Source organism: Frateuria sp. (genome assembly GCF_035943815.1).
Taxonomy (GTDB): domain Bacteria; phylum Pseudomonadota; class Gammaproteobacteria; order Xanthomonadales; family Rhodanobacteraceae; genus Frateuria_A.
Map to the genome: position 1 here is coordinate 340,646 of NZ_DASZBU010000005.1, position 42,917 is coordinate 383,562.

At 68.9% G+C, this 42,917-nt stretch carries 40 protein-coding genes and 1 pseudogene (1 of these 41 cut by a window edge); 28 read left to right on the top strand and 13 right to left on the bottom strand.

What is annotated here, in order from left to right:
- The 6 genes from VGU65_RS03180 to VGU65_RS03205 form a co-directional block, all read left to right on the top strand.
- Window positions 1-2,108: the 3' portion of a RelA/SpoT family protein gene (locus VGU65_RS03180; RefSeq protein ID WP_327472796.1), read on the top strand. Its footprint begins 52 nt before the window's first position; 2,108 of the gene's 2,160 nt are visible here — the last part of the coding sequence; the start codon falls outside the window, past its left edge; its stop codon occupies window positions 2,106-2,108.
- A gap of 153 nt (window positions 2,109-2,261) precedes the next feature.
- Window positions 2,262-2,645 (top strand): RidA family protein, encoded by a 384-nt coding sequence (locus VGU65_RS03185; RefSeq protein ID WP_327472798.1) that lies wholly within the window; start codon window positions 2,262-2,264, stop codon window positions 2,643-2,645.
- 102 nt (window positions 2,646-2,747) lie between these two features.
- The gene (gene recG / locus VGU65_RS03190; RefSeq protein ID WP_327472800.1) at window positions 2,748-4,865 is read left to right on the top strand and encodes an ATP-dependent DNA helicase RecG; all 2,118 of its coding nucleotides are present in this window, start codon (window positions 2,748-2,750) and stop codon (window positions 4,863-4,865) included.
- 90 nt (window positions 4,866-4,955) lie between these two features.
- A complete protein-coding gene (locus VGU65_RS03195; RefSeq protein WP_327472802.1) occupies window positions 4,956-5,888 on the top strand; it encodes a nucleoside hydrolase in 933 nt (310 codons plus the stop codon).
- A 142-nt stretch (window positions 5,889-6,030) separates the two neighbouring features.
- Entirely contained in the window at window positions 6,031-6,276 is a 246-nt protein-coding gene (locus VGU65_RS03200) for a type B 50S ribosomal protein L31 (RefSeq protein ID WP_327472803.1), read from the top strand.
- Window positions 6,277-6,525: 249 nt separating this feature from the next.
- The gene (locus VGU65_RS03205; protein WP_327472805.1) at window positions 6,526-7,821 is read left to right on the top strand and encodes a citrate synthase; all 1,296 of its coding nucleotides are present in this window, start codon (window positions 6,526-6,528) and stop codon (window positions 7,819-7,821) included.
- A gap of 72 nt (window positions 7,822-7,893) precedes the next feature.
- Here the strand turns inward: VGU65_RS03205 and VGU65_RS03210 are convergent, their stop codons facing one another.
- Window positions 7,894-8,571: a hypothetical protein gene (locus VGU65_RS03210; protein ID WP_327472807.1), complete on the bottom strand. Its 678-nt coding sequence runs from the start codon at window positions 8,569-8,571 to the stop codon at window positions 7,894-7,896.
- A 65-nt stretch (window positions 8,572-8,636) separates the two neighbouring features.
- The gene (locus VGU65_RS03215; protein ID WP_327472809.1) at window positions 8,637-11,168 is read right to left on the bottom strand and encodes a penicillin-binding protein 1A; all 2,532 of its coding nucleotides are present in this window, start codon (window positions 11,166-11,168) and stop codon (window positions 8,637-8,639) included.
- 250 nt (window positions 11,169-11,418) lie between these two features.
- On the opposite strand from VGU65_RS03215, the gene pilM reads away from it, so the two are divergent.
- The 11 genes from pilM to VGU65_RS03270 all read left to right on the top strand — a co-directional run bounded on the left by pilM (window position 11,419) and on the right by VGU65_RS03270 (window position 23,746).
- Window positions 11,419-12,477 carry a pilus assembly protein PilM gene (gene pilM / locus VGU65_RS03220; RefSeq protein WP_327472811.1) on the top strand — a complete coding sequence of 353 codons (1,059 nt, stop codon included), beginning with the start codon at window positions 11,419-11,421 and terminating at the stop codon, window positions 12,475-12,477.
- Complete coding sequence (locus tag VGU65_RS03225) at window positions 12,477-13,127, top strand: PilN domain-containing protein (RefSeq protein WP_327472813.1); 651 nt, start codon at window positions 12,477-12,479, stop codon at window positions 13,125-13,127. Before pilM ends, VGU65_RS03225 begins: the two co-directional genes overlap by 1 nt.
- Entirely contained in the window at window positions 13,124-13,786 is a 663-nt protein-coding gene (gene pilO / locus VGU65_RS03230) for a type IV pilus inner membrane component PilO (RefSeq protein ID WP_327472815.1), read from the top strand. The genes VGU65_RS03225 and pilO overlap by 4 nt, the downstream gene beginning before the upstream one ends.
- The gene (locus tag VGU65_RS03235) at window positions 13,783-14,325 is read left to right on the top strand and encodes a pilus assembly protein PilP (RefSeq protein ID WP_327472817.1); all 543 of its coding nucleotides are present in this window, start codon (window positions 13,783-13,785) and stop codon (window positions 14,323-14,325) included. The genes pilO and VGU65_RS03235 overlap by 4 nt, the downstream gene beginning before the upstream one ends.
- A gap of 53 nt (window positions 14,326-14,378) precedes the next feature.
- A complete protein-coding gene (locus VGU65_RS03240) occupies window positions 14,379-16,616 on the top strand; it encodes a type IV pilus secretin PilQ (RefSeq protein ID WP_327472819.1) in 2,238 nt (745 codons plus the stop codon).
- A gap of 170 nt (window positions 16,617-16,786) precedes the next feature.
- A complete protein-coding gene (locus VGU65_RS03245) occupies window positions 16,787-17,782 on the top strand; it encodes an AAA family ATPase (protein WP_327472821.1) in 996 nt (331 codons plus the stop codon).
- Window positions 17,782-18,702: a DUF58 domain-containing protein gene (locus tag VGU65_RS03250; RefSeq protein ID WP_327472823.1), complete on the top strand. Its 921-nt coding sequence runs from the start codon at window positions 17,782-17,784 to the stop codon at window positions 18,700-18,702. The genes VGU65_RS03245 and VGU65_RS03250 overlap by 1 nt, the downstream gene beginning before the upstream one ends.
- Complete coding sequence (locus VGU65_RS03255; protein WP_327472824.1) at window positions 18,699-19,184, top strand: DUF4381 family protein; 486 nt, start codon at window positions 18,699-18,701, stop codon at window positions 19,182-19,184. Before VGU65_RS03250 ends, VGU65_RS03255 begins: the two co-directional genes overlap by 4 nt.
- 1 nt (window position 19,185) lies before the next feature.
- Complete coding sequence (locus VGU65_RS03260) at window positions 19,186-20,175, top strand: VWA domain-containing protein (RefSeq protein ID WP_414655787.1); 990 nt, start codon at window positions 19,186-19,188, stop codon at window positions 20,173-20,175.
- On the top strand, window positions 20,172-22,073 hold the full coding sequence (locus VGU65_RS03265; protein ID WP_327472828.1) for a VWA domain-containing protein: 1,902 nt from the start codon (window positions 20,172-20,174) through the stop codon (window positions 22,071-22,073). The genes VGU65_RS03260 and VGU65_RS03265 overlap by 4 nt, the downstream gene beginning before the upstream one ends.
- Window positions 22,070-23,746 carry a BatD family protein gene (locus VGU65_RS03270; RefSeq protein WP_327472830.1) on the top strand — a complete coding sequence of 559 codons (1,677 nt, stop codon included), beginning with the start codon at window positions 22,070-22,072 and terminating at the stop codon, window positions 23,744-23,746. Before VGU65_RS03265 ends, VGU65_RS03270 begins: the two co-directional genes overlap by 4 nt.
- Here VGU65_RS03270 and VGU65_RS03275 read toward each other — a convergent pair.
- Window positions 23,733-24,257 (bottom strand): O-acetyl-ADP-ribose deacetylase, encoded by a 525-nt coding sequence (locus tag VGU65_RS03275; protein ID WP_327472832.1) that lies wholly within the window; start codon window positions 24,255-24,257, stop codon window positions 23,733-23,735. The genes VGU65_RS03270 and VGU65_RS03275 overlap by 14 nt on opposite strands.
- A gap of 58 nt (window positions 24,258-24,315) precedes the next feature.
- On the opposite strand from VGU65_RS03275, the gene VGU65_RS03280 reads away from it, so the two are divergent.
- Together VGU65_RS03280 and VGU65_RS03285 are read left to right on the top strand one after the other, a co-directional pair.
- The gene (locus tag VGU65_RS03280) at window positions 24,316-24,771 is read left to right on the top strand and encodes a MarR family winged helix-turn-helix transcriptional regulator (RefSeq protein WP_327472833.1); all 456 of its coding nucleotides are present in this window, start codon (window positions 24,316-24,318) and stop codon (window positions 24,769-24,771) included.
- A 306-nt stretch (window positions 24,772-25,077) separates the two neighbouring features.
- On the top strand, window positions 25,078-25,467 hold the full coding sequence (locus VGU65_RS03285) for a hypothetical protein (protein ID WP_327472834.1): 390 nt from the start codon (window positions 25,078-25,080) through the stop codon (window positions 25,465-25,467).
- A 44-nt stretch (window positions 25,468-25,511) separates the two neighbouring features.
- On the opposite strand, the gene VGU65_RS03290 is transcribed toward VGU65_RS03285, so the two are convergent.
- The 3 genes from VGU65_RS03290 to VGU65_RS03300 all read right to left on the bottom strand — a co-directional run bounded on the left by VGU65_RS03290 (window position 25,512) and on the right by VGU65_RS03300 (window position 28,202).
- A complete protein-coding gene (locus VGU65_RS03290) occupies window positions 25,512-26,948 on the bottom strand; it encodes a M20/M25/M40 family metallo-hydrolase (RefSeq protein ID WP_327472835.1) in 1,437 nt (478 codons plus the stop codon).
- Between the two features lie 122 nt (window positions 26,949-27,070).
- Entirely contained in the window at window positions 27,071-27,469 is a 399-nt protein-coding gene (gene mscL, locus VGU65_RS03295) for a large-conductance mechanosensitive channel protein MscL (RefSeq protein WP_327472837.1), read from the bottom strand.
- 46 nt (window positions 27,470-27,515) lie between these two features.
- Window positions 27,516-28,202 (bottom strand): fumarylacetoacetate hydrolase family protein, encoded by a 687-nt coding sequence (locus VGU65_RS03300; RefSeq protein ID WP_327472876.1) that lies wholly within the window; start codon window positions 28,200-28,202, stop codon window positions 27,516-27,518.
- Between the two features lie 25 nt (window positions 28,203-28,227).
- On the opposite strand from VGU65_RS03300, the gene VGU65_RS03305 reads away from it, so the two are divergent.
- From VGU65_RS03305 to VGU65_RS03325, 5 genes are all read left to right on the top strand, one after another.
- Window positions 28,228-28,425 (top strand): hypothetical protein, encoded by a 198-nt coding sequence (locus VGU65_RS03305; protein WP_327472838.1) that lies wholly within the window; start codon window positions 28,228-28,230, stop codon window positions 28,423-28,425.
- 223 nt (window positions 28,426-28,648) lie between these two features.
- Window positions 28,649-29,884 carry an efflux RND transporter periplasmic adaptor subunit gene (locus tag VGU65_RS03310; RefSeq protein WP_327472839.1) on the top strand — a complete coding sequence of 412 codons (1,236 nt, stop codon included), beginning with the start codon at window positions 28,649-28,651 and terminating at the stop codon, window positions 29,882-29,884.
- 65 nt (window positions 29,885-29,949) lie between these two features.
- Window positions 29,950-30,636, top strand: coding sequence for an ABC transporter ATP-binding protein (locus VGU65_RS03315; RefSeq protein ID WP_327472840.1), 687 nt, complete (start codon window positions 29,950-29,952; stop codon window positions 30,634-30,636).
- A 10-nt stretch (window positions 30,637-30,646) separates the two neighbouring features.
- Window positions 30,647-31,813 carry an ABC transporter permease gene (locus VGU65_RS03320; protein ID WP_327472842.1) on the top strand — a complete coding sequence of 389 codons (1,167 nt, stop codon included), beginning with the start codon at window positions 30,647-30,649 and terminating at the stop codon, window positions 31,811-31,813.
- Window positions 31,814-31,893: 80 nt separating this feature from the next.
- Window positions 31,894-33,231 (top strand): ABC transporter permease, encoded by a 1,338-nt coding sequence (locus VGU65_RS03325; protein ID WP_327472878.1) that lies wholly within the window; start codon window positions 31,894-31,896, stop codon window positions 33,229-33,231.
- Window positions 33,232-33,280: 49 nt separating this feature from the next.
- Here the strand turns inward: VGU65_RS03325 and VGU65_RS03330 are convergent, their stop codons facing one another.
- The 5 genes from VGU65_RS03330 to VGU65_RS03350 form a co-directional block, all read right to left on the bottom strand.
- Window positions 33,281-34,696 (bottom strand): short-chain fatty acid transporter, encoded by a 1,416-nt coding sequence (locus VGU65_RS03330; protein ID WP_327472844.1) that lies wholly within the window; start codon window positions 34,694-34,696, stop codon window positions 33,281-33,283.
- A 148-nt stretch (window positions 34,697-34,844) separates the two neighbouring features.
- Window positions 34,845-35,759 carry a drug/metabolite exporter YedA gene (gene yedA, locus VGU65_RS03335; RefSeq protein ID WP_327472846.1) on the bottom strand — a complete coding sequence of 305 codons (915 nt, stop codon included), beginning with the start codon at window positions 35,757-35,759 and terminating at the stop codon, window positions 34,845-34,847.
- A gap of 27 nt (window positions 35,760-35,786) precedes the next feature.
- The gene (locus VGU65_RS03340) at window positions 35,787-36,167 is read right to left on the bottom strand and encodes a VOC family protein (RefSeq protein WP_327472848.1); all 381 of its coding nucleotides are present in this window, start codon (window positions 36,165-36,167) and stop codon (window positions 35,787-35,789) included.
- A 206-nt stretch (window positions 36,168-36,373) separates the two neighbouring features.
- The gene (locus tag VGU65_RS03345) at window positions 36,374-37,246 is read right to left on the bottom strand and encodes a methylated-DNA--[protein]-cysteine S-methyltransferase (protein WP_327472849.1); all 873 of its coding nucleotides are present in this window, start codon (window positions 37,244-37,246) and stop codon (window positions 36,374-36,376) included.
- A gap of 72 nt (window positions 37,247-37,318) precedes the next feature.
- A complete protein-coding gene (locus VGU65_RS03350; RefSeq protein WP_327472850.1) occupies window positions 37,319-37,594 on the bottom strand; it encodes a hypothetical protein in 276 nt (91 codons plus the stop codon).
- A gap of 75 nt (window positions 37,595-37,669) precedes the next feature.
- On the opposite strand from VGU65_RS03350, the gene VGU65_RS03355 reads away from it, so the two are divergent.
- Window positions 37,670-38,011 (top strand): Rieske (2Fe-2S) protein, encoded by a 342-nt coding sequence (locus tag VGU65_RS03355; RefSeq protein WP_327472851.1) that lies wholly within the window; start codon window positions 37,670-37,672, stop codon window positions 38,009-38,011.
- Between the two features lie 201 nt (window positions 38,012-38,212).
- On the opposite strand, the gene VGU65_RS03360 is transcribed toward VGU65_RS03355, so the two are convergent.
- Window positions 38,213-39,298, bottom strand: a complete 1,086-nt coding sequence (locus tag VGU65_RS03360) for a polysaccharide biosynthesis/export family protein (protein WP_327472853.1) — start codon at window positions 39,296-39,298, stop codon at window positions 38,213-38,215.
- A gap of 90 nt (window positions 39,299-39,388) precedes the next feature.
- Window positions 39,389-39,652, bottom strand: a complete 264-nt coding sequence (locus tag VGU65_RS03365) for a hypothetical protein (protein ID WP_327472855.1) — start codon at window positions 39,650-39,652, stop codon at window positions 39,389-39,391.
- A gap of 309 nt (window positions 39,653-39,961) precedes the next feature.
- On the opposite strand from VGU65_RS03365, the gene VGU65_RS03370 reads away from it, so the two are divergent.
- From VGU65_RS03370 to VGU65_RS03380, 3 genes and pseudogenes are all read left to right on the top strand, one after another.
- Window positions 39,962-40,396 carry a low molecular weight protein-tyrosine-phosphatase gene (locus VGU65_RS03370; RefSeq protein WP_327472856.1) on the top strand — a complete coding sequence of 145 codons (435 nt, stop codon included), beginning with the start codon at window positions 39,962-39,964 and terminating at the stop codon, window positions 40,394-40,396.
- Window positions 40,397-40,421: 25 nt separating this feature from the next.
- Window positions 40,422-42,638: a polysaccharide biosynthesis tyrosine autokinase gene (locus tag VGU65_RS03375; RefSeq protein ID WP_327472858.1), complete on the top strand. Its 2,217-nt coding sequence runs from the start codon at window positions 40,422-40,424 to the stop codon at window positions 42,636-42,638.
- A 42-nt stretch (window positions 42,639-42,680) separates the two neighbouring features.
- Window positions 42,681-42,917, top strand: a pseudogene (locus VGU65_RS03380) (UDP-glucose 6-dehydrogenase); the annotation flags it as partial.

Sequence of the window (42,917 nt, forward strand, 5' to 3'; positions counted from 1 at the left end):
ATGTGCTGGCGCTCAAGGAGCGCGTGGCCTACCTCCCCGAAGCCCAGGTGGCACGCGTACTGCGCGCCTATGAAGTGGGCGCGCACGCGCACCGTGGCCAGGCGCGCAAGAGCGGCGAGCCGTATATCACCCATCCGGTCGCCGTCGCCGGCATCCTGGCCGAGCTGGGCCTGGATGCCGAAACCATCATCGCGGCCATCCTGCACGACACGCTGGAAGACACCGAGCTCGGCCGCGCCGACATCACGGCCGAGTTCGGCGAAGTCGTCGCCGACCTGGTCGACGGTGTCACCAAGCTGGACAAGATGCGCTTCTCCAACCGCCAGGAAGCGGATGCGGAAAGCTTCCGCAAAATGCTGCTGGCGATGGCGCGCGACATCCGCGTGATCCTGATCAAGCTGGCCGACCGGCTGCACAACATGCGCACGCTCGGTGCCAAGGACCCGTCGGCGCGCCGCCGCATCGCCCGCGAGACGCTGGAGATCTATGCGCCCATCGCCCAGCGTCTGGGCATGAACAAGTTCAAGGCGGAGCTGCAGGACCTGGGCTTCCGTGCGCTCTATCCGGACCGTTATCGCGTCATCAGCGAGCGCATCCGCGCCGCGCTCGGCAACCGCCGCGAGGTGATGAGCAAGATCGAGCACGCCCTCGCCGCCCGGCTGGCCGCCGAGCACCTGCCGGCCCGCGTGGTGGGACGCATCAAGTCGGCCTGGAGCATCTATTCGAAGATGCACAACGAGCACAAGAGCTTTGCCCAGCTGATGGACGTGTACGGCTTCCGCGTGGTGGTGGACACCGCGATGAGCTGCTACATGGCCCTGGGCGCCGTGCATTCGTTGTACAAGCCGGTCGACCGCCGCTTCAAGGATTTCATCGCCATCCCCAAGGCCAACGGCTACCAGTCGCTGCACACCGTGCTGCTCGGGCCGTTCGGCGCGCCAATCGAGGTGCAGGTCCGCACCGCCGAAATGGACTCGGTGGCCGAACGCGGCGTCGCCGCGCACTGGGCCTACAAGACCGATTCGGGCCCGGCCAACAGCGCGCAGGCGAGGGCGCGCGAGTGGCTCTCGGCGCTGGCCGACAGCCAGGCGCACACGCCCTCGTCGTCCGAGTTCATCGAGAACGTCAAGATCGACCTCTTCCCCGACGAGGTCTACCTGTTCACCCCGCGCGGCGACATCCTCGCGCTGCCGCGCAATGCCACGGCGCTGGACTTCGCCTATGCCGTGCATACGGACGTGGGCGACCACGCGGTGGCCGCGCGGGTGGACAAGAAGCTGCTGCCCCTGCGCACGCGGCTGGAGTCGGGGCAGTTGGTGGAGATCATCACCGCGCCATCGGCGGTGCCCAACCCGGCCTGGCTGGAATTCGTGGTCACCGGCAAGGCGCGCACGGCGATCCGCCAGTACCTGAAGCACCTGCAGCACGAGGATGCGGTGGACTTCGGTCATCGCATGCTCGATCGCGCACTGGACGCCCTGGGCACCAACATCGACGCCATTCCGGCCAAGGTGCTCGAGCGCTTCCTTGAGGAAGCCAAGCTGCGCCGGCTGGAAGAGTTGCTGGCCGACATCGCGCTGGGCAACCGCATGCCCGACCAGGTAGCGCATCACCTGGTCGCCTTGCGCGGCGGTGAGCGCGCCACGGTGGCGCCGCACGCCGCCGAGAAGATCCGCATCACCGGCGCCGAGCGCGGCGTGCTCAGCTTCGGCAACTGCTGCCATCCGCTGCCCGGCGACGAGATCATCGGCTACCTCTCTTCGGGCAAGGGCATCGTGGTGCATCGCGTGGAATGCCCCAATGTGTCCGAGTTCCGCAAGTCGCCCGAGCGCTGCGTGGCGATCGAATGGGACCGCGACGTGCAGGGCGACTACCGCGCGGAACTGCGCATCGAGGTCATCAACCGCCCCGGCGTGCTGGCGACCGTCGCTGCGGCGATTGCGGCAGCCGATTCCAATATCGAGAACGTCGAATATGTCGAGCGCGATGCCGCGGCCGCCACGCTGCTGTTCGCGATGGAAGTGAAGAACCGCAAGCACCTGGCCGACGTGATCCGTCGTGTGCGGCGAACCGGCGTGGTAAGCGGCGCCTATCGCTATCCGCTCTGAGCGATGGCCGTGTCGCCGCTCGTCATCGACCTGCAGGTGGGCGTGCTCGAGGCATGAAGATCGCTCTGGCCACGCAGGACGCGATCGCGCTCTGACCGAGCACCGGCGTCGCCGGTTTACACTGGTGGGCCTTTCTTGCCACGAGGTTCCGCCATGACCCGCAGCATCATCCACTCCGAACAGGCGCCCGCCGCGATAGGCCCCTACTCGCAGGCTGTCCGCCACGGCAACACGGTGTACTTCTCCGGCCAGACGCCGCTGGATCCGGCCACCGGAACCCTGGTCGAAGGCGACATCAGCACGCAGACCCGGCGGGTGTTCGACAACCTGGCGGCAGTGGCCAAGGCGGCGGGCGGCTCGTTCTCCCAGTTCGTTCGCGTAGGCATCTACGTGACCGACCTGGCCAACTTCGCCGCGGTGAACGCGGTGATGGCCGAATACTTCCAGCAGCCCTATCCGGCGCGTTCGACCATCGAAGTTTCCGCCTTGCCCAAAAACGCACAGGTGGAGATCGACGCGATCATGGTGCTCGACTAGGCGCGTGTATCCGCCCGCGTCGGGGGCCGACCACCCGGCGCGGCGGGAGCCGACAATGCCGTGCTGCATCCATACGACGCGCTGGGCTAGGCTAGACAGCCCATGCCCGCACGCAACGCCCGCGCCATCGATCCGCCTGCCGCCGCCGACCCCGGATCGCTGTCGGTCGGCGTGCTGCCTGGCGTCGGTCCGGCACTGGCCCAAGCGCTCTCGCGCCTCGGGCTGGAACGGGTGCAGGACCTCTGGTTCCATCTGCCGCTGCGCTACGAGGACCGTACCCGCGTCACTTCCATCGCCGATCTCAGGCCCGGCGAGCGTGCGCAGGTGCTGGGTACCGTGGAGGCGATCGAGCGCGGCTTCCGCTATCGGCCGCAGCTGAAGATCGCCATCGGCGACGACTCGCGCCAGACCCTGCTGCTGCGCTTCTTCCACTTCCACCGCGCGCAGGCGGAGCAGTTGAAGCCGGGCCTCAGGCTGCTTTGCTACGGCGAGGTCCGGCACGGCGCGCAGGGCCTTGAGATGGTGCACCCGCAATACCAGCGCGTGGGCGACGAAGGCCCGGTGGCGATGGACGAGCGCCTGAGTCCGATCTATCCGACTGCCGATGGGCTGGGGCAGAAACGGCTGGCCGGCGTGATCGACAAGGCGCTCGCGCTGTTGCCGCCGGATGCGTCGCTGGAGCTGATTCCGCCCGAGCTGTGCGCCGCGCACGGCCTGGGTTCGCTGCGCGGGGCACTGCTGTATGCCCACCGCCCGCCGCCGGATGCGCCGCTGGCGGAGCTCGCTGGCGGCCGGCATCCGGCGCAACAGCGCCTGGCCTTCGAGGAACTGCTCACCCAGCACCTGAGCCTCAAACGCATGCGCGCGGCGGTGCGCCGCCGTCGCGCGCCGACACTCGATGGCGACGGTCAGCTGCGCACGGTCTTCGTCGGGCGTCTGCCGTTCGAGCTCACCGGTGCGCAGCGACGCGTGGCGGGCGAGGTGCTGGGCGACCTGGCGCAGGCCAGGCCGATGCTGCGCCTTGTGCAGGGTGATGTCGGTAGCGGCAAGACGGCGGTTGCCGCGCTGGCGGCGCTGGCGGCCGTGGAGGCGGGCTGGCAGGTGGCGCTGATGGCGCCCACCGAGCTGCTGGCCGAGCAGCACCTGCGCAGTTTCCGCCATTGGCTGGAGCCCCTTGGCGTGGCGGTCGAGTGGCTGGCCGGCAAGCAGCAGGGCAAGGCGCGCGCCGGTGCGAAGGCTCGTGTCGCCGAAGGCGCGCCGGTGGTGATCGGGACGCATGCCCTGATGCAGGAGGGCGTGGCCTTCGCGCGCCTGGGCCTGGTCATCGTCGACGAGCAGCATCGCTTCGGCGTGCAGCAACGTCTGGCCCTGCGCGACAAGGGCCTCGAGGGCGAGCTGGTGCCACACCAATTGGTGCTCACCGCCACGCCGATCCCGCGCACGCTGGCGATGAGCGCCTACGCCGACCTCGACGTCTCCTCCATCGACGAGCTGCCGCCGGGTCGTACCCCGGTGCAGACCGTCGCGGTGACCAATGCGCGCCGCGCCGAAGTGATCGCCCGCATCCAGGCCGCCTGCGCCCAGGGGCGGCAAGCCTACTGGGTCTGCACCCTGATCGAAGAGTCCGAGCAACTGCGTGCGCAGGCCGCCGAAGTGGCGCATGCCGAGCTTTCCGCCGCGCTCGCGGACTACCGTGTGGGTCTGATCCATGGCCGCATGAAGCCGAAAGAAAAGCAGACCGTGATGGACGCCTTCAAGGCCGGCGAGCTGGCGGTGCTGGTCGCCACCACCGTGATCGAGGTGGGTGTCGACGTGCCCAACGCCAGCCTGATGGTGATCGAGAACACCGAGCGGCTGGGCCTGGCCCAGCTGCACCAGTTGCGCGGGCGGGTCGGCCGCGGCGCGGTCGCCTCCAATTGCGTACTGCTCTACCAGCCGCCGCTGGGCCAGCTCGCGCGCGAGCGGCTGAATGTCATGCGCGAGACCTGCGACGGCTTCCGCATCGCCGAGAAGGACCTTCAGTTGCGCGGCCCCGGTGAAGTGCTCGGCACCCGCCAGACCGGCCAGCTTGCCTTCCGCATCGCCGACCTTTCTCGCGACGCGCATCTGTTGCCGGCCGTGCAACAGGTCGGCGAAGCCATGCTGAGTCAGCAGCCGCGCGCGGCCGAGCGGCTGATCGAGCGCTGGATCGGCGGCGCCGCGCGTTACGCGCATGCCTGATCGGGCGCAGGCCAGGGCGGTTTCCGCCTCGGCTATCCATCCCGCGTACCTGCGCCGTAAGCTTGCAGTTTTTTCGCAGGCGAGGCAGGCATGACCCGACCGCAACTCCTGATCGACACCGACCCCGGTGTGGACGACGCGCTGGCCATCCTGATGGCGCACGCGCACGCCGATGTGGCGGGCCTGTCCGTCGCCGCCGGCAACGTGGGCCTGGAGCACACGGTACGCAACGCGCGCGTGCTGGTCGACCTGCTCGGGGCGCGCATCCCGGTGTTTCCCGGTTGCGCCACGCCGCTGGTACGCCTGCCGGAGGAGGATGCGGCCTTCGTGCACGGCCGCGATGGTTTCGGTGACGTCGGCTTTGCCGTGCCTGCGGGCGAGGTGGCGGATGAAGCCGCGGCGCTCGCGCTGCTGCGTCTGACCCGCGAGCGGCCGGGCGAGGTCACGCTGGTGGCGCTGGCTCCACTGACCAACCTGGCGCTCGCGTTGCGGCTGGATCCGACCCTTCCAGCGCGAGTGAAGCGGCTGGTGGTGATGGGCGGCGCGGTGACCGGGCAGGGCAACACCGGCAGGATCCCGGCCGAATTCAACATCGGCTTCGACCCCGAGGCTGCGCACGTGGTGTTCGAGGCTTTCGAGGACTTCGACCTGGTCGACTGGGAGCTGACGCTACGCCACGCGTTCGATGAAAACGGCTTCGACGCCTGGCTGGCGGCGGGCGATGCGCGCGCGAGGTTCTACGGCAGCATCTGCCGGGTGGCGCGCAAGACCAACCGCGAGCGCGGCCGTCGCGGGATCATCGCAGCCGACGCGCTGGCGATGGCGGTGGCCATCGACCCGTCGGTGGTAGTGCGCAGCGAGCGGCGCGCGGTCGCGGTGGAGCTGGACGGGCGCCTGACTCGCGGCGCCACCGTAGTTGACTGGGCCGGACGGCTGGGCCGGCCGGCCAACGCGAACGTGGTGCTGGAGCTGGACCAGGAGCGGTTCGCCGGGATGGTGCGCCGAGCGCTTGGCGCCGCCTGAGTCCGGGAGCTTTCCCCCCCCCCCTTTTCCGCGCGGTGCCGGGGGAGCGCCATGCGCGCGGCCCGATCCGGCAGGCAGGTTGACCCCGCCGTCACCCGGCCGCTACAATGCCGCTCTTTTCACCCGCCGCTTTGAGTCCGTCATGAAGCCCGATATCCATCCGAACTACCGCCCAGTGGTGTTCCAGGACCTCTCGTCCGATTTCGCGTTCCTGACGCGCTCGACGATCGCCGCCAAGGAAACCGTCAAGTGGGAAGACGGCAACGAGTACCCGCTGGTCAAGGTGGATATCTCCAGCCATTCCCATCCGTTCTACACCGGCAAGCAGAAGAACATCGACGCCGGCGGCCGCGTGGACAAGTTCCGCCGCCGCTACGGCCAGAAGTAAGCCGGACGATCAGGCCCGCCGCCGCGGCAGTGGCGGGCGCTGCACATAGACACGGGGCGGGCCAGCGGCTCGCCCCGTGTCCTTTTGCGTGCCCGCGTCCACGTCCATCCGCCGACGGATGTTGGGCGGACGATGTGCGATAATGCGCCGGTTGCATCGGCTGCCTTCCCCCGGCGCCATGCCATTCCCTCGCCGGCTGGCCCCTCTGTGCGGATGCCCGTCGGTGCGTCTTTCGTGAAGGAGGTTCCTGTGTCCGATTCCAAGGTCGTCAAGCTGGTCGATGAATCGAGCAACCGCAGCAGCACGCTGCCCTTGCTCAGCGGGACCCTGGGTCCCTCCTGCATCGACCTGGGCACGCTGTACAAGGACACCGGCCACTTCACCTACGACCCGGGCTTCGGTTCGACCGCCAGCACCAAGAGTGCGATCACCTACATCGACGGTGACCAGGGCGTGCTGCTTTACCGCGGCTATCCGATCGAGCAACTGGCCGAGAAGTCGACCTTCCTGGAAGTGGCCTACCTGCTGCTCAACGGCGAGCTGCCCAAGCAGCAGGAGTTCGCCACCTTCGAGCACCAGATCACGCATCACACGATGATGCATGAGTCGCTGAAGAACTTCTTCCAGGGCTTCCACCATGATGCGCACCCGATGGCGATGCTGGCCGCCTCGGTCGCCTCGCTGTCGGCGTTCTACCATGACGACCTCAACGTCGAGGACCCGGCCGACCGCAAGCTTGCCGCGATCCGCCTGATTGCCAAGATGCCGACCATCGCCGCGGCCTGCTACCGCTATTCGATCGGCTGGCCCTTGCGCTATCCGCGCAACAACCTCGAGTACGTCGAGCGCTTTCTGCACATGATGTTCGAGGTGCCGAGCGAGCCGCTCGCGCTCAATCCGGTCGCGGCCAAGGCGCTGGACCTCTTGTTCATCCTGCACGCCGACCACGAGCAGAACGCTTCGACCTCGACCGTGCGCCTGGTCGGCTCCACCGGCGCCAACCCTTATGCCTCGATCGCCGCAGGCATCACCGCACTGTGGGGGCCGGCCCACGGCGGCGCCAACGAAGCGGTGCTCAAGCAGTTGGAGGAAATCGGCTCGCCCGACCGCGTCGAGACCGCGGTCAAGCGCGCGAAGGACAAGAACGACAGCTTCCGTCTGATGGGCTTCGGCCACCGCGTCTACAAGAACTTCGACCCGCGCGCCAAGATCATCCGCGAGATGTGCCACAAGGTATTGGCGGAGCTTGGCGTCAACGACCCGTTGCTCGATGTGGCGATGAAGCTGGAAGAGGCTGCGTTGAAGGACGAGTACTTCGTCGAGCGCAAGCTCTACCCGAACGTCGACTTCTACTCGGGCATCATCTACAAGGCGCTGGGCATCCCGACCGAGATGTTCACCGTGATGTTCGCGATCGCCCGCACCGCCGGCTGGATCTCGCACTGGATCGAGCAGCACGAGACCCCGGGCTCGCGCATCGGCCGTCCGCGCCAGATCTATACCGGCGCCGATGTGCGCGACTACGTGCCCTCCGCCAAGCGCTGAGTTCACCTGTTCCGCGATGAAAACGCCCCGGCATGCCGGGGCGTTTTCTCGTCCGGCGCGGCGAATGCCTGCCTAGCGGCGCACGGCGGCGAGCATCCGTTCGAGCTCGTCGCCCGCCCCGTTCCCTTCCAGCAGAAGGTCTTCCACTGCCGCCACTGAGGCGCGCCGCATCGGTTTCTCCTCGATGCGGTCCAGTGGCGCCTGGCGCAACGCGTCGCGGGGCATGACCGTCAGGTCGAAGGGCAGGTTGTCGGCGGCGAACAGCAGCACCGGGTAGTCGGCCTGTTCTTCGCGGCTCAGGCGCAGGCGCCGGGTCTGCAGCTCGGCGGGTACGCCATGTTCGCGCAGGAACAGCGTGACGGCATCCGGGTCATCGCTGAAGACGTGCAGGCAGACGGCCGAATGCTCGTCCGCCGTACCCTCCAACACCGGCCCGACCAGACGTGGATCGAACGGCGCCAGGAAGCGCATCGCCTCCAGCGCAGCCTCGCGGCGGGCCTTCAGCTGCTGCGGCTGGCTGTCGGCGTCGAACAGGCGCTGGCGCTCGCGCAACGCCTGTTCGATCTCCTGGTTGCGCGGCAGCGCCTGCGCGTCGTGGATGCCCAGCCGCTCGGCGGCCTTGAGCTTGGCGTGGTGGAAGTCGCGGATGCCGTGCTCGCTCATCAGCCGGGCGGCCTCCTGGGCCACCCGCAGCCGGTTGCGCTGCTGGCGATCGTGCGCATGGATGCGATGGTGCTCGCCGCGTGCCATGGTCGTCGCTCCTTGGAAGGCTGGACCGACACCCAAGCCGATCCGGCGTGAGGGCTGCGTCCCCGTCAGAAAATGTCGTAGGGGTGCTGTTCGTCCTGGTTCTGTTGCTGCTGCGCGGCCTGGGCGCGCAGGCGGTCGACGTCCTCCACCTTGAAGATCTCGTTCATCGCGTTCGGGTTGTCCGGGGTGGTCGGCAAGCCGGTCTGCCGGTCGATCTGCACGGTGGCGATACCCGGCGGCATCGGCAACGCGTTGGAGGGCAGGCCCTTGAGCACGCTGCCCATGTAGTCCATCCAGATCGGCAGCGCCGCCTGTGCACCGAACTCGCCCACGCCGCGGGAGCGGCCCAGCGAGCTGAAATCGTCGAAGCCGACCCAAACCGAGGTCGACAGATCGCCGTTGAAGCCGACGAACCAGGCGTCGCGGTGGTCGTTGGTCGAGCCAGTCTTGCCGGCCAGATCGTCGCGGCCGAGCGCCTTGGCGGCAAAGCCGGTGCCGCGCAGGATGACGTCCTTCATCAGCGAGGTGATGAGGTAGTCGTTGCGCACGTCGATCACCTGCGGGGCAAGCAGCGGCGGATGCGCACCTTCGCCGTGCACGTCGGCCGGCAGCACCGCGTCACCCACGCCGGCGGCCGTGCTGCTGCCAGCGGGCGTCTGTGCCACCGCGTTGGCCGTACGCGAGCTCATGTCGGCCGGCGGCGGCCCGGGCGGACGCGTATCGAGCAGGCGCTCCTGACAGGTGCGGCAGGCACGGGTGGGGCTCGCCAGGTAGACCGGTTTGCCGCTGCGGTCGTCGATTTCTTTGATGAAGTACGGCGTGACCAGGTAACCGCCGTTGGCGAACACGGCGTAACCGCGCGCCATGCCCATCGGCGAGACCGACGCTGTGCCCAGCGCCATCGACAGGTTATTGGGCAGCGCGTCCAGCGGGAAGCCGAAGCGGGTGACGTATTCGCGGGCATAGCGCACGCCGATGGCGTCGAGCAGGCGCACCGACACCAGGTTCTTCGATTGCACCAGCGCCTCGCGCAGGCGCATCGGGCCGTCGAACTTGCCGTCGTCGTTCTCCGGCGTCCACAGGCCGTTGGGCCGCGAGGGATCGGGCAGGGCCAGCGGCGCGTCGTTGATGATCGAGGCGGGGGTAAAGCCACGGTCGAATGCAGCCGAATACAGGTAGGGCTTGAAGCTGGAGCCGGGCTGGCGCGCCGCCATCACTGCGCGGTTGAACTTGCTGCGCAGGAAGTTGAAGCCGCCGACCAGCGCCTGGATCGAGCCGTCCTCAGGATCGACCGAGACCAGCGCGCCCTGCACCTTGGGCAATTGGGCCAGTTCCCAGTCGCCTTTCTCGTTGCGCGCGACGCGCACGATGTCGCCGCGCTTGAGTACGGCATCCACGCTCTTGGGCGCAGGCCCGATGTGGCTCTCGTCGCGGTAGGCGTGCGCCCAGGCGACGGCGGCCAGGTCCAGCGTGACCGTCTGCCGACTGGCCAGGTAGAGCGTCGCCTCGGTCGCGCTGGCGGCGGTGACGATAGCCGGCTGCATGCCGGAGATGTCGGTCTCGCCGGCGAGCTGACGGTCCAGTTCCTCGCCGCTGGCGCTCGCGGGCAGATCGCGGTGCGCTTCCGGGCCGCGCCAGCCGTGGCGGCGGTCATAGGCGACCAGGCCGTTGCGCAGCGCTTCCACCGCCGCCAGCTGGCGGCCGCTCTGCAGGGTGGTGCGCACCACGTAGCCTTCGGTCAGGGCGTCGTTGCCCAGGCGGTCGAGCGCCTGCAGGCGCACCATCTCGGCAAGGTAGGGCGCATCGACCTCGATCGGTTGCTCGTGTGCATAGGCGTCGTTGGGTTCGTCGATCGCCTGCTCGTACTCGGCCTTGCTGATGTAGCGGTGCTCGAGCATCTGCCCGAGTACCCAGTTGCGCCGAGCGAGCATCCGCTTGGGGCTGTTGATCGGATTGACCACCGAGGGCAGCTGGAAGGTCGAGGCGATGGTGGCGCACTGGGCTATGGTCAGCTGGTCCAGCGTCTTGCCGTAGTAGTACTCCGCCGCCGCGGCCACACCATAGGAGCGGTGGCCCAGGAACATCTTGTTGAGGTAGAGCTCGAGGATCTGGTCCTTGGTCAGCTCGTTCTCCATGCGCAGCGCGATGAAGATCTCGGTCAGCTTGCGCGAGTAGAGCTTCTCGGGGCTCAGGAAGAAGTTGCGCGCCACCTGCTGGGTGATGGTCGAGCCGCCCGGCCCCTTGTCCCCGCCGGAGATGATCACGTGCCAGCCGGCCCGCGCAATGCCGTGCCAGTCCACGCCCGGATGGCTGTAGAACTCCGCATCCTCGGCAGAGAGCACCGCGTGCTTGAGCTTGTCCGGCACGTTCGCGATGGCCACCGGGATGCGGCGGGTTTCGCCGAAGGTGGCGATCAGCTTGCCGTCGGCGCTCAGCACGCGCAGCGGCACCTGCATGTGATAGTCCTTGAGCACCGCAACCGAGGGCAGGCGGGGGGCGATCAGCCAATAGGCGACGCCGACGGCGGCGAGGGCCAGGAGCAGGCCACAGAAGGCCAGGACCAGCGCCCAGCGCAGCAAACGCTTAAAAATTCGCATGGTTTGGAAGAGCGAGACTCAAGTCAAAACAAGATTGAGTATAGATGCTGCAGTATCGACCGCCCGGCGATCCTTAGGCTGGGTCGCGAAATCCGCCGCCCGCTTCCGGCGTCAATCAAATGTGCAGGCCATCACGCCATTTTGTTGAGAAAGTTCGCGTAGGCCGTTGCGATTGCGTTAATTTTTGGCTTTAATGCCTGCGCGCATCCGCCGGTTTCCGGCCCGGGCGCCAGGGGCAAGGGGGAAAAAAGTGGGTCTCTTTACACCCAAGAAGCCGCCGCTGATCGGCGTCGACATCAGTTCGACCGCGGTCAAGCTGCTGCAGCTGAGCCAGGCCGGTGGCCGCTACCGCGTGGAACACTACGCGGTCGAGCCGCTGCCCCCCAACGCCGTGGTCGAGAAGAACATCGTCGAGGTCGAGGCGGTGGGCGAGGCGATCCGGCGTGCGCTCGCCCGTTCGGGCTCCAAGCTCAAGCACGCGTCCGCTGCCGTCGCCGGATCGGCGGTGATCACCCGCATCGTGCCCATGTCGGCCGACTTGTCCGAGGAGGACCTGGAAGGGCAGATCCAGGTCGAGGCCAACCAGTACATCCCCTATCCGATCGACGAGGTCAGTCTCGACTTCGAGGTGCTGGGCCCGGTCCGGGACAACCCGGACATGAACAACGTGCTGCTGGCCGCCTCGCGCACCGAGAACGTGGACATGCGCGTGGCCGCGCTGGACCTGGGCGGCCTGTCCGCGCGGGTGATCGACGTGGAGGCGTTCGCGATGGAGAACGCCTTCACCATGCTGGTCGACCAGCTTAACGTCGGCCGCGATGCGCTGGTCGCCGTGGTCGACATCGGCGCCACCATGACCACGCTGTCGGTGCTGCGCCACCAGCGCACCATCTATTCGCGCGAGCAGGTGTTCGGCGGCAAGCAGCTGACCGACGAGATCATGCGCCGCTACGGGCTCTCCTACGAGGAGGCCGGTCGCGCCAAGCGCAAGGGTGGCCTGCCCGAATCGTACGAGGCCGAGGCGCTGGAGCCGTTCAAGGAGGCGCTGATCCAGCAGATCAGCCGCCTGCTGCAGTTCTTCTTCGCCGGCAGCGAGTACAGCAAGGTCGACCAGGTGGTGCTGGCCGGCGGCTGCGCCTCGATCGAAGGACTCTGTCCGATGCTGGAGGAGCAGCTCGGCGTGCCGTGCATGGTGGCCAACCCGCTGGCGCGCATGTCGCTGGCGCCCAAGGTGCAAGCGCAGTCGCTGGCGCAGGACGCTCCCGCGCTGATGATCGCCGTCGGCCTGGCGCTCAGGAGTTTCGACTGATGGCACACATCAACCTCCTTCCCTGGCGCGCGGAACGGCGCAAGCAGCGCGAACGGGAATTCTTCATGCAGCTGGGCGCCGCCTTCGTGGCGGCGCTGTTGGTGCTGTTCCTGTGGTCGTTCTGGATGAGCCTGCGCATCGACAACCAGAACGAGCGCAACGCTTACCTGCAGGGCGAGATCAAGCAACTGGACGAGCGCATCGCCAAGATCAAAGACCTCGAGAAGGTCCGTCAGCGCCTGCTCGCCCGCAAGCAGATCATCGAGCAGTTGCAGGCCAACCGCTCGCAGATGGTCCACCTGTTCGACGAGCTGGTGAAGACCATTCCCTCGAGCGTGCGTCTGACCAGCATGAACCAGAACGGTGGCTCCATGGTGCTCCATGGCGTGGCCCAGTCCAACGCCAGCGTGGCCGAGTACATGCGCAGCCTCGACGCTTCGCCCTGGATGGGCGGCGCCGATCTGGAGAAAACCCAGATCACCTACCGCACCGGGCGCATGCCCTACACCTTCGGGCTCAACGTGAAGCTGAGTGAACCCAGCACCGACCAGGCTGGCAAGACGCCAGTGCTGTTGCAGGGCAATCCGGCACCCGCGGCGCCGGCATCCACTGCCGCACGCGCGGCCGTCAGCGGGGGAACGCGCAAATGAAGTTCTTCGACGAACTGCGCAACCTCGACCGCAACAACATCGGTGGCTGGTCCAAGTCGATCAAGATCTTCTTCACCGCGCTGGTGTTCCTGGCGGTGGTGGGTCTGGGCTGGTACCTGCACGTCAGCGACCAGCAGGATTCGCTCCAGCAACTGGCTTCGAAAGAGGAGTCGCTCAAGCAGGAGTTCTCCCAGAAGCAGGCCAAGTCGGTCAACCTTGAGGCACTGCAGCAGCAACTGGACGAGATGCAGGACATGCTGCGCCAGCTGTTGCGCCAACTTCCGAGCAAGACCGAGATGCCCGAACTGCTGGTGGACATCTCGCAGACGGCGCTGTCCTCGGGGCTGGAGATCCAGAGCTTCGACCCGGGCGGCGAGCAGCCCAAGGAGTTCTACGCGGAGAAGCCGATCAGCCTGAAGATGGTCGGCACCTACCACCAGTTCGGTAATTTCATCAGCGGCGTCGCTTCGCTGCCGCGGGTGGTGATCCTAACCATGCATGACGTCTCGCTGACGACACAGTCGCCGATCGGCGCCAACGGCGAGCCGCCGCCGGGCGGGTTGCTGGTGCTGCAGGGCACGGTCAAGACCTACCGCTATCTGGAAGACGAGGAAAGCGCCGAGAGCAAGACCGAAGCCAAGGCGAGGGGGCGCAAATGAGCAGGTTCGCTGTCACCAGGCCCGCCCGTGTGGCGCGGCTGCTGTTGATGCTCGCCGCCCTGCTCGTGCTGGCCGGCTGCACCCGCGGCATGTCGGACCTGCGCGATTGGGTGGCCCAGGAAAAGAGCAAGAAGGGCGCGCCGATTCCTCCGCTGCCGGTCATCAAGACGTTCGAGACCTTCCAGTATTCCGACGACGGCAAGCGCGACCCGTTCAGCGCGAGCGCGGCCGAGCTGCAGCCCAACGCGTCCGCCAGCGGCCCGCGCCCGGACGAGGGCCGGCCCAAGCAGCCGCTGGAAATGTTCGCGCTGGACAGCCTCAGGATGGTCGGCACGGTCGGCCTCGGTGCGGGCATGGAAGCGCTGGTGAAGGATCCCGGTGGCGTGATCCATCGCGTCCACCGCAATGAATACATGGGGCAGAACTACGGCCGGGTCACCGCCATCGCGGAAGACCACGTCGACCTGGTCGAACTGGTTTCCAATGGCAATGGCGGCTGGATGGAACGTTCGGCCAGCATCGGGCTCGGCGAGAAATGAACACAGGGGCTGACGCAATGAGCAACCACATCCAACCTGTCCGGGGCCGAGCCATGCGCCATGCACGCCGATGCCTGATGACGTGCCTGCTGATCGCCGCCGCCGCATGGGCTGGCGACGCCCTCGCAGCCGCCAACACGCTAAAGGGGATCAGCTACGACACGCTGCCGGGCGGCGCCGTCGAACTGCACCTGAATTTCGCCGGCGGTCCGCCGCAGCCGCGTATCTTCACCACTGGCAACCCGCCGCGCATCGCGGTGGATTTTGCCGACACAGACAACAGCGCACCGCGCCATGTCGACATCGGCAAGGGCTCGACCTCGGGCGTTTCGGCGGTTTCCGTCGGCGGCCGCACCCGCGTGGTGGTCGAGCTGATGCGTGAGGCCTCCTACCGCACGCGTGTGGATGGCAACGACCTGGTGCTGACGGTCAATAACGGTAGCGACGCGCAGACCACCACCACCGCCTCGACCATTGATCCGACCAAGGCGCTGCCTTCGGCCATGGGCGGCCCCACGGTCTCCGGCATCGATTTCCGCCGCGGTCCCAAGGGTGAAGGCCGCGTGCTGGTCAACTTCAGCGGCGCCGGCGCCAATGCCGACATGCGCCGCGAAGGCGACAAGCTGGTCGTCAAGCTCAGCCACGTCACCCTGCCGGCAGCTCAGGCGCAGCGCCTGGACGTGCTGGACTTCGCCACGCCGGTGCAGACGATCAATACCCGCGCAGGCATGGGCGGTGGGGCCACCATGGAGATCAACTTCAAGGGCAACGTGGAGACCTCGTCCTACCAGACCGCCGACCAGTTCGTGGTCGAGGTCGCGCCCAAGAAGGCCGCGGCCGCAGGCGACGGGGCCCTGACCAAGGGCGAGCCGCCGGTCTACAGCGGCAACCGCGTCACCTTCAACTTCCAGGACATCCCGGTTCGCTCGGTGCTGCAGCTGCTGGCCGAGTACTCGGGGCAGAACCTGGTCGCCTCCGACAGCGTCCAGGGCAACATCACCCTGCGCCTTTCCAACGTGCCATGGGACCAGGTGCTGGACGTGATCCTGCGCGCCAAGGGCTTGGACAAGCGCCGTGACGGCAACGTCATCTGGATCGCGCCGCAGCAGGAATTGGCCGCCTACGAGCAGAACCTGGCCGAGGCCCGCCTGAAGGCCGAGGACACCGCGCAGCTGGTCACCGACTACATCCCGATCAGCTACGGCAAGGCTTCCGAGATCGCCCAACTGCTCACCAGCGGCAGCAAGAGCGGGAGTGGCGGTGGCGGTGCCGGCGGTGGTACCCGCGGCTTCCTGTCGCCGCGCGGCAGTGTGTCCTTCGACGAGCGCACCAACACCCTGCTGCTCAACGAGACGCCCGACAAGATCCGCGAGCTGCGCCAGTTGATCAGCGTGCTCGACCGGCCTGTCCAGCAGGTGCTGATCGAGTCGCGCATCGTGGTGGCGACCGATGATTTCACCCGCGAACTGGGCGTGAAATGGGGCGTGCAGGCGACCCACACCACTTCGGGCGGGCATGTCATCAGCACCAGCCCCACCGGGACGGATTCGGCCGGGCTGGGCATCAACACCAACAACGTGCAGAACAAGTACGCGCAGGACCTGCGTGACTGGGTCGCCGGCGGTCAGCAGGGCCCGCAGCCGCGGCCGGGCGCCATCACCTACCAGACCGGCAATGGCGGCTTCAACGTCAACCTGCCGGTCAGCGGTCCCAGCGGCAGCTTCGGCCTCGCCATCCTGGGCGCCAACTACCTGGTCGACCTGGAACTCTCCGCGGCCCAGACCGAGGGTCGTGGCGAGGTGATCTCCAGCCCGCGCGTGATCACGGCCAACCAGCAGGAGGCGGTGATCCGCCAGGGCCAGCAGATCGGCTACGTGACCTATCAGAACAGCGCCACCGGCGCCGCCGGCAGCGGCACCGCCACGGTGCAGTTCAAGGACGCCGTGCTGGAGCTGCGCGTGACGCCCACGATCACCGCGGACAGCCGTGTGTACCTGAAGATCAACGTCAAGAAGGATGCTCTGGCCAAGTTCATCGACGCGCCGGGCAGCGGCCAGGTGCCGCAGATCGATACCCGCGAGATCAACACCTCGGTGCTCGTGGACAATGGCCAGACCGTCGTGCTCGGCGGCATCTACGAGATAACCAAGGCCAATACCACCACCAAGGTGCCAGGCCTGGGCGACATCCCGGGACTCGGGGTACTGTTCCGCTCGACCTCGCGCAGCAACAGCAAGGCGGAGCTGCTGATCTTCGTCACGCCACGCATCCTGAGCGAGACGCTGCAGTAAGCCGATCGCGATGCGGTACAGGAAGGGCGGCCTCGGCCGCCCTTCCTGCTTTCGGCCCTGCGGATTTTTGCCGGCCGCATGCAATCCGGCACACGTGGGCTCTCCGCCCTCGCCCGTAAACTTCCGGCCGTTGCCGCGGTCATTACCGCGTTACTCCTTACGGACCGCCGATGGATACTCCGCATACCGCTTCGCCGAACCGCCTGCAGCAAGCCTTCGTGCATCTGCGCGAGGAATTGCAGCGCGACGTGATCGGCCAGCCGCACCTGATCGAATGCCTGCTGATCGCCCTGCTGGCCGATGGCCACCTGCTGGTCGAGGGCGCGCCGGGCCTGGCCAAGACCACGGCGGTGAAGGCGCTGGCCGCGCGCATCGAGGCGGACTTCCACCGCGTGCAGTTCACCCCCGATCTGCTGCCGGCCGATCTCACCGGCACCGACGTGTTCCGGCCGCAGGCGGGCAGCTTCGAGTTCGAGCGCGGTCCGCTGTTCCACAACATCGTGCTGGCCGACGAGATCAACCGCGCGCCGGCCAAGGTTCAGTCGGCGCTGTTGGAGGCGATGGCCGAACGCCAGATCACCGTGGGCCGCAGCACCTGGCGCCTGCCGGACCTGTTCCTGGTGATGGCCACGCAGAACCCGATCGAGCAGGAAGGCACCTTCGCGCTGCCCGAGGCCCAGCTCGACCGCTTCGTGATGCACGTGACCATCGGCTATCCGGACGCCGCCTCGGAGCTGGCCATCCTCAAGCTGGCCCGGGAGCAGGCGCGCCGCGCGCTGCATCCGGCCGTGCCGCCGCATGCGCTGCTAAGCCAGGCTGACGTGTTCGCCGCCCGCGACGCAACGCTGGCGGTGCACGTGGCGCCGGCGCTGGAGGAGTACCTAGCGCAACTGGTGCTCGCCACGCGGGACGCCGGCCGCTATGGGCCGGAACTCAAGCGCTGGATCGCCTGGGGCGCCAGCCCGCGCGCCACCATCGCGCTGGACCGTTGCGCCCGTGCGCATGCCTGGCTGGCGGGGCGCGACTACGCACTGCCCGAAGACGTGCACGGCATTGTGCACGAAGTGCTGCGCCATCGCGTGCTGCTGAGCTACGAGGCCGAGGCCGAGGGCGTGCGCAGCGACCAGGTGATCGACCGCCTGCTGGATCTCGTGCCGCTGCCGTGATGCCGGTGCCGCCCGTGCGAGCCGATGGCGACGGCCGTGTGACGGTTTCGCTGGCCGAATTGCTCGCGTTGCGCGGGCGCATCGGGCGCGTTCGCCCGGCGCCGCTGGACAGCCGCGCACTGCCGGCCGGCCAGCGCTCCAGCCGCCTGTACGGCCGCGGCATGGACTACGCCGAATCGCGCGTCTACCAGCCCGGCGATGACGTGCGCCGGCTCGACTGGCGCCTCACCGCCCGCAGTGGCGAGCTGCACACCAAGCTGTTCCAGGAGGAGCGCGAGGGACGCCTGCTGATATTGCTTGATACTCACGCCGGCATGCGCTTCGGTACCCGCGTGCGCTTCAAGTCGGTGCAGGCGGCGCGCGCCGCCGCACTGGCGGGCTGGTACGCGGCGCGTGCCGGCGAGCGGGTAGGTGCGCTGTCATTCGGCGGCAGCCGCCGCCTGCTCAAGCCACAGGGCGGCACGCACGGCGCGGTCGTCCTGTGCGGCACCCTGTCGGCCTGGGATGCCGAAGCGGGCGAGGCGACCGAACCGCTGTCCGAAGCGCTCGCGCGTGCCGGGCGCCTGCACGGCGCCAACCGCGTCTTGCTGATCAGCGACGGCTGGAGCTGCGACGAGGCGGCGCGAGCACGCCTGCGCGACGTGGCGCAGCACGCCCGCGTTGCCGTACTGGTGGTCGCCGATGCACTCGAGCTCGCGCCCGCGCCGCCGGGACGCTATCCGTTCGAACACGATGGCGAACGCCGCGAGATCGACCTGCATGGCGCGCGCGAGCGCAGCGAGTTCCAGCAGGCGCTCGGCGCCGGCCAGGAGCACCTCGTCGCGTTGGCACGATCACTGGGGCTGCCCTGGCGAAACATCGACACCGCGGCCGATCCGCTGGCCGCGGTCACCGCCTTGCTGGGGGCGAGGTCGCGATGACCATGCAGCCCGACGGCCCCGTCCTGCGCGACATCCACGTGCCCCCGGCGCCCCCGTGGTGGCCGCCTGCGCCAGGCTGGTGGCTGCTTGCCGCCTTGGTGCTGATGGCGATCGCCACGGGCGTGATGGTGTGGCGGAGCGCGCGGCGTCGGCGCCGGCGATGCGATCGCGTGCTGGCCGAAGTCGACATGCTGGCCGCGCTCCATGGCGGCGATACCCAGCTGCTGGCCACCGGCCTGCACCAGCTGCTGCGGCGCGTGGCGAGGAAATACGACCCGACGGCCGCACGGCTGCGCGGGGAGGCCTGGCGCGAAGCGCTGGCGCGCGTGCCGGTGGCTGCGGACACGCTGCACCGCTTGCTTGCGCTGGAGCAGGCGATGTACCGGCCGCTGCCCTACGACACCGATGCCACGCTCAGTGCGGTGCGCGACTGGCTGCGCGCCGCGCTCGCCAGCGAGCAGCGGAGGGTGCGGCGTGCCTGATCTGTCCTGGCCCGAGTTCGCCTGGCCTTGGGTGGTCGTACTGTTGCCGCTGCCCTGGCTGCTTCGCCGCTGGCTGCGCCCGCTGCCCCCGGGCCAGGCCCTGCACCTGCCGCACCCGGGCGTGGCGCTGGCCGCGGTCGAGCGGCGGCCCGTCCGCGGCGCCCGTGGCTGGTGGCTGGCGCTGGCCTGGCTGTGTTTGCTCGCCGCGGCGGCGCGGCCGCAATGGGTGGGGCCGCCGGAGGCGCAGCAGCGCAGCGGCCGCGCGATGCTGCTGGCCGTGGACCTCTCCGGCAGCATGCGCACCGACGACATGCAACTGGCCGGGCAGAGCGTCAGCCGCTTCGAGGCGGTCGAGGCGATCGCCAGCGACTTCATCGCACGCCGTGCCGGCGACGAACTGGGCTTGGTGCTGTTCGGCAGCCGCGCCTTCCTGGTCACGCCGTTGACCTACGATCTTGACGCCGTGCGCGCGCAGCTCAAGGGCGCTGCGGTAGGCCTGGCCGGCACCGAAACGGCGATCGGCGATGCGATCGCGGTGGCGGTCAAGCGCCTGGCCGGCCTGCCGCAGCAGGCGCGCGTGCTGGTGCTGCTGACCGACGGCGTCAACAATGCAGGCAGCATCGCGCCGGAGCAGGCCGCCGCCGCAGCCAAGGCCGCCGGCGTGCGCATCTACACCATTGGCATCGGCGCAACGCAGATGCGCGTGCCGGACTTCTTCGGCATGCGCATGGTCAATCCATCGGCCGACCTGGACGAGGCCATGCTGACGAAGATCGCCGACGGCACCGGCGGACGCTACTTCCGCGCTACCGACACGCGCGAGCTGGCCCAGGCCTACCAGGCGATCGATGCGTTGGAGCCGATGCCGCAGCACGGCCCGGCGCTGCGCCCGCGGCACGAGCTGTTTCGCTGGCCGCTGGGCCTGGCGATGCTGCTGCTGGCGGGCCTCCTGCTGGCCCAGGTCCGCAGTGCGCGGGAGCAGATGGCATGAGCGAGGCGCTGCACCAGTTCCATTTCCTGCGCGCCGACTGGCTGTGGCTGCTGCTCGCGTTGCCCGCGATCGCCTGGCTGGCGGCTCGCGCGCAGGGCGCGCAGGCGCAGCTGGAACGGCTGGTCGACGCGGACCTGCTGCCGCACCTGCTGCAGGGCCGGCCGCAGCGGCGCGGGGCGCCGTCGTGGTTGCTCGGCATCGGCTGGATGCTGGCCGTGCTGGCGCTGGCCGGCCCGGCCTGGAGCCGCGTGCCGCTACCGCTGTACGCCGACCGCGCGGCGCAGGTGGTGGCCATCTCGTTGTCCCAGCGCATGCTCGCGCGCGATGTCGCGCCGAGCCGGCTCGACCGGGCGCGCTACAAGGCGCGCGACCTGTTTGCCGCCAACCACGGCGGGCTCAATGCGCTGGTCGCCTACGCGGGCGAGGCCTTCGTGGTAGCGCCGCTCACCTCCGACGCCGGCAGCCTCAACGACCTGCTCGATGCCCTCGCGCCCGACACCATGCCGGTAGAGGGCGACAACGCCGCCGCAGCGATAGCGCGCGGCGCGGCGCTGATCCGCGATGCCAAGGTGGGCGGCGGCTCGCTGGTGCTCATCACCGATCGGGCCGGCGCGCAGGCGCAGCAGGCGGCGCGCCAGGCGCGCGCGGACGGTGTGCGCGTCTCGGTGCTCGGCATCGGCACCCCGCAGGGGGCGCCGGTGCCGCTTACCGATGGCGGCTTCCTGCGCGGCGACCGTGGCGAACTGGCGATGGCCGGACGCGACGACGCCGCACTCGCGGCGCTCGCCGCGGCCGGCGGCGGCCAGTACGTGCCGATGCGCGAGGATCGCGCCGACGTCCAGACCCTGGCCGGACAACTGCGCACCGGCGAGGCTGACATCGCCAGCGGCCTGGCCGGCGCGCAATGGGAGGATCGCGGCCCCTGGCTGCTGCTGCCGCTGCTGCCGCTGCTGGCGCTCGCCTTCCGTCGCGGCTGGCTGGTGCTGCTGGCGCTGGTGCTGTTGCCGGCACTGCCGGGCCGGGCACACGCCGGCACCTGGCAGGACCTGTGGCAACGCCGCGACCAGCAGGCCGCGCAAGCACTGCGCGAAGGCCACGCGAAACAGGCCCGCACGCTGGCGCGCGATCCGGCCCTGCGCGGCGCCGCCGCCTATCGCGCTGGCGACTACGACGCGGCGATCGAGGCCTTGCAGCCGCTCGACACCGCCGATGCGCAATACAACCTCGGCAACGCGCTGGCCAAGGCCGGCCGCTATCAGGACGCGCTCGCCGCCTACGACCGCGCGCTCGCGCGTGACCCGGCTGATGCGGACGCCAAGGCCAACCGCCAGGCGGTGGAAGGCTGGCTGCGTCGCCAGCCGCCGAAGCAGGATGCGTCCTCCGACGCGCGGAACCAGGGCGGCGGCCAGTCCTCGAAGAAATCCCAACAAGGACAGGGCGAGGAGCAGTCCAAGAAGGACAGCCAGGGTAATCGCCAGGGCGAGCAGCAGGATGGCCGGCAGGACAGCCAGGGCAAGCAGGGGCAGGGCCGGCAGCCGCCGAATGCGCAGGGTGGCGAAGATCGCGCCGGACGCGATGGCTCGCGCGCGCAGGAGCCCGCGGCCAGCCGTCCGTTGACGCAGCAGCAGCAGGCCGAGCAACAGGCGCGCACCGCACGCGCCGGCCAGGCGCTCAAGCAGCAGATGGACCAGGCGCTGGGCGCGGCGGCCAGGAAGCAGGGCAGCGAGCATCAGCTGGGCGCGCTGGACCAGGACGATCCGCAGGCGCGCCTGCCCGCCGAGCTGCGCCAGGCGCTGCAGCGCGTACCGGACGATCCGGGCGCGCTGCTGCGGCGCAAGTTCGAGCTGGAGTACCGCCAGCGCCATGGTGCCGCCACCACCGAGGACGACCTGCCGTGAGGCGCTGCGCCGTACTGCTGCTGTTCCTGCTGTTGCCGGTGCTGGCGCATGCCGCAAGCGTGCAGGCCTCGCTGGATCGAACCCAGGTGCAGCTGGGTGAAACCGTCACGCTCAACCTGCGGGTCGAGGGCGGTGGCATGGCGCAGGCGCCGGACCTGTCCGCGCTGGCGGCCGACTTCGAGGTGCTGGGGAGCTCGAGCAACACCAGCGTGAGCATCGTCAATGGCCAGCGCAGCGCCCAGTTCACCGTGGGCATCGCGCTGCGGCCCCGCCACGTCGGGCAGTTGTCGATCCCGTCGCTGGACTTCGCCGGAGCGCGCACACAGCCGCTCACGCTCACCGTCACCGCGCCCGACCCCTCCACCGCGGCGAACAGCGGCAAGCCGGTCTTCCTGGAGGCCAACGTCGACCAGGGCCACGTACGCGTGGGGCAGCAGTTGCTGTTCACGGTGCGCCTGTACCTGGCCGGCACGCTGAGCAACGGTTCGCTGAGCGAACCGCAGTTGCCCGGCATCGATGCGCGGCGGCTGGGCGACGACCTGGATTACGACGTGGTGCGCGGCGGCCGCGCCTACCACGTGATCGAGCGGCGCTATGCGCTGATCCCCCAGCAGGCGGGAACCATACAGTTGCCGGCGGTGACTTTCCAGGGCGAGCTGATCGACCCGGCCGATCCCGACAGCTTCTTCGCCATGGGCACGCCCACCAGCGCGGCCTCGCCGCCGGTGACGATCCAGGTGGACGCGCCGCCGCCGCATTGGGGCAGCAGCGCCTGGCTGCCGGCGCGCGGGCTGAGCCTTACCCTGGACGGGTTACCGGCGGACGGCAAGGTACGTGTCGGCCAGCCGCTTGACCTGGTGATGACGCTGCAAGCCACCGGCCTGCCGTACGAGGCCTTGCCGGCGCTGAGTCTGCCGGATCTGGACGGCGCCACGGTCTATCCCGACAAGCCGGTGACCGGCACGCGCAACGACGGCCACTGGCTGATCGGCCGCCGCCAGCAGACCTTCGCGGTGGTGCCCGGCCGCACGGGCACGCTCACCCTCCCTGCCGTCACGCTGAAGTGGTGGAACGTTGAGACCGGCCAGGCAGAAGAAGCGCGCATTCCTGCGCACGTGCTGACGGTGCTGCCTGCCGCGGCAGGCGGATCCGCGCCGGCCGCCCCGGCGCCGGCTGCTTCGGCACCCGTGCCCTCGAAGACGCCGGCCTCGTCGCCATCGCCGGCATCGGGCGCGCATCCACTGCCCTGGCGGGGGGCCGTACTCGTGGCGGCGGCGCTGGTGCTGGTAGCCGGTGCGCTCGCCGTGTGGTGGGCGTGGCGCCGCCGTCCCCGTGTCGATCGGGCGGCGCATGCCCCCACCCACCGCGGCTTGCGCGCGGCCTTCCTCGCGGCTGCGCGCGGCGACGACACGGCCGCGCAGTCGCATGCACTGCTCGCATGGGCGCGCGCGGAACGGCCGGGCCTGGCGAACCTCGGCGCGCTGGCCGACGCGCTCGCCTCGGCGAGCCAGCGAGAGGCCATCGATCATCTGCAGCGGCGTCGCTTCGCCACCGACGGGAACGCGGCGTCGCCCGACCTGGCGGCGGCCTTCGCCCGGGGCTTCCAGTGGCGCGACGGCCCGCCTGGCGAGCAACCGCCGCTGCCGCCGCTCTACCCGTTCAAGCTGCGTTGAAGACGCGCTGCCACAGTGCGGTCATGGCCTCGTTGAGGAAGCACAGACGTACCTCCAGTGCCGGCATCGCCTCGGAGAGCGTGTTGCGCAGGCTGGTGCGGGCGACCTCGGCCGCCAGCTCCGGCGGATAGCCGTAGGCGCCGCAACTGATTGCCGGGAACGCGATCGAGCGCAGCCCGTGCGCGCGCGCCAACCGCAGCGAGCGGCGGTAGCAGGCGGCCAGCAGTTGCGGTTCGTCGTGGTCGCCGCCCTGCCACACCGGCCCCACCGTGTGGATGACGTGGGCGGAGGCCAGGTCGAAGCCGGGCGTGATGCGCGCCTCACCGGTGGGGCAGCGCACGCCGGGTGCGACTTCCGGCAGCGCGCGGCAGGCCTCGAGCAGCTGCGGGCCGGCGGCGCGATGGATCGCGCCATCGACCCCGCCGCCGCCGAGCAGGCTGCGGTTGGCGGCGTTGACGATGGCGTCGACGGCAAGATGGGTGAGGTCGGCGGTGAGCAGGCTGATCGACATGGGGCGTATGTTTCGCGCGGGCGGCGCTTTATCCTTGGGCGTAGGGACGGGAGATCACATGAAACCTGAAGACATTCCGTTCGGTTACCTGCTCAGCGATGTGACCCTGCTGTTCCGCAAGCATTTCGATCGCCGCGCCGTGCGCTTCGGCCTGACCCGCGCGCAATGGCGGGCGATCAAGATGCTGCACCACCGCGAGGAGGATCTGCGGCAGACCGAACTGGCCGAATACCTGGAGATGGAACCGATCGCGGTAGGCCGCGTGATCGATCGGCTGCAGGCGGCCGGCTTCGTCGAACGCCGTCCGGATCCGAAGGACCGTCGCGCCTGGCGATTGCACCTGACGCCGCGTGCGCGTGCGGTGATCGACGACATGCAGGAGATCGGCCGCGGCCTGCGCAAGGACGCCACCGCCGGGATCAGCGCCGAGGAACTGACCCAGGCGCTGGCGGTGATCGGCCGCATCAAGGACAACCTGCAGGCACTGGACCAGGGCGAAGCCGGCCAGGACTGAAACCGCCCGGGCCGGGACGGCGATGCCCCATGGCAGGGGCCGAGGGTGGCCGCCTTCGGTCCAAACGTCATGGCCGGTAAATCGGGTGCCGCTTGCCGCGTTATGGCAGGTCCGCATCGCGTCAGGCGAACGCCACGGCCTGCATCTCCCCAATCGACGTTGGCGTGTCGCCGAAAAAAAACCTCCCCGCCATTGCCGTCCTCGTGCTCGTCGCCTTGGGCGCGCGCTATGAATGGCACCGCCGGCGGCTACGACGGCAGCCAAGGTCATGCGCTAGGGTAGCGAAGTCAGTTCACGGAGCGGGCCATGTCGCGCGTCACCCTCGCCGCACTGGCGACCCTTTTCACCCTGGCCGGCGCCGGTTGCGCGGCCCGCGCAAGCGAGCCCGGCCTGCTCGACGATGCGGCGCTCGCGATCTATGCGGCTCGACCGTTCGACAAGCGGGCGATGATGGGCCAGACGGTCGAGCTCGGCCGCAACCACGGCATGTCGGTGGTGGCGGAGTTCCCCTGTGCGGACGTCTGCCCGCAATACACCGTGCGGATCATCCACTACCGCCTGCCCGCGGGCGCCGACTGTGCAGGCGCGGGCGGGATCCTGAAGAGCGTACTGGTGCCGGTGGCGATCGCCGCGCTGCCCAAGGATTTCTGCGTGCCGAAGGTGCTGGCTGGCAGCGGCGACTACTACACGCGCTGACCTCCAGCCCGCTTCCCCGGGCGCCGGGGAAGCGGGGGCGTGCATCAGTCGCCCGCACCGTCGTTGGCGAAGGCACCTGGTGCCGAGCCGAAGTCGCCGTCGGCCTGCGCGGCCATGTACGAGAATGCTGCGTACACCGCCACGTTCTGCGCCATGTCCTTCGGGTCGATCTTGTCCAGCGTGTCGGCGGCCGTGTGATGCCAGTCGAAGTAGTCGGTGCCGTCCTGCGTGAGCGACAAAGCGGCCATGCCCTTGCCGTGCATCTGCGACAGGTCCGAGCCACCGCCACCGGGCCGCTTGGCGTCATAGGCCACGCCGACCGGCGCCAGCACCTTGGCGATCTGCGCGATCGCGCCGCGGGCTTCGGGCTTCACGCTCGCGCTCATGCGCCAGACCTTCCCGGCGCCGAAGTCGGATTCGGTGCCGAGCTGGAACTTGCCCACCTCGCCGGCATGCTTCTCCGCGTAGGCGCGGCCGCCCCACAGCCCCATTTCCTCGTTGGCGAAGGCGATCACGCGGATGGTGCGGTCCGGACGCTGCGGCAGGTCGCGGATCAGCTTGCCGGCAGCCATGGCGATGGCCACGCCGGCGCCGTCGTCGATCGCGCCGGTGCCGGGATCCCATGAATCGAGGTGGCCGCCGATGGCGACCACCTGGTCGGGATGCTTCGCGCCGGTGATCTCGCCGATCACGTTGGTGCCGGTGTATTGCCCCTCGATGCCGCAGTCGAGGTCGAGCCGGACCGTGACCGGCTTGCCGTAGCCGAGCGCGCGCTCGAGCTGGTCGGCGTCCGGGTTGGACACCGCGGCGGCGGGGATCGTGTTGGACGGATCGCGGAAGCCGGTCACGCCGGTGTTCGGCGTACGGCTGTGCGGATCGGTGCCGACGGTGCGCAGCAGGTAACCGACCGCACCCTTGGCCTGCGCCACTACCGGGCCCTGCACGCGGATCGGCGAGCCGGTGCCGTAGTCGTGGCCGTCCTTGTAGCGATGCATGCGGAAGTCGACGAACACGATCTTGCCCTTGACCGTGGACGGGTCGGCCGCCTTGAGCGCGTCGAGGCTCTCGAACCTGACGATCTGCGCGGTGAGCCCTCCCTTGGGCGTGCCCGGCGAATACCCCAGCGCGGTCAGCACCATGGCCTGCGGGAACGGCGATACGATCGCGCCGTGCTCGCTGCGGCGCACCCACTTGGGATAGGTCACCGGCTCGGTGTAGACCTTGTCGAAGCCCAGCGCCTTGAACTTGGCGATCGCCCAGTCAACGCCGCGCTGGTCGGCCGGACTGCCGGCAAGACGCGGACCAACCTCGGTGGTCAGCGATTGGACGATTCGGTAGCCGGTGTCATCGTGCAACGCCTTGTCGCGCAGCCGTTCGGCCGTCTTTACGGCCGCGGCGGGAACGATGGTGTCGGCGGCACAGGCGACGCCGCTGGCCAGCATCAGGCTGGCGGCGAGCAGGGTGAGGGAAGGACGGCGCATCGGGGACTCCACATGGGATGAACGCCCGATTATTGGGGTCGCGGCCGTTGGCGGCGTAGGCCAGAAGTCATGAAGACCGGGGGAACGGGGGCGGCCTTCCTTTCCCGTTCCCCTCCCGGTGCCTACTGTCTGGCCTTCAGCAGATCGCGGATCTCGGTGAGCAGCACCACGTCCGGCGGGACGGCAGGTTTCGCCTCTTCCCTGCGGCTGAGACGGTTGATCGCCTTGACCATCAGGAAGATCACGAAGGCGATGATCAGGAAGGTGATCACCGTATTGATGAAGGCGCCGTACTGGATCGCCACCTCGGCGGTCTTGGTCGCCGGATCGGCCGGTTTGAGCACCCATTTGAGCTGCGAGAAGTCGATGCCGCCGGTGAGCCAGCCGATCGGCGGCATGATCACCTGGTCGACCAGCGAACTGACGATCTTGCCGAACGCGCCGCCGATCACCACGCCTACGGCCAGGTCGACCACGTTGCCGCGCATGGCGAATTTCTTGAATTCCTCCAACATGCTCATGCCAGATCCTCCGGTTGCTGTTGATGGTCCAGGTGCGGCCGGCGGCTTACACGATCCGGCCTTCCAGCGTGGCGATGCCCTCCAGTTCGGCGTGGAAGCGGTCGCCGCGCTGCAACGCCGCCACGCCGGCCGGCGTGCCCGTGAAGATCAGGTCGCCCGGCTTCAGTTCGAAAAGCTTCGAGAGCGCCGCGATGATGGAAGGCACGTCGTGCACCATCGCCTCCAGCGCCGATTGCTGGCGCAGCTCCCCGTTCACCACGAGGCTCAGGCGCGTCCGCGGCCCCGGCCGGCCACGCTCGGCCGGGCACAGCGCCGACACGGGTGCGGAATGGTCGAACGCCTTGGCCACGTCCCAGGGATGGCCCTTGGCCTTGGCCTGCGCCTGCAGATCGCGGCGGGTGAGGTCCAGCCCCACGCCGTAGCCGAAAATCAGCGACGAGGTCTGCTCCGGCGCAATGTCGCGCCCGCCAGCGGCGAGCGCTACCACCATCTCCACCTCATGGTGCAGCTCGGCGGTGGCCGAAGGGTAGGGCACGTCCGCGCCATCGCCCACCACGGCGTCGGCCGGCTTGCAGAAGAACATCGGCTGCTCGCGGTCCACGGTGGCGCCCATCTCGCGCGCGTGGTCGGCGTAGTTGCGGCCGATGCAGAAGATGCGGCGGACCGGGAAACGGGCATCGCTGCCGGTTACTGGCAGGCTCGCGGGCGTGGGGGCTTCGATGACGTAGCGCATCGATCTAGCGTAGCGCAGCATGCGCATGAGCGCGCACCGCACGCGGGCCACGGCTGCTGTCGACGCCAGCGTGGCACCTGGGGACGTAACGGACGTGCGGGGCTTCGGTGGCGATGGCAACACGCTGGTGCACGTGCCCTGCATACCCTCGTCGGACGAGGCAGGTTGGACCGTGCGCTCGGGTATGGGTTGCAGCTCCAGCCGGCCCACGGCCAATACGTGATCGCGGTTGCTCTCCTGCTGCGCTACCCGACCTCTCCAAGGCGGCGATCGATGAGGCCATGCAACGCTCGCCCGGGCGGTCCAGGCCGCCTCCCGCAGCCGCGTGCTCTGCGGCTGACCACGCCCGGCTGACATCTGTCATTCGCGATGGCTGATGCGCCGCGCTGTTGCGTAGTGCAAGCTTGCCGCATCGTTGGCAGGTGCAAACGGACGGCAGGTGGGGCGTGGACAACAGGGATCTGCTCAGGCAGCTGAAAATCGATCATGGGCAGCGCGAAGCGGTGCATGCGGCACCGGCGCGCTGGCCCTGGATCGTCGGTGCGGTGGTGCTGGTGTCGCTGGCCTTGGGCGCGGGTGGCTGGTGGCTTCTCACGCAGCGCGCCGTCGCCGTGCGCATCGCCACGGCCACCGCGGCCGGCAAAAACGGCGAGAGCGGGGCGATCCTGCAGGCCACCGGCTACGTCACCGCGCGGAGGCAGGCAACGGTGTCGGCGCAGATCACCGGGACGCTCACCCAGGTGCTGATCGAAGAGGGCGACCACGTCCGCAAGGGCCAGGTGCTGGCCCGACTGGAGGACAGCGCCTACCGCGCCAACCTCGACGCAGCGCAGGCCAGCGCGCGGGCCGCGCAGGCGCAGGTCAGCCAGCTGCAGGCACAACTGGCGCAGGCGCAGCACGATGCGGCGCGGCAGGATGCGCTGGTCGACCGCGGTCTGGTCGCCAAGCAGGTCGCCGAGCAGGCGCATACCCAGGTCGAGGCGCTGGCCGCGCAGGTGACCGCGCAGCGCAAGCAGGCGGAAGCCGCGCAGGCGCAGGCCCAGGTCGCCCAGGTCAACTACGACTACACCGTGGTGCGCGCGCCGTTCGACGGCGTGGTCACCGACAAGTCCGCGCAGGTCGGCGAGATCATCTCGCCGCTCTCGGCCGGCGGCGGGTTCACCCGTACCGGCGTGGGCACGATCGTCGACATGGACTCGCTCGAGGTCGACGTCGACGTGAACGAGGCCTACATCGGCCGCGTCAAGCCCAACATGGCCGCCGAGGCGGTGCTCGATGCCTACCCCGACTGGCGCATTCCCGCCCACGTGATCGCGATCGTGCCCGCCGCCGACCGCGGCAAGGCCACGGTCAAGGTGCGCGTGGCGCTGGAGGCCAAGGACGCGCGCATCGTGCCGGACATGGGCGTGCGCGTCTCGTTCCTCGAGGCCAAGCCCGCGGCGGTCGTGCAGGCGCCACGCGGCGTGCTGGTGCCCGCCTCGGCCATCGCACAGCGCGACGGCCACGAGGTGGTGTTCGTGGTGCAGGACGGGCGCGTGCAGGAACGCCGGGTGCAGCCGCGCCCCATGGGCGAGCAGCGCCTGCTGCCCGACGGCGTGCAGCCCGGCGATACGGTGGTGGTCTCGCCGCCGGCCGCACTGCGCGACGGCGCCGCCGTGGAAGTCGAAAACAAGTCGTCCTGATCGTCGAGGTTGCAGCAGGACGCTCCTGCGGCAGCGAGCCACACGTTTCGAACCTGGAGAGAACCATGGGCAACCTGATCGAAATCCGCGACCTGGCCAAGGTCTATGCGCGCGGCAAGCAGAAGGTCGAGGTGCTGCACCACATCGACCTGGCCATCGCCGCGGGCGACTTCCTGGCGCTGATGGGCCCTTCCGGCTCGGGCAAGACCACCCTGCTCAATCTGATCGGCGGGCTGGACACGCCCAGCGCCGGCAGCATCAGCGTGGGCGGCCAGCGCATCGACCAGCTCGGCGCCGGCGCGCTGGCCAAGTGGCGGGCGGCCAACGTCGGCTTCGTGTTCCAGTTCTACAACCTGATGCCGATGCTCTCGGCGCAGCGCAACGTCGAGCTGCCGCTGCTGCTGACCAAGCTGTCGGCCAGCGAGCGGCGCCAGCGCGCGTCGATCGCCCTGCAGCTGGTCGGCCTGGCCGATCGCGCCTCGCACAAGCCCGGCGAGCTCTCCGGCGGCCAGCAACAGCGCGTGGCGATCGCCCGCGCGATCGTCTCCGATCCCACCCTGCTGGTCTGCGACGAGCCGACCGGCGACCTCGACCGCCAGTCCGCCGAGGACGTGCTGGGCCTGCTGCGCACGCTCAACCGCGAGCACGGCAAGACCATCGTGATGGTCACCCACGATCCCAAGGCCGCCGAGTACGCCAACCACACGCTGCACCTGGACAAGGGCACGCTGGTCGAGCAGGCGATCGCCTAAGGAGGCTCGCATGAAATACCTTCACCTGATCTGGGCCGCGCTGTTTCGTCGCAAGACGCGCACCCTGCTGACGCTGGTGTCGATCCTCACCGCGTTCCTGCTGTTCGGCATGCTCGACGGCGTGCGCACCAGCTTCGCCAACGTGGGCAAGAGCGCCGCCGGCGCCAAGCGGCTGCAGACCGGCTCCAAGCTCTCCTTCATCGAGACCCTTCCGCAGTCGCTGCAGGCGCGCATCGCGCAGGTGCCGGGGGTCAAGGACGTGGCCTACGCCAACTGGTTCGGTGGCGCCTACCAGGACCCGCACAACCAGGTCTTCAGCTTCGCGGTCAGCCCCAACTACATCGACCAGTACCCGGAAGTGGGCGTCACGCCGGCCGAGCGCAAGGCCTTCGATGCCACCCGCACCGGCGTGCTGGTTGGCGACGCGCTGGCCAAGAAATACCACTGGAAAGTGGGCGACAAGCTGCCGCTGCAGTCGAACATCTTCCCCAACCGCGACGGCAGCAAGAACTGGAGCTTCGACATCGTCGGCATCATTCGGGCGACCAAGCCGGACGACAACCAGTTCCTGCAGGGCGTGGTGCTGATGCACTGGAAGTACTTCGACGAATCCAATCCCTACAACCGCGGCCAGGTCGGCTGGTACGTCAGCTCGGTGGCCGACGCCAGCCAGTCCGATCGCGTGGCCAAGGCGATCGACGCGCTTTCGGCCAACTCCGACCACGAGACCAAGACCATGACCGAACAGGCCGCGATGGCCTCGTGGATGAAACAGATGGGCAACATCAGCTTCATCGTGATCTCGATCATGGGCGCAGTGTTCTTCACCCTGCTGCTGCTGACCGGCAACACCATGGCGCAGGCGGTGCGCGAGCGCACCTCCGAGCTGGCCGTGCTCAAGACGATCGGCTTCTCCAGCGCCGCCGTGCTGGGGCTGGTGCTGGCCGAATCGGTGCTGCTGGTGCTGCTGGGCGGCGTGATCGGCCTGGGGCTGGCCGCGCTGCTCGGTCCGATCATGAGCGCCGGCAGCGGCGGCATGCTCAACATGCCGCCGGTGGGCGCGGCCAGCTGGGCGATCGGCGTCGGCCTGATGGTGGGCATCGGCCTGCTGGTGGGCGTGCTGCCCGCGCTGCGCGCCATGCGCCTGAACATCGTCGACGCGCTGGCCGGGCGCTGAGGGAGAGGACTATGAAGAGTCATGTGATCTACCTGATCGTCCTCGCCATCTGTATCGCCCTCGGCTTCTTGCTCGGGTTGATGGCCCGCCGTCGCCCGCGGTTGCGGAGAGCTTTGGCGAACGTCGGTCTGTTGCTGCTGCTCGCCGCATCGTTGGCGGTGTGGGTCAGGCTGCCCTGGTACGGCGCCATCGCGCTGGCTGTGCTGCTCGCGTTGTGGATGACGCTGTTTCGTCGCGGCCGCCAGGCCGCCTCCGTGACCGCGGTAGGCATCAGCACGCTGCGTGACCGGCTGAGCTCGTCGGCGGTGATCGTGGTCGGCATCGCCGGTGTGGTGGCGGTGCTGGTGTCGCTGCTGGCGATGGGCGTGGGCTACCGCGAGACGCTGAGCAAGAGCGGCAGCGCCGATACGGCGGTGGTGATGCGCGGCGGTTCGGCCTCCGAGGTTTCCTCGGTGCTCGACCATGCCAGCGTGACGGCGATCGCCGAGGCGCCGGGCATCGCCCGCGATGCGGCGGGCAAGCCGATCGCCTCGCCGGAGCTGGTGGTGGCGGCCAATCTGCCGCTCAAGGACGGCAGCGGCGACGACGGCAGCGTGCAGGTGCGCGGCGTCGGCGACGAGGCCTGGACCTTGCGTCCGGAGGTGAAGATCATCGCCGGCCGCAAGTTCAAGCCGGGCCTGCGCGAACTGGTCGCGGGCAAGGGCGCGCAGCGCCAGTTCGCAGGACTCGAGCCCGGGCACGAGATCAAGCTGGGCAGCCAGACCTGGACCGTGGTAGGCATCTTCGACTCGGGCAACGCGCTCGGTTCGGAACTGTGGGGCGACGCCGACATCATCGCCTCGGCCTACCGCCGTGGCAGCTCGCGCACCTCGGTGTTCGTGCGCCTGACCGACGCCACGGCCTTCGGCGCATTCAAGGCCGCGCTGGCGGGCGATCCGCGCCTGCAGGTGGACGCCGACACCACGCTGAACTACTTCAGCAAGCAGTCCGAGGGCTTCACCAAGGCGATCAGCATCATCGGAATGATCGTGGGCGGCATCATGGGCATCGGCGCGGTGTTCGGGGCGCTCAACACCATGTTCGCCGCGGTCGCATCCCGGGCACGCGAGATTGCCACCTTGCGCGCGATCGGTTTCCGCGGGCCGCCGGTGGTGGTGGCGGTGATGCTGGAGACCATGCTGCTTGCGGCGTTGGGTGGTCTGCTCGGCGGACTGCTCGCGTGGGCGCTGTTCAACGGTTACAGCGCCTCCACGCTGACCCAGGGCACCGTGGGCTCGCTGAACTTCCAGCTGCGCGTGACGCCGGCCCTGTTGTGGACGGGGCTGAAGTGGGCGCTCGCCATCGGCTTCATCGGCGGCCTGTTCCCCGCCGTGCGCGCCGCGCGCCTGCCGGTGACCACCGCGCTGCGCGAGTCCTGACGGCGCGCGGCCATGGATGCAGGAGTCCGCTTGCGGGCTCCTGCGCCGGCTACGGCATCACCGGCGGCAGGTAGTTCAAGGTCAGCCCCAGCGCCCACAGCAGCCCCAGTACCAGCGGCACGTGCACCAGCAGCTGCATGAAGGTGAAGCCGACCACGTCGCGCGCCTTCAGGCCGAGCACGCCCAGCAGGGGCAGCATCCAGAACGGGTTGATCAGGTTGGGCAGCGCCTCGGCGGCGTTGTAGACCTGGACCGCCCAGCCCAGGTGCACGTGCAGGTCGTTCGCCGCCTGCATCACGTAGGGCGCCTCGACCAACCACTTGCCGCCGCCGGAAGGCACGAAGAAGCCCAGCACCGCCGAATAGGCGCCCATCACCAGCGGGAAGCTGTCCGTAGTGGCGACATGCACGAACAAGGCCGAAAGCCGGTGGGCGAGCGTGGCGCCGCCGCTGCCCGGCGCATGGGTGAGCAGGGCGGCGATGCCGCCGTACAGGGGAAACTGGATCAGCACGCCGGCCGTGCTCGGCACCGCGCGCGTCACCGCGTCGAGGAAGCTGCGCGGGCGCCAATGCAGCAGCAAGCCGACGGTGAGGAACAGGAAGTTGTACGTATTGAGGTTGGCGATCGCGCTGACCGCCGGCTTGCCCGCGAACTCGTAGCCCAGCCAGCCCAGGCCGAGCAGGCCGATCAGCACCGACAGCAGCGGGCTGTACTCCAGCCATTCGCCCGGCCGCGTGCGCGGTGGCAGCGGCGGCGTGGCTGTGGATGTCTCCACGCCGAAATCCTGCCCGGTGAGCGCATGGGCGTCCGAGGGAGCGGTGAGCCAGCACACCAGCAGGGAAGCGAGCACCAGTGCCGCGGTCAGCGTGATCGACTGCCACAGGAAGATGGTCTGGCCGAAGGGCAGCACGCCGGTGATCGCCAGCAGCCCCGGCGGCATGCTGGCGGGATTGGCCTGCAGCTGCGCGGCGGATGACGAAAGGCCCATCGCCCACACTGCGCCCAGGCCCAGGTAGGCGGCCGCGCCGGCGGCGCGGTAATCCATGCGCAGGTCGCCGCGGCGCGCCAGTGCGCGCACCAGCAGGCCGCCGAACACCAGCGAGAAGCCCCAGGACAGCAACGAGGCCAGCATGCTCACCAGCGCCACGTAGCAGATCGCGCCGCGGCCGCTGCGCGGCACCCGCGCGAGCAGGTCGATCAAGCGCGCCACCAGCGGAGCGGTCGCCAGCACGTAGCCGCCGATCACCACGAAGGCCATCTGCATGGTGAACGGGATCAGGCTCCAGAAGCCGTCGCCGAAGGCTTTCACCGCCGCCGCCGGCGGGGCGCCGAACGCCAGCGCCGCCAGCGCCACGATCACCACGCCGAGCGCGGCGAACACCCAGGCATCGGGAAACCAGCGCTCGGACCAGGCCGCGCTGCGCAAGGCGGCGCGCGCCAGCCAACCTTCGCCTGCTGCATGCATGTCCGTTCCCCTTGCGGTAGCCCGGGGCATGGTCGCGCGCGGGCCGGTACCCGGCAAGCCGACCATGGTGGCGGCCGCGTCTTCCGCTGGCGCCGCCGCGGTGGGCCGAATCCGCCGCCCGGTGGGCGGCAGGATTCCGCGACGCTGCCTAGCCGCGCGCGCCGCGCTGCCTGGCCAGGGTGATCACGCCCACGCCGAGCAGGATGATCGCCATGCCGGCCAGGTCGAACGTCCCCACGTGCTCGCCGGCCAGCCAAACGCCGAACAGCACCGCCACCGGCGGATTGACGTAGGCGTAGCTGGTCGCCAGCGCGGGGCGGGCGTGCTTGAGCACGTACAGGTAGGCGCTGAAGGCGACGATCGATCCGAAGATGGCCAGGTAGACCACTGCCGCGGTGGCGCGCAGGGTGGGGTGCGCCGGCAGGTGTTCGCCGGTGCCGAAGCCGACCAGCAGCAGCGCGACACTGGCGCAGAGCATCTGCGCGGCGGTGTTCATCGGGCCGGCGGGCATGTCCTGGCGCTTGCTCCAGGCCGAGCCGAAAGCCCAGCACATCGCCGCCATGATCAGCGCGAGCGCGCCGAGCCGCGAGCCGGACAGCCCGCTGCCGAGGTTGAGCACGACCACGCCGACAAAGCCGACCAGCAAGCCGACCGCCTCGCGCCGGCTGGGCCACTGTCCGTACATGCCGGAGAACACCGCAGCGAACAGCGGCATGCTCGCCACCGCCACCGCGGCAATGCCTGAGCTCACGGTTTCTTCCGCGAAGCACACCAGACCGTTGCCGCCCAGCAACAGCAGCACGCCAGTGACCGCCGCGTTGCGCCACTGCCGCCGAGTCGGCGGAGCGATGCCGCGCAGGCGCAGGAAGGCGTACATCGCCAGGCCCGCGCCCAGGAAGCGTACCCCGGCGAGCAGGAACGGCGGATAGCTCTCCAGCGCGAAGCGGATGCCGAGGTAGGTCGAACCCCAGATCAGGTACAGCGCGAGCAGCGCGACCGGGATCAGCAGGCGCGGGTTGTCCAGCGTGCGCGGGACGGTGGCGGGTTGTTCGATGGCGGACATGGCGTGCGTACGTGGCGGGAAAACGGGTCAGGCGCCCAGGTGGGTGCCGATCCACCAGAGATTGCCCTCGGCGTCGCGCAGGTCGGCCGTGCGGTCGCCGTAGGGCTGGTCGGTCGGCGGCGATACGCTTTCCGCGCCGGCAGCCAGTCCGCTGGTGTAGCAGGTATCGGCGTCGGGCACGTAGCCGTGGGTCGAGCCGCACAGAGATGCGGCGAGGCCGGTGCGTTCGCCGATCATCACCAGCGAATCCTCGATGCGCACCTCGGCGCGCATGACCGATCCGACTTCGCGTGTCTTGCGGTAAAGCTCCTGCGCGCCGAACGAGGCGGCGAGAAACCCCGGCATGCCTCGTGCGTCGGCCACCAGCAGGCAGGGCGAGACGGCGGGGTGGTCGGCAGGCTTGTGCACGGGATTCCTGGGATGTGGAAAGACGGGCAGATGGCGACCGGCCGGTGTGCAGCCTCGCGCCCTGGGGATGGCCCAAGTGCGCACGATAGCCCGGGTGCGGCTGCTACGGTAGCGAGCCCCTTGCAAGGCAGCCTTGAGCGCTCGTCAAGCAGCGCCGGTTCCATCGGCCGGAGAACCGCCTGGCTCGGGAAGCGGCGCGGGAACTTTCAGCCAGCCCGCTGCTTGGCTGGGAGCGGCTGCCGCGTGCGGGTGCGCTCGCGCGCCAGCAGTTCGCGCTTGCGCTCCACGCCCCAGCGCCAGCCGCCCAGTGAGCCGTCCTCGCGCACCACGCGGTGGCAGGGCACGATCAGCGCGAGCCGGTTGTTGCCGCAGGCGTTGCCGACCGCACGCGCCGCCTTCGGAGTGCCCAGTTCGGCCGCCAGGGCGCGGTAGCTTCGCGTCTGGCCCGCCGGAATGCGGGTCAGTGCGTTCCACACGCGCCACTGGAAGGCCGTGGCGGCGATGTCCAGCGGTGGCATCGCCGGCGCGTCGGCATCGCGCCAGCCCAGTTCGACGGCGATGCGCGCGATCACCGCATCCAGCCATTCCTCGCGGCCCGCGTCGACGCGTTCGCGCGCGGCCTGGGGGAATTCCTCGGCGAGGCGGCGTTCGAGCGAATCGTCATCCTCGCCCAGCGTCACCGAGCAGATGCCGCGCGTGGTGGTGGCCACCAGCAGGCGGCCCAGCGGCGTGGCGATTGTGGTGTAGCGGATGCTGGCGCCGGCGCCGCCGGCGCGGTAGCTGGCCGGGGTCATGCCGAGCAGGCGGTTGCTGTGCTCGTAGACGCGGCTGCCCGAGCCGAAGCCGGCTTCGTACACCGCGTCGGTCACCGCCGCGCCTTCGCGCAGGGCGGCCTTGAACTGGCCGAAGCGGCGTGCGCGGTGGTACTCGGCCGGGCTCATGCCGAAGCGGCGGCGGAAGGCCCGCTGCAGGTGGCTGGGGCTCAGCGCGACGGCGTTGGCCAGGGCGTCCAGGCTGGGAGCGGTTTCGGCCTCGTCGAGCAGTCGGCGGGCCTGTTCGAGCGGTTCGGTGGCGGACATGGCGGCGTTCCTGTTTCCGGATGACGCCAGCCTAGGCAGGGTGGTGCGGGCGGACCATCCGCTTCTTGCGCGTCACCGCGCGGCGGGACGCCCCTCGTGCAACACCACGAAGTCACCCTCCAGCACGGGCGCACGCGCCGCACCGGCCATGGACGCCGCGCGGCCGACCGCGCGTGCGCGGTTCCACTGGCGCAGCGCCAGCCAAAGGCCGCCGCCGACCAGCAACACGCCGGCAACGACCAACCCGAACACCAGCATGGCGCCCAGCAGGACCACACCCACGACCAGCGACAGCGCGCGGGCGAACGGATGGCGGGAACGGTGCAGGGGCAGCTGGTACAGGCGCATGTTAAAAATCCGTGTGGTAAAATCAAGGACTTACGTGCAAACGATGGGGCTTTCGGTCCCGCGAGGCAAGTGCCGATGGATATACCCCCCGGGGCCTTGTGCCGCCTCGACGACATTCCCGATGGCGCTGCCACGGCGGTGGATGCCGTATTGCCCGATGGTCCGGAGAACCTGATCGTCCTTCGCGAAGGTGAGGACGCGCGCGCCTGGATCAATGTCTGCCCGCATGCCGGCCGCCGGCTGGACTGGGCGCCGGGCCAATTCCTGATCAGCCGTGGCACGCTGATCTGCGCCGTGCACGGGGCGAGCTTCCGCACCGGCGACGGCTGTTGCGTGGCCGGCCCCTGCCGCGGCCAGTCCTTGCGGGCCGTGGCCGTGCGGGTGGCGCGCGGGATGGTATGGCTGGCGGGCGATTGATCGCAGCCAGCCGACCTCGAGGGGCACGCGGGTGATCGGCTCCCGCCAGGAGCGCGCTCCGCCCGCCCGCCGGCACTTCCCCCCTGCATTCGCGGGCAGGCTTGAGATGGTTGTTGCGTACCAAAAAAAACGGCCCGGCGCATGGCCGGGCCGTCCTGGTCCCTGCCGGCGAGCTTCCCTGCTCGCCAGCCAAACCTCGCGTCAGGGGTTGTTGACCTTGTCCACCGACAGCGTGGTCTGGTAAATCAGGCCCGACAGCGGCAGCAACTGGCTCAGCACGCGGTTCCACTTGGTGATGCCCGAAGCCCCGACGAACACCACGTCGCCCGGCTCCACCTTGAAGTTGTCCGCCAATGCGAAGGCGGCCGGTGAGCGCGCGTTGAGATGGAACACCTCCGCCGGCGTCTGGCTGAGCTTCTGCGAGCCGCGAATCACGTACACGGAGTTGCCGGAGGCGGTCACCTGGCTGAGGCCGCCGGCGCGGCCCAGCGCCTGGGTCAGGGTCATGTCGGCGGTCTTGAAGGTGAACGCCTGCGGGCGCATCACCTCGCCCATCACATAGACCTCCTTGTTGTCGTTGTAGGGCAGGAACACCTTGTCGCCGGGCTTGAGGTAGATCGACTGGTTGCCCTCGGCCTGGTTGAGCTGGGTCAGGTCCAGCTTGTAGGTCTTGCCGTCGCGGGTCAGGGTCAGGCCCGACAGGTCGGCCTGTTGCGTATCGATGCCGGCGGCGCCGATCGCCTGCGACAGGGTCAGTGGCACGGCGTTGATCACCTGCGCATCGGCGTGCAGGAACGCACCCTCCAGCGTGATGCGGTGGCTGCCGTAGCCGACCACGCTCACGTCCACCTGCGGCTGGCGCACGAAGCTGCCGAGCTTCTTGGTGAGCAGCTGGCGCAGCTCCTCGATGGTCAGCCCGGCTGCCTTGATCGTGCCGGCATACGGATAGAACAGCGTGCCGTCAGGGCGCACCAGGCGACCGTTGGCGACCGTCTGCTGCTGTGAGCCGGCCGGAGAGGTCAGCTCGGGATGGTCCCACACGGTGATGTAGAGCGTGTCACCCGAGCCGATGCGGTAGTCCTCCGGCTGATAGGAGAGCAGTTCCTGCGGGATCGCATCAGCCTGCGCCTGGCCGTTCTCCACCAGCTCGGGCGTGATCTGCACCAGCTTTACGTGGCTGTCCTCGCGCTGCAGCGCGCCCTCGTCCATGCGCTGGCCGGGCACGATCGCGCAGCCGTTCAATACGAGCGCGAAAAGAAGGGTGGCTACTGCGGGTAGCGTTTTCATATTGCGTCCTTTCTCCAGGGGCCGTCGTTGATAATCGTGACGTTTAAATGAACGAGTACGCCACGCCTACCCGTGACATGCCGTATTTGGCTAATGGCGGTGGGTTATGTGGTTGCTCGTTTCGATGCTTTTGGCCGGCCCCGCCTGAGGCGCCAGCGTCGGCATCGCGGTGATGCCGGGGACACCGCGGCCGGCGATGCCACCCAGCAGCGCGGCCGGATTGGTGTCGGTCTGCGCAGGCGCCAGATGGGTCGCTGCTGACGGCGCGACCATGCCGCGTGAAACCTTGTGTGCCAACGCCTGGCCGGCGACGAGTACGCCGGCGAGGGAGAGTGCGAGCTTCAGGATCTTCATGATGTAGGCCCCCCGAAAGTGGACTGTTGCGAAGCGGGCTCGACGACTCTAGCGCGAGGGTTCGTGAATGGAGCGAGAAAGCGGGGTCTGCGAGTTGGCTATTTGGGGGGGCGCTGCAGCGTGAAGAAAAGATCTATCGACCGCGGCATTTTCTTCACGTAAATGAAGGCAATGTCCAACATGATTTTTTCACAGAACAGGAGATTAGACTTCCGGCTTCTTTCCCGCCCGGTTCGGCGTCATCGACGCGTGGATCGATGCGGGATGCGGCAGGGCCGCAGTCCTTTGGGTTTCCGGAGCGTGTGATTCGTGTTCAACAGCATCCTGGTGGTCTGTCTTGGCAACGTGTGCCGCAGCCCGGTGGCGGAGTTCCTGTTCCGCCGCGAACTGGGCGAGCGCGACATCCGCGTCAGCAGCGCCGGACTTGGTGCACTGGTGGGGAGGCCCATGGACGAGAACGCCATCGAGCTGCTCAAGGACGACGGCATCGATGCGAGCGAGCACCGGGCGCGGCAGCTCGAGCCGTCGATGCTCCGCGATGCGGATCTGATTCTCACGATGGAACGCCGCCAACTGAACTCGGTTGTCAGGCTCGCCCCCGAGGCCAGCGGCAAGGTGTTCCTGTTCGACAAATGGCACGACGGCGGCGACGTGCCGGACCCTTATCGATGTTCGCGCCGCGTGTTCAAGCAAGTACACGACTCAATCGAACGTGGCGTCGGCAGTTGGCTGCGCTACTTGTAAACCCCTCCAGCCTAGGAACAGGGCTATGACGACCAAACAGAGTTTCCCGTCCTCACCGCGCCGCGATGACGACATCGACCTGCATGCACTGCTGGGCACGCTGCTCGACCACAAGTGGTTGATCGCCGGCGTCACGGCGGTGTTCTTCGCCATCAGCGTGCTGTACGCGGTGTTGGCGACGCCGATCTACGAATCCACCGCCACCGTGCAGGTGGAGCAGAAGGTTCCCAGCCTCCCGGGCCTGGACGACCTCACCCAGACGCTGGGTGCCTCCACCTCGCAGGCCACCACCGAGATCGCCCTGATCACTTCGCGCACGGTGATCGGGCAGGCGGTGAACAATCTCAAGCTGGACATCACCGTGGAACCGGAGCGGTTCCCGGTGATCGGCGGCTACATGTCGCGGCACTACAACCCGCAGATGCCTGGCGACGTGGCGCCGCCCTTCCTGGGCATGGACGGCTATGACTGGGGCGGCTCGCAGCTGGACGTCTTCCAGCTCGACGTTCCCTCGGCGCTGCTGGACAAGCAGCTGCACGTGGTCGCCGGCCAACATGGCGCCTACACGCTCACCGACGACGATGGCAACACGCTGCTGCAGGGCCGCGTCGGGCAGTCGTCCACCGGCAACGGCATCACCATGCAGGTGCAGTCGCTGCACGCCAACCCCGGCATGGTGTTCGACGTGGCGCGGCATTCGCACCTGAACACCATTGCCTCGCTGCAGAAGGCGGTGCAGGCGGTCGAGGCGGCCAAGGACTCGGGCATCATCACGCTGACCTACGACAATCCCGACCCGGCGCTGGCCACCCAGCTGCTGGACCAGATCAGCACGCTGTACGTACAGCAGAACGTGGACCGCAACTCCGCCGAAGCGGCCAACAGCCTGAAGTTCGTCCGCGAACAGCTGCCCAAGGTCAAGATGGACCTGGAGAAGGCGACCGCCGCACTGAACGCCTTCCAGATGCGCGCGCACTCGGTGGACATCAGCATGCAGACCAAGGGCCTGCTGGACCAGACCGTGGCGCTGGATACGCAGATCGAAAACCTGCGCATGCAGATGGCCGACGTCGAGCGCAAGTTCACCTCCAACCATCCCACCTATCAGGCGCTCGCCGCGCAGATCGGCCAGCTGCAGGGCAAGAAGAACGCGCTGGAGAAGCAGGTCGGCCACCTGCCCGACACGCAGCAGGAACTCCTGCGCCTTACCCGCGACGTGCAGGTCAGCAACGAGACCTACACCAACCTGCTCAACCAGGCGCAGCAGCTTGACATCGCACGCGCAGGCACGGTCGGCAACGTGCGCGTGGTCGATGCGGCGGCTACCAACACCAACAAGCCGGTGTGGCCGCCCAAGATGATCGTTGTGCTGTGCGGCACCATGCTCGGTGGACTGCTGGCGCTCGCCTTCATCTTCATCCGCCAGCTGCTCAACCGCGGCGTCGAAGACCTGGCCGCCATCGAACACGTCGGCCTGCCGGTATATGCCTGCGTTCCGCTGTCGGCTGCCGAGCGGGAGATCTCCTCGCATGGCGGCAAGGTGCGGCGAGGCGCCTACGCCCAACGCCTGCTGGCGCAGAGTGCGCCCGACGACCTGGCGGTGGAGGCATTGCGCAGCCTGCGTACCAGCCTGCACTTCGCCCGCCTGGAGGCCAAGAACAACCTGCTGATGATCTCCAGCCCCGGTCCGTCGGCGGGCAAGACCTTCGTCGGCGCCAACCTTGCGGCGGTGATCGCGCAGGCCGGCCAGCGCGTGCTGTTGATCGACGCGGACATGCGCAAGGGCGCGCTGCACACGGTGCTCGGCGGCCGGCCCGAACAGGGCCTGTCCGAGCTGATCTCCGGGCAGATCGGCCTGTCCGAGGCGGTGCGCACGGTGGAGGGGGCGAGCAACCTCTACTTCGTCGCGCGCGGCAAAGTGCCGCCGAACCCCTCCGAGCTGCTGATGCATGCGCACTTCACCGCGTTGCTGGAGAAGCTCAAGCCGCGCTTCGACCTGATCATCATCGACACGCCGCCGGTGCTGGCGGTGACCGATGCGGCCGTGATCGGCCACCACGTCGGCACCAGCCTCATGGTGGTGCGTTTCGGCGTGAACCAGGCGCGCGAGATCGCGCTTGCCAAGCAGCGCTTCGAGCAGAACGGCGTGCCGGTCAAGGGCGCGATCTTCAACGCGGTCGAGAAGCGCAGCGCGGGCTACTACGCCTATGCGTACTACGAGTACGCCGGTGCCAAGGCCTGATCCGAAGCTCACGCATACCAAGCAAAGGGAAATCGCATGACACTGAAAGTCACGCTCTTCGGCACCGGCTACGTCGGCCTGGTCACGGGCACCTGCCTGGCGGAGATGGGCAACCACGTATTGTGCGTGGACGTGGATACGGCCAAGGTCTCACGCCTGAAGCAGGGCGAGGTGCCGATCTTCGAGCCGGGCCTGGCGCCGATGGTCAAACGCAACTTCGCGGGCGGCCGGCTCGATTTCACGACCGATGCCGCCGCCGGCATCGCCCACGGCGAGGTG

Bases quoted from the DNA above. Each gene is read 5' to 3' on its own strand.
- VGU65_RS03255 (WP_327472824.1), top strand. From the start codon at position 18,699: ATGACCATGCAGCCCGACGGCCCCGTCCTGCGCGACATCCACGTGCCC.
- mscL (WP_327472837.1), bottom strand. From the start codon at position 27,469: ATGAGCATGTTGGAGGAATTCAAGAAATTCGCCATGCGCGGCAACGTG.
- VGU65_RS03350 (WP_327472850.1), bottom strand. From the start codon at position 37,594: ATGCGCCTGTACCAGCTGCCCCTGCACCGTTCCCGCCATCCGTTCGCC.
- VGU65_RS03315 (WP_327472840.1), top strand. From the start codon at position 29,950: ATGGGCAACCTGATCGAAATCCGCGACCTGGCCAAGGTCTATGCGCGC.
- VGU65_RS03305 (WP_327472838.1), top strand. From the start codon at position 28,228: ATGAGCGCGCACCGCACGCGGGCCACGGCTGCTGTCGACGCCAGCGTG.
- VGU65_RS03275 (WP_327472832.1), bottom strand. From the start codon at position 24,257: ATGTCGATCAGCCTGCTCACCGCCGACCTCACCCATCTTGCCGTCGAC.
- VGU65_RS03225 (WP_327472813.1), top strand. From the start codon at position 12,477: ATGGCACACATCAACCTCCTTCCCTGGCGCGCGGAACGGCGCAAGCAG.
- VGU65_RS03345 (WP_327472849.1), bottom strand. From the start codon at position 37,246: ATGTCCGCCACCGAACCGCTCGAACAGGCCCGCCGACTGCTCGACGAG.
- VGU65_RS03240 (WP_327472819.1), top strand. From the start codon at position 14,379: ATGCGCCATGCACGCCGATGCCTGATGACGTGCCTGCTGATCGCCGCC.
- recG (WP_327472800.1), top strand. From the start codon at position 2,748: ATGCCCGCACGCAACGCCCGCGCCATCGATCCGCCTGCCGCCGCCGAC.
- VGU65_RS03265 (WP_327472828.1), top strand. From the start codon at position 20,172: ATGAGCGAGGCGCTGCACCAGTTCCATTTCCTGCGCGCCGACTGGCTG.
- VGU65_RS03250 (WP_327472823.1), top strand. From the start codon at position 17,782: ATGCCGGTGCCGCCCGTGCGAGCCGATGGCGACGGCCGTGTGACGGTT.
- VGU65_RS03325 (WP_327472878.1), top strand. From the start codon at position 31,894: ATGGCCCGCCGTCGCCCGCGGTTGCGGAGAGCTTTGGCGAACGTCGGT.
- VGU65_RS03245 (WP_327472821.1), top strand. From the start codon at position 16,787: ATGGATACTCCGCATACCGCTTCGCCGAACCGCCTGCAGCAAGCCTTC.
- VGU65_RS03235 (WP_327472817.1), top strand. From the start codon at position 13,783: ATGAGCAGGTTCGCTGTCACCAGGCCCGCCCGTGTGGCGCGGCTGCTG.
- VGU65_RS03290 (WP_327472835.1), bottom strand. From the start codon at position 26,948: ATGCGCCGTCCTTCCCTCACCCTGCTCGCCGCCAGCCTGATGCTGGCC.
- VGU65_RS03330 (WP_327472844.1), bottom strand. From the start codon at position 34,696: ATGCATGCAGCAGGCGAAGGTTGGCTGGCGCGCGCCGCCTTGCGCAGC.
- VGU65_RS03280 (WP_327472833.1), top strand. From the start codon at position 24,316: ATGAAACCTGAAGACATTCCGTTCGGTTACCTGCTCAGCGATGTGACC.
- VGU65_RS03195 (WP_327472802.1), top strand. From the start codon at position 4,956: ATGACCCGACCGCAACTCCTGATCGACACCGACCCCGGTGTGGACGAC.
- VGU65_RS03210 (WP_327472807.1), bottom strand. From the start codon at position 8,571: ATGGCACGCGGCGAGCACCATCGCATCCATGCGCACGATCGCCAGCAG.
- VGU65_RS03300 (WP_327472876.1), bottom strand. From the start codon at position 28,202: ATGCGCTACGTCATCGAAGCCCCCACGCCCGCGAGCCTGCCAGTAACC.
- yedA (WP_327472846.1), bottom strand. From the start codon at position 35,759: ATGTCCGCCATCGAACAACCCGCCACCGTCCCGCGCACGCTGGACAAC.
- pilO (WP_327472815.1), top strand. From the start codon at position 13,124: ATGAAGTTCTTCGACGAACTGCGCAACCTCGACCGCAACAACATCGGT.
- VGU65_RS03375 (WP_327472858.1), top strand. From the start codon at position 40,422: ATGACGACCAAACAGAGTTTCCCGTCCTCACCGCGCCGCGATGACGAC.
- VGU65_RS03285 (WP_327472834.1), top strand. From the start codon at position 25,078: ATGTCGCGCGTCACCCTCGCCGCACTGGCGACCCTTTTCACCCTGGCC.
- VGU65_RS03360 (WP_327472853.1), bottom strand. From the start codon at position 39,298: ATGAAAACGCTACCCGCAGTAGCCACCCTTCTTTTCGCGCTCGTATTG.
- VGU65_RS03365 (WP_327472855.1), bottom strand. From the start codon at position 39,652: ATGAAGATCCTGAAGCTCGCACTCTCCCTCGCCGGCGTACTCGTCGCC.
- VGU65_RS03320 (WP_327472842.1), top strand. From the start codon at position 30,647: ATGAAATACCTTCACCTGATCTGGGCCGCGCTGTTTCGTCGCAAGACG.
- VGU65_RS03185 (WP_327472798.1), top strand. From the start codon at position 2,262: ATGACCCGCAGCATCATCCACTCCGAACAGGCGCCCGCCGCGATAGGC.
- VGU65_RS03215 (WP_327472809.1), bottom strand. From the start codon at position 11,168: ATGCGAATTTTTAAGCGTTTGCTGCGCTGGGCGCTGGTCCTGGCCTTC.
- VGU65_RS03200 (WP_327472803.1), top strand. From the start codon at position 6,031: ATGAAGCCCGATATCCATCCGAACTACCGCCCAGTGGTGTTCCAGGAC.
- VGU65_RS03355 (WP_327472851.1), top strand. From the start codon at position 37,670: ATGGATATACCCCCCGGGGCCTTGTGCCGCCTCGACGACATTCCCGAT.